Genomic DNA, 56,308 nt, shown 5'->3' with positions numbered 1-56,308 from the left:
GCTGTTTTTGGGGATATGTCAAAATTGATAAGGCAAAAGTATTCTTAAATTGGGTACAAAAAACTAAGCCCCTACAAAAGGAGCTATCATAATCCTTTGTTCCCACTATTTGATTATAGTTTTATTTAAGAATACCTTGCCGCATATTTTTTACTCCTTTTCTGGATTAAATCATTGTATCACATCAGTTTTAGGAAAGCAAGTACCTAAAAGAAATTTTTCTTCCCCTTATATGTAACAATCATACCGGCTTCCTAGCGTTCAGAATGTTTTCTGCTGTCTGCTGTGGTGTTTGGTTGGAATTGTCCAACCAAAAGCCGATCCGTGGTGTTGTCTGCATTTTACTAAATACAAATTCAATGTATACAGAAAGATATAAGGAGTGGGAGGGATTCCGCCGTAGTTGGCATTGTAGGAAAATCCAAAAGTTTAGATTTTCCCACAATGCTTATCTTTTGGTCTTTGGTTCGGAATAGTGTAGTGCTGGCGGTCTATCTCTTGTTTTCGGTTGCTTGCTTCCTTACCGTACATGAGCATTAGCCGCCGGGTTGTCCGCGCCGTAGCCTTCAAGCAGATTGATTACGCCCCACACCGCAAGTCCGGCCCCCAGCGCGATCACAAGGGTTTGCAGCGTTTCTACTGCACTTGAAAAAAATCCCATAGATGTGCCTCCTTTATCCGTAAATATAAAAACCGCCTGTCGGCGGTTCTCGCTTCATTACTTCGGGCCATCGGGGCCCCCGGCGAAACATAGTTTTGACGGGGTAAAAACCTGGCCCGAACCGTCACCCGAACGCTTCGGGATCGTCTATGTCGTCGTAATCCAGAATATCCCCGTCCGCTTCCTCCCCGGTAACGTCCACCTCGTAAACGTCATACTGTTCGTCCGGCTTTGGCCGCATCCTGCGGCCCACAAGCCCGGACAGGTCAAAGGCGTTGCGCTTTGCGTCCGCTTCGGCGGTCTGCCCGTAATTCGGATGCCGTTCCAAACGGTACTTTGGGGAATAAAAAGGGCGCAGCCCCCGAAGTTGCAAAATGCACTTATCTCCCGGCATGGTGGTGAGCTCGTCTATCGTCATAAGCTCTTTGCCACAATGTCAAGTGATGAATTCAAGAATTAGAAAAATTTTATCGTAACAGGGGTTGACATTTCTCATTTTGGTGCATATACTTGATACATCAAAATAATTTGATGTGAGGTGAGATCGTGGAAACAAAGTATCAAAAGCAGGCAAAAGTGTTTAAGGCTTTGTGCGATCCCAAACGGCTTGCAATTCTGGAGCAGCTAAGAGGCGGAGAAAAGTGCGCCTGTGTTTTACAAGAACCTCTGGATTTAACGCAATCTGGTCTTTCCTATCACATGAAAATTCTCTGTGATTCCGGCATTGTTACCAGCCGGCAAGAGGGAAAGTGGACGCATTACCAATTGAGCGATTCCGGCAGAGAATATGCGATAGAACTGCTAAAGGAACTGACAACGCCGGATACGGAACAAGCGATAGCTTGCCATCGGTGTGTATAGAATACGCCATCTAAATAGCGGATGGCTTTTCTTTTGGCAATACACATCAAAATATTTTGATATGTAATGTATAAAATGGAAAGTGAGGTTTTTGTATGGGTGTATGGGACTTTATTCAGGATCAGGTGCTTGGGATGCAATGGCTCAATGCACTGATCGGCATGGGGTTGTCGGCCCTTGGCCTGGATGTTACCGGACAGATCGGCGGCAGCATACAGTTTTTCATCTATGATGTCTTAAAGATCACTGTATTGCTTTGTGTGCTGATTTTTGCGATCTCTTATATCCAAAGCTACTTCCCGCCGGAGCGGAGTAAACGTATCTTGGGTAGATTTCACGGAGTTTGGGCGAACATTATCTCTGCTCTGCTGGGAACAGTGACACCATTCTGCTCCTGCTCATCTATCCCGTTGTTCATCGGCTTTACGAGTGCGGGCCTGCCGCTGGGTGTGACATTCTCCTTTTTGATCTCGTCTCCGATGGTTGATCTGGGAAGTCTTGTCCTGCTCATCAGCATTTTTGGCGCAAAAGTAGCCATCATCTATGTGTTGTTGGGGCTTGTCATTGCTGTCATCGGCGGTACAATCATTGAGAAACTGCACATGGAAAAGCACATTGAGAGCTTTGTTCTTTCTGCTGGCAGTGTGGACATTGAGTCTCCTGATCTGACGATACGGGAACGACTGATTTATGCGAAGGAACAGATGCTGGATACCTTCAAGAAGGTATTCCCTTACATTCTGGTGGGTGTCGGCATTGGTGCGTTGATCCACAACTGGATACCAGAGAGCTGGGTGGAAACCGTTCTTGGCAGCAATAATCCCTTTGGCGTTATTCTCGCCACGATTGTAGGCATCCCCATGTATGCAGACATTTTTGGCACAATTCCGGTTGCGGAGGCGCTGCTCTCCAAAGGAGCGCAGCTTGGCACAGTTCTGTCCTTCATGATGGCCGTCACAACCCTGTCCCTGCCGTCACTTATCATGCTCCGCAAGGCGGTAAAACCGAAACTGTTGGCATTGTTTATTGGTGTTTGTGCGATAGGAATTATTATTGTTGGTTATCTGTTCAATGTATTTCAATTTATTTTAATGTGATTTAGGAGGTAATTTACAATGGGACTGTTTGGTAAAAAGAAAGAAGAAAAAAGCTGCTGCTGCGGGAGCAGTTGTACACCGGAAGCTATGGCCCAGGCCGAAACCGCAAAAAAGTCAGCTGGTGTTAAAGTGTTGGGTTCTGGATGTGCAAAATGCCATGCGTTAGAGGATGCTACCAGAAAGGCACTTGAGGAACTGGGCATGGATTCAACCATCGACCACGTGACCGATTTTGCTCAACTCGCCGCCTATGGCGTGATGACCACCCCTGCCCTGGTGGTAGATGGTAAAGTGGTATCTTATGGTAGGGTTTTGAAAAAGGACGAGGCCAAAGCCCTCATTCAGAAGATCAGAGGGTAAGCGTATGAGCCAAAAGCCAAAAGTGGCCTTTATCTGTGTTCACAACTCCTGTCGGAGCCAGATTGCAGAGGCACTCGGAAAGTATTTGGCCTCTGATGTCTTTGAGAGTTACTCCGCAGGAACACAAACGGTACCACAAATCAACCAAGATGCCGTGCGGCTGATGAAACAGTTATACGGCATCGACATGGAGCAGACGCAATACAGCAAGCTCTTGACTGAACTTCCACCGATTGACATCGTTGTGACTATGGGTTGTAATGTAAATTGCCCCTATCTTCCCTGCAAATATAGGGAAAACTGGGGGCTTGACGATCCGTCTGGAAAGGATGAGGCGGAGTATCGGAAAACGATTGCGGCCATTGAGCAAAAAATGATGGCGCTAAAAGAATTCGTCAAAGAAAATTTCGAGCATTAAAAATAGCCCTCCCCAACATTGGGGAGGGCTTGCTGCAATCTCCGGGATTTCCCCGACAAAGTTATAAACGATTCTGACTTCCTGCACCTTTTGGCCGTCCACCTTTTTGACCTCGCCAATCAGAATCCGGCTGATGAGCCGGTTCAGCACCGCCTCGTCCAGTTCCTCAATGGTGGCATAGCGCCGGATTTCCTTGATAAAGGTACGGACTTCGCTTTCCTGGGCATCAGCCCGGCTCTGCATCATCGTCAGGTCATGCAGACGCTTCTGGTTGGATTCCTGCTCCTGTTCCAGCGCCGCCGTCAGCTTCACAAACCGCTGCTCGGTCAGGATGCCTTTGGCCTTATCGGTGTACAGGCTCAGGAACATCCCGTCAATCTCCTGATTTCGGGCCTCCAGCCGCTGGCGTTCTTTCTCTGTCTGGGATGCGTCCACCAGATACCGGCGCTCCATCCGGCTGCTGAGCCGCTGATAGAACGCATCGGCGTCCTTCATGGCCTGCGCCGCCAGTTCCTGTATATCCTTCAGCACCAGATTGTATAAATCTCTGGCCTCGATCTTGTGGCTGGAGCAGACCTTGCAACCCATCCGATTGTAGGTCTGGCAGATATAGTACGCCTTGTCAATCGGCTCCCGCATCTCACCAGTGAAGCGGTTCTTGCCGGTTCTGCCGACTTTTTCATATCGCACCTGCATGGACTTCCCGCAGGTGGCGCAGTAGACCAGCCCGTGGAACAGGTTGTAGAAGGGACAGACATTGCCTTTCATAATGGGTGGCTTGCGGTCAATGAGTTCCTGTACCTGTTCCCATTCCTCCGGCGTCACAATGGCCTCATGGCAGCCCTCGATGATTTCCCAATCCTCACGGGGGATAATGTCATAGGTGTTGGAGCGGATGCCTTTCTGATGCGTCCGAAAGACCAGATGTGCGCCCTTATAAAAGGGATTCCGCAGGATATGGCTGATTCTGGCCCCGCCCCAGGAATAGTAGTTGGCGTCAAACTCCGTGTTGGCCTTGACATGGGTAATGGGGATTTTTTCTTCCATCAGCCGTTTGGAAATCCTCATGCAGCCCATCCCGTCAAGGGCATAGTCATAGATTTTGCGGATGATGGGCGCTGTCTCCGGGTCAATGATGAGATGCCCTTTGTCCTCCGGGTCACGCATCAGACCGAAGGGCGGCGTCCCCCCGCAGAACTTCCCCTGCCGGGAACGGGTCGTGATGCCCGCCAGCACCTTTTTGGAAATATCCCGGCTGTACATATCGTTCAGGATATTCTTAAAAGGCGTGATGTCCATCTCCTGACGGGTCAGGCTGTCCACGCCGTCGGTGATGGCGATATAGCGTACATTGTGTTTGGGGAAAAAGATTTCGATATAGCTGCCAGCTTCGATATAATTTCTACCAAGTCTGGACAGGTCTTTGGTGATGACGCAGCCGATCTTCCCCGCCTCAATGTCAGCGATCATGCGCTGGAAGGCAGGGCGGTTGAATAATGAGGTGTGATAGCGATAGCGGCAAAAAGCTAATAAAATCAATGGTTTTGCGGACAGCGGATAGACAGGGAATGTGTTAAAAACTGAATACGCACACAAACGGCGTTACCTTAACCCCTTTGGGGGAGAAAGTAACGCCGTTTTTTTATGCCCGCAGGAAAGGAGGTGCAGCCGGAATGTATTTCACAAAGGGCAAGCAGCGGGCGTTTGAATTGCTCATGCAGCAGAAGCCGGGATTTGACCGCTATCAATCCGGTTGTGCCGGAGATGATGAAGATTGCGGCACTTGCCGTTTCTACCGCCCCGGGTGGAAATATGAGTTTTGCGTTTTCAAAGAGTGTCCCTATTGCCCCGGCAAAAGGACGCGGAAAACGCACGCCAGCATGGACAAATAGACGGGCAAAAGCCCTTGTGCCATGCGGCTTTGCAGACGCGAAAACGGCAAAGGGCATATTGCAATACCAAAACAGCCGAAAACGGCTTTCTAATTGTCCACGCATACCAAGAGAGGAAGTGAGGAAATATGGCAGTTTTCAGAGTGGAGCGAAATACGGGATATACCGTTATGAGCAACCACCACTTGCGAAACAAGGAATTGTCCTTAAAGGCAAAGGGCTTGTTGTCGCAAATGCTTTCGCTGCCCGAAGATTGGGATTATACCCTTGCGGGCTTATCCCATATCAACCGGGAGAAGATCGACGCAATCCGCGAAGCGGTAAAGGAACTCGAAAAAGCCGGATATATCGTGCGCAGCCGGGAGCGCGACGAAAAGGGACGCTTGCGGGGCGCAGATTACGTCATATACGAGCAGCCGCAGCCGCGAGAGCCGGAAGCAGCTACCAGCGGCGGACAGCCGCCTATATTGGATTTACCTACATTGGAAAATCCAACATTGGATAATCCAACGTTGGAAAAACCTACGCAGGAAAAACCTACGTTGGAAAATCCAACGCAATTAAATAAAGATATATTAAGTAAAGAACAATCAATTACTGATTTATCAAGTACCGATTCCATTCCTTTCCATTCCCTAAACCCCTTGCCCTTTGCGCATGGCGAAGCGGCTACGCCGCCGGAAAGGAAAAGAACGGAAGCGAAAAGCAATAGCGCAGTAGAGATTTACAGGGAGATTATCAAGGACAATATCGAATACGACCATCTCATTCAAAACTGCAAAATTGACAAAGACCGTTTGGACGAGATTGTTGACCTTATGCTGGAAACCGTCTGCACAGCCCGAAAGACAATCCGTATTGCCGGGGACGACTACCCCGCCGAATTGGTGAAATCCAAGTTTTTGAAGCTGAACAGCAGCCATATTGAGTTTGTTTTGGATTGCATGAGGGAGAACACAACCAAAGTGCGCAACATCAAGCAGTATCTAAAAGCGGTGCTGTTCAACGCGCCGAGTACCATTGACAGCTACTATACCGCCCTTGTCAATCACGACTTATACGGCGGCGAATGAGCATAGCCGCACTTTACCGGGAAAGGAGTTGATACCTTGCAGGAGGAAGTAACCCAAAAAACGATTGCCCTATACGTCAAAGTGGGAAAAGGCGCGGCGCGGCTTACCGAACAGGCGTTACAGAAAGCAATCCAAAAGTTTTTGGAGCAGAAAAGCAAACCCGCGCATGGGAAACAGACCATGCGGCAGCTTATGAAGCAGAACGCGGGTGTTTCCAACATCGAGATCACCGACAGCAATATTAAAGCCTTTGAGAGTACGGCGGAGAAATACAACATAGATTTTTCGCTAAAAAAGGTTAAGGGCGAGCAGACCCGTTACCTTGTGTTTTTCAAAGGCCGGGACGCGGACGTTATGACCGCAGCGTTTCAAGAGTTTTCCGCAAAGAAGCTGAACCGGGAGAAAAAGCCCTCTATCCGCAAAGCCCTTGCCGCTGCAAAGGACAAGGCGAAGCAGCTTAACGCCGCCCGCGACAAGGTAAAGAAAATGGACAGGGGGCGCGAGATATGAAGCAGATCAACTACAAAAAGCTGATACTTCCGAATATCCCCTATGTGTTCTTTGTCTATCTCTTTGATAAAGTCGGACAGGCGGTGCGGCTTGCCCCCGGCGCGGATATTTCTGCAAAGATACTGAATATCACACAAGGATTTTCCGCAGCCTTTGAAAACGCCTTGCCGAGCGTTTACCCGTTGGATTTGCTTGTCGGCATTGTCGGTGCGGTGATTATCCGCTTGATAGTCTATGTCAAAGGGAAAAACGCGAAGAAATACCGCAAGGGCGCGGAGTACGGCTCTGCCCGATGGGGAAACGCCGAAGATATAAAGCCCTACATAGACCCGGATTTCCAAAACAACATCATTTTGACGCAGACGGAACGGCTTACCATGAACAGCCGCCCGAAGCAGCCGAAGTACGCGAGAAATAAGAACGTCGTCGTGATCGGCGGCAGCGGCAGCGGAAAAACAAGATTTTTTGTCAAACCTAATCTAATGCAGCTTCATTCCTCTTACGTCTTAACCGACCCGAAAGGTACGGTTTTGATTGAGTGCGGGAAGCTGCTGCAACGGGCGGGCTACCGCATTAAGGTACTGAATACGATTAACTTCAAAAAATCTATGCACTACAACCCCTTTGTGTATATCCGCAGCGAGAAAGATATTTTGAAGCTGGTAAATACGTTGATAGCGAATACCAAAGGTGAGGGAGAAAAAAGCGCGGAGGATTTTTGGGTAAAGGCAGAACGGCTTTTGTATTGCGCGTTGGTGGGCTACATCTGGTACGAAGCCCCCGCCGAGGAAATGAACTTTATTACCCTGTTGGAACTTATCAACGCCAGCGAAGCCCGCGAGGACGACGAGGAATATCAAAGCCCCGTCGATTTGCTGTTTGCCGACTTGGAAGAACGCGACCCCGACCATTTCGCGGTGAAGCAGTACCGAAAATATAAATTGGCGGCGGGCAAAACCGCAAAATCAATCCTCATTTCTTGCGGTGCGAGGCTCGCTCCTTTTGATATAAAGGAATTGCGCGATCTTATGTCCTACGACGAATTAGAACTTGACACGTTAGGCGACAGAAAAACAGCTTTGTTTTTGATTATGAGCGATACGGACAGCACGTTTAATTTTGTTATCGCTATGCTGCAATCGCAGTTATTTAATCTCTTGTGCGACAAGGCCGACGACGAATACGGCGGCAAGCTGCCGGTTCATGTTCGCTGCCTGTTAGACGAGTTTGCAAACATTGGACAAATCCCGCAGTTTGAAAAATTGATTGCCACAATCCGCAGCCGGGAAATCTCGGCTTCTATCATTCTGCAATCGCAGAGCCAGCTAAAAGCCATTTACAAGGACGCGGCAGAAATCATACTTGACAATGCCGACAGCACCTTGTTTTTGGGAGGGCGCGGGAAAAATGCAAAGGATATTTCGGAGAACTTGGGACGTGAAACAATCGACAGTTTCAACACTTCCGAAAATCGCGGCACGCAGGTTTCTCATGGCCTCAATTATCAGAAATTGGGAAAGGAGTTGATGACACAGGACGAAATCGCAGTTATGGACGGAGGAAAATGTATTTTGCAGTTGCGCGGCGTGCGCCCCTTTTTCAGCGATAAGTACGATATAACGCAGCACCCGAACTACAAATACCTTTCCGACTTCGACAAGAAAAACGCTTTTGACGTTGAACGGTATATGTCCACCCGTCCGGCAATCGTAAAGCCCGACGAACCCTTTGACATATACGAAATAGATTTGTCCGACGAGGACGCAGCCGCCGAATAAAAACGGCGGCATTTTTATTTCCAACAACATTTTTTGAGCCGTTTTAGCGGCAGAAAGCGAGGTTTATATGGATTTTTTCAACAGCGCAGTTGACGTATTGCAGACTTTGGTAATCGCGCTTGGCGCAGGACTTGGCATTTGGGGCGGCATTAACCTCATGGAGGGGTACGGCAACGATAACCCCGGCGCGAAGTCGCAGGGCATGAAACAGTTGATGGCGGGCGGCGGCGTTGCCCTTATCGGCCTTACCCTTGTCCCGCTGCTCTCCGGCCTGTTTGGATAATGCCACAAACTAACACTACCCGCCGCGCTCTCCCGCTTCACGCGGGAGGGCGCGGGAAAGGAGGGATTAGCTTTTGATATGGCAGATGATTGAAGATTGGTTTCGCGGCATTTTGACAGACGGAATACTCTCTAATCTCTCCGGGCTGTTCGACAGCGTAAATACAGAGGTTGGAGAAATCGCAACGCAAGTCGGCACAACCCCCGCCGGGTGGAACGCGGGCATATTCAATATGATACGCAGCCTATCGGAAAACGTCATTGTGCCGATTGCGGGCGTTATCATTACCTTTGTCATGTGCTACGAACTAATCCAGCTTGTAATTGAGAAAAACAATCTGCACGATCTCGACACTTGGATTTTCTTCAAGTGGATTTTCAAAACCTTTGTTGCGGTGCTGCTGGTAACAAATACTTGGAACATCGTCATGGGCGTATTTGACATTACACAGAGCGTCGTCAACGACAGCGCGGGCGTTATCATATCCGACACAAGCATAGATATTGCAACCGTTATCACCGATATAGAAGCAAAGCTGGACGCTATGAGCGTCGGCGGGCTTTTGGGGCTATGGTTTCAATCACTCTTTGTGGGGCTTACCATGAAAGCGTTGTCTATCTGTATCATGCTGGTGGTGTACGGGCGCATGATTGAAATATACCTTGTAACGAGTATCGCCCCTATCCCCGTTGCGACAATGGTAAATCGTGAATGGGGCGGCATGGGACAGAACTACTTAAAATCCTTGCTTGCCCTCGGTTTTCAGGCTTTTCTAATTCTTGTGTGCGTCGGTATTTATGCGGTTTTGATACAGACAATCGCAGCAACCGATGACATATCCGGCGCGATCTGGTCTTGCATGGGCTATACCGTCCTCTTGTGTTTTACGCTTTTCAAAACGGGAAGCCTTGCAAAATCCGTATTCAGCGCGCATTAAGGGGGTGCAGATGAAGAAATACAAAATCATTTACGCCGATCCCCCTTGGAGATACGCGAGAAGCAAGGTACAGGGCGCAGCGGAAAAGCACTATCCCACTATGAGTATTGAGGAACTTTGCGCTTTACCCGTCAAAGAAATTGCGGATAAGGACTGTATTTTATTCCTATGGGCGACGTTCCCGCAGCTTAAAGAAGCGTTGCAGTTAATCAAGGCTTGGGGATTTACCTATAAATCCGTTGCCTTTGTATGGTTAAAGCAAAATCGGAAATCGCCCACTTGGTTTTATGGCTTGGGCTTTTGGACGCGAGGAAATGCGGAAATCTGCTTGCTTGCTACCAAAGGACACCCGAAGCGACAATCAAACAAGGTACATCAATTTATTATTTCCCCTGTTGAGCAGCACAGCAAAAAGCCGGATATAACGCGGGAAAAGATACTTGCCCTTATGGGCGACCTACCGCGTATTGAACTGTTTGCAAGGCAGCATACCCCTGGTTGGGACGTATGGGGAAATGAAATCAAAAGCGACATACGGTTTGCCGGAAAGGAGGTTTGAAATGGCGTATGTAACCGTCCCAAAGGATTTAACCAAAATCAAGAGCAAGGTAATGTTCAACCTTACCAAAAGACAATTACTCTGTTTCGGCGCGGCGGTGGCTATCGGGCTACCGCTATTCTTTTTGACAAAGGACAGCGCGGGAACGACAACGGCGGCTTTGTGCATGGTGCTTGCCATGCTGCCCATGTTCCTACTCGCTATGTACGAGAAGAACGGGCAACCGCTGGAAGTGATTATACGGCAATTTGTGGAAGTGAAGTTTCTTCGCCCCAAAGAGCGACCTTATCAGACCAACAATTTTTATACCGCCCTTGCGCGGCAGGAGCGATTAGATAAGGAGGTACGGGCGATTGTCAAAGGAAAAGGGAAAGACCCAAAACAAAAAGCGTAAACTTACGCGGCAGGAAAAGAAACAGATCGACGCGCTTATCCGGCAGTCAAAGGGCGACGGGAAGCCCCATACGGCGCAGGACAGCATACCGTTTGAACGAATGTATAAGGACGGGATTTGCCGCCTTGCAAACGGGCGGTATTCCAAGTGCATTGAGTTTGAAGATATTAACTATCAGCTTGCGCAGCCGGACGACAAGACCGCCATTTTTGAAGCCCTTTGCGATATGTATAACTCTTTTGACGCTTCTATCAGTGTGCAGCTTTCCTTAATCAGCCGCCATGCGAACAAGGAGGATTTCAAGAGCAGTATCACGATTGCCCCACAGAATGACGACTTTGACAGTATCAGAGCCGAATACACCGAAATGCTGCAAACACAGCTTGAACGCGGCAACAACGGGCTTATCAAGACAAAGTTTCTCACCTTTACCATTGAAGCAAAAGATATTAAATCGGCGCGGGCGCGGCTTGCCCGTATCGAAACGGACACCCTCAACCATTTTAAGGTGATCGGCGCGGCGGCGCGGGTATTGGACGGGAAGCAGCGGCTTGAAGTGCTGCATGGGCTTTTCCACCCGGACGGGGAACGCTTCAACTTTGCGTGGGAATGGCTACCCGTAAGCGGCCTTTCCGTCAAAGACTTTATTGCCCCGTCCTCTTTCCGTTTTGGCGACGGGCGAATGTTTCAAATGGGCGGGAAGTTTGGCGCGGTTTCCTTTTTGCAGATTGCCGCGCCGGAACTTTCAGACCGTATGCTTGCCGACTTCATGGAAGCGGAAAACGGGATTGTCGTCAATCTGCACATTCAGAGTATCGACCACAACGAAGCGATCAAGACGATCAAGCGGAAAATCACCGACCTTGACCGTATGAAAATCGAGGAACAGAAAAAGGCAATCCGCAGCGGCTACGATATGGATATAATTCCGTCCGACCTTGCCACCTACGGCGGCGAAGCGAAAAACCTTTTGCGGGATTTGCAGAGCCGGAACGAGCGAATGTTTTTGCTTACGCTGTTAGTTTTGAATGTGGCAGACACAAAGCAGAAATTGGACAACGACGTATTTCAGGCCGCAAGTATCGCACAGAAATACAACTGTATGCTCACCCGCCTTGACTACCGGCAGGAACAGGGGCTTATGTCCTCTATCCCATTGGGCGAAAACCTAATCCAAATCCAGCGGGGCTTGACGACTTCCAGCACCGCCATTTTCGTCCCCTTTACGGTACAAGAGCTGTTCCAAAGCGGCGAAGCGTTGTATTACGGCTTAAACGCATTATCGAATAACATGATTTTGTGCGACAGGAAAAGGCTGAAGAACCCTAACGGCTTGATACTCGGCACACCCGGCAGCGGCAAGAGTTTTTCGGCAAAGCGCGAGATCACCAACGCTTTTCTCATTACCGCAGACGATATTATCATTTGCGACCCGGAAGCGGAATATTACCCCCTTGTGGAACGGCTGAAAGGGCAGGTTATCAAGGTTTCGCAGAACAGCACGCAGTACATTAACCCGATGGATATAAACCTCAATTACAGCGAGGGCGACACGCCCATAGCCTTAAAGAGCGATTTTATCCTTTCCTTTTGCGAGTTGATTATGGGCGGCAAAAACGGGCTGGAAGCGGTTGAAAAGACTTTGATTGACCGCGCCGTTATCAGCGTGTACCGCAGCTACCTTGCAGACCCGAAGCCGGAGAATATGCCGATTTTGGGCGACCTCTACAATGAAATCAAGAAGCAGCCGGAAAAGGAAGCGCAGCGTATCGCGTCGGCATTGGAACTCTATGTAAATGGCAGTTTGAACGTGTTTAACCACCAAACAAACGTTGACATTCACAACCGCCTTGTCTGCTTTGATATTAAAGAACTCGGCACCCAGCTACGAAAACTCGGTATGCTCATTGTCCAAGATCAAGTTTGGAACAGAGTTACCATAAACCGCAGCGAAGGCAAGGCGACGCGGTACTATATCGACGAGTTTCATTTGCTGCTCAAAGAGGAACAGACCGCAGCGTACAGCGTTGAGATTTGGAAGCGTTTTAGAAAATGGGGCGGTATTCCGACAGGTATCACCCAAAACGTGAAAGATTTGTTATCGTCCCGCGAGGTGGAGAACATTTTTGAAAACAGCGATTTTGTGTATATGCTCAACCAAGCCCAGGGCGACAGGGAAATCCTTGCAAAGCAGCTTAACATTTCGCAGCAGCAAATGACCTATGTAACCCATTCCGACGCGGGCGAGGGGCTTATCTTCTATGGCAACGTGATTTTGCCCTTTATTGACCGTTTCCCGCAAGATACGGAACTCTATCGTGTAATGACGACCAAACCCGGCGAGGTGTCGGCATGAGGATAGAAATGGACAAAATCTATTGCGGCGACAGCTTGCAGGTGCTTCAAACCTTGCCGGAAAATGCAGTTGATTGTTGCGTAACGTCCCCACCCTACTATGCCTTGCGGGACTACGGCGCAGACGGGCAGATCGGACGGGAAGCAACGCCGGAGGAATATGTTTCCCGTATTACGGCGGTATTCCATGAGGTAAAGCGGGTGCTTACGCCGGAGGGTACTTGTTGGCTGAATATCGCGGACACTTATTGCGGCACAGGCAGCAAAGCCGACCACCAAGACCCCAAATACCCCAAAGGCAGGAACGGGCAGCAAGTGGCGTTTAACCACCGCGCCCCCGGCTGCAAGCCCAAAGATTTAATTGGTATTCCGTGGCTTGTAGCCCTCGCCTTGCGGGGCGACGGTTGGTATTTGCGCAGTTCTATCATTTGGCACAAAACAAACCCCATGCCGGAAAGCACGCGGGACAGGCCGACCCGCTGCTATGAATATGTGTTTCTGCTTACCAAGTCAAAGAAGTATTATTACGATTGGCAAGCAGTAGCCGAGCCGATAGCCCCCACAACGGCGGGGCGGCTGAAAAGCGGAGTTAGCAAAGGAAATAAGTATAACGTTACTGTTCCGGGGCAAAACCAACCGCAGAAAATCAACCGCCCCCGCGAAAAGGGCGCATACGCCGACGAGTTGATTTCTCCCGTCCGCAGCCGCCGCAACGTTTGGCAGATTAACAATGTCGGCTATCATGGCGGGCATTTCGCAGCGTTCCCGCCGAAACTTGCGGAAACGTGCATTTTGGCGGGCTGTCCCATCGGCGGGATTGTCCTTGACCCCTTTTTCGGCAGCGGCACGACGGGCATGGTAGCAAAACGGCTTAACCGCCGCTATATCGGCATTGAGTTAAACCCCGACTATTGCGAACTTGCAAAACAGCGGATTGGAGGTGATGAAGATTGAGCAAGGAACTGAAAGCCCCCGACAAGGTAACGCAAAAAATGACCCGCGACGGTGCGGTTGCGGAAAACCTCACGACGGGCGAAACGTCCAGTATCAGCGAAAGGCCGCAGGAAGAAAACTATTCAGCCCCCGCAGGGGTGGCAGCGGAAAAGGTTGTGCAGCATATCGGCGCAGAGATTGAGCGACACGCAGCAAAAGGCGCGGAGAAAAAAGCCCTTGACGCGACGCAGCCTAAAACCCATTCTTCCCGCTTGCAGTTTTCCGAAGCGGAACGGGCAACGCCGGAACTTCAAAAAGCGATCAAGAAATCGGATAAGGCGGCAGACTGTTTAGACGCAGCGCGGGCGGCTATCCCCAAGCAGACCAAAATCAAGAAAGAGCGCGTTTTTGACGAAGCGAAAGGCAAGGCAAAGACGCGCCTTTCCTTTGAAAAGACGGATAAGCCCCCAAACGGCAAGTTGCGGCATAACCCCTTATCCCGTCCGGCACAGGAGTTAAACAGTACCGTACATGGGAAAATCTACGAGGTAGAGAAAGAAAACGTCGGTGTGGAAAGCGGGCACCGGGTAGAACTTGCCGGAGAGAAAGCGGGCGGCATGGCGGCGCGGGCAGTTAAGGGCGGCATACGCCGCCATAAGCTGAAACCCTACCGGGCAGCGGCGGCAGCGGAAAAACAAGCGGTAAAGGCAAACGCAGATTTTCTCTATCAAAAGGCGTTGCACGATAACCCCGCGCTTGCGCACTCCAACCCCATTTCCCGTTTTTGGCAGAAGCAGCGCATTAAAAAGCAGTATGCAAAAACGCTGAAAGCGGGCGGCAAAGCGAAAAAAACCGCTGAAGCCACCGCAAAGGCGGCGAAGAAAACCGCGCAGGAAACCAAACGGGCGACGTTCTTTGTTGTCCGGCATTGGAAAGGCTGCTTGATTGTGGGCGGGATTGCCTTTATCGTGCTGCTGCTTTTCGGCGGGCTGTCCTCTTGCTCCCTCTTTGGCGGCAACAGCGGCAGCGGCTTGATTGCGTCGTCCTATCTCTCCGAGGACGCGGATATAACGGGCGCGGAAAGCGCGTATGCCGCTATGGAAGCCGAGTTACAAGATATGCTGGACAATATCGAAAGCGAATACCCCGGCTATGACGAATACCGGGTAAACGCGGACGAGATCGAGCATGACCCCTATGTGCTAATTTCTATCCTTTCCGCGTGGCATGAGGGCGTGTTTACACTCGATGAAGTGCAAAGCACCCTTGAAATGCTCTTTGAGAAACAGTATATCTTGACGGTCGAGGAAGAAGTACAGGTACGCTACCGCACCGAAACAAGGACGGACAGCGAGGGCAACCCCTATACGGTTGAAGTCCCCTATAACTATTACATTCTTCATGTGGATTTGGAAAACTTCAACCTCTCCCATGTCCCCGTTTACATCATGGGCGAAGAACAGCTATCCATGTACGCTATGTATATGTCGTCGCTGGGAAACAGACCCGACCTTTTCCCGCAATCCGGCTATGTGTCTAAATACTATGAAAACCCGCCCGCCGATTATGAAGTACCCGCCGCGCTGCTGGGTTCCGATGAAAAGTTTGCGCGGCTCATGGAGGAAGCAGATAAATACGTCGGTTTTCCCTATGTGTGGGGCGGCAGCACCCCGGAAACCTCTTTTGATTGCAGCGGCTTTGTGAGTTATGTGTTGACGAACAGCGGCCTATACAATACGGGCAGACTTGGGGCGCAAGGGCTTTACAACATCTCAACCCCTGTTTCTAACCCGCAGCCGGGGGATTTGGTGTTCTTTACGGGTACATACGACACCCCCGGCGTTTCCCATGTGGGGATTTATGTGGGCGAGGACGGGGACGGAAGCCCCGTCATGCTGCATTGTGGCGACCCTATCCAGTATTCAAAGCTGGACACCAGCTATTGGCAATCCCACTTTTACGCCTACGGGCGGTTAAATTACAATTAAAAGGAGTTGAAAAATGAATATTGTATCTTTTGGCGGCGGCACGAATAGTGCCGCCTTACTTATTGGCCTATACAAGCACAAAATCCCGATTGACCTTATCACCTTTGCCGATACGGGCGCGGAACACCCGCATACCTATCAATTTATCGAGATAATCAATCAATGGCTTGCGGAACACGGTATGCCGCAGATTACCGTTGTGCAGTATGTTGACCGCTACGGCAACCGCCTATCTCTTGAAACCGAGTGCTTGCGCTCTCATACGCTCCCGTCGATTGCCTACGGGCATAAGCGTTGTTCGCAGAAACACAAAATCGCACCGCAGGAAAAGTTTTGCAACCACTATGCGCCTTGCCGCGAAGTATGGCAGCGCGGCGAGAAAGTCAACCGCTATATCGGCTATGACGCGGGAGAAGTGAAACGGTATGAACATTCCCGCAAGTACAACGAAGCCGACAAAAAATATCATAACCGCTACCCCCTCATTGAAGAATGGGGCTGGAACAGGGACGATTGTATCCGGGAAATCAAAGCGGCAGGATTGCCGCAGCCGGGTAAATCGTCCTGTTTCTTTTGTCCGAGCATGAAGAAACAAGAGATTTTATATCTCAAAGAACACTATCCCGATCTATTTAACCGGGCGGCGACTTTGGAAGAAAACGCTATGCCCTATCTTAAAACCGTTAAGGGATTGGGGCGCAGCTATTCATGGAAAGAACAGTTTGGAAAGGAGTAAATGACTATGGCGAACACGAAACTTGACCGTATCGAAAGGGATATTGAGAAAACGAGGGCAAAAATCCTTGAACAGCAAAAGAAGCTGAAAGACCTTGAAGCGCAGAAAGTCGAGGAAGAAAACGCGCAGATCGTGCAAATGGTAAAGGCGGTACACCTTGACGGGACGCAGCTTGCCGCGTTCCTCTCCGCTTACGCCAGCGGCGAAATCACCTTGCCGCAGCCGGAAGCCACTTACCCCGCCGAACAGGAGGACAACGACAATGAAGAATAAAAAGATAATCCGAAAGTTTACCGTATTGCTTGCCGCACTGGTTATCATGTGCGGCTTTTCTGTTACCGCTTATGCGGGCGGTGGCGATGAAAGCGACGACACGCCTACCCCCGTAACCGAGGAAACCCCCGCGCCGGAAACCGAGCCGGAAGAAACGACGGGCGGCTATGAGCCGCAGCCCCTTACCCCGGACGGGAATATGTCCCTTGTGGACGATATAACGGGTGAAGCGTCCGGCGACAAGCAGTTTATCACCGTCGTTACCAAAAGTGGCAACTATTTTTACATCATCATTGACCGCGCCGAGGACGGGGAAAATACCGTCCATTTCCTTAACCAAGTGGACGAAGCGGATTTAACCGCCCTTATGGAGGACGGGCAGACCGAAGCCCCCGTTTGTAGCTGCACCGATAAATGCGTTGCCGGAAGCGTCAACACCGCTTGCCCGGTTTGCAGCGTCAACATGAGCGAGTGCGCGGGTGTGGAAGCCGAGCCGGAGCCGGAAGAAACCGAGCAGCCGCCGGAAGAAGAAAAAGGCGGCGGCATGGGTATTCTGCTTGTCGTGCTGCTTGTTGCCGCAGCGGGCGGCGGCGCGTTCTACTACTTTAAGATTTTGAAGCCCAAAAAGGACGCGGCGAAAGGCAGCAGCAGCCTTGACGACCTTGATTTTGACGAGGACGACGAGGAAACGGAAGTAGTCGAAACCGAACAGACCGAGCAGGAGGACGATAATCTATGAAACTTGTAATTGCAGAAAAACCGAGCGTCGGGGCGGCGATTGCCGCCGTTATGGGCGCGAATGAAAAGCGCAGCGGATATTTTGAGGGCGGCGGCTACCTTGTGTCGTGGTGTATCGGGCATTTGATTAGCCTTGCAGACGCGGCGACCTACAATGAACAATTCCGTAAATGGAAGTACGACGATCTTCCCATTGTCCCGCAGGAGTGGCAGTTTATTGTTGCCAGCGGCAAGGAGCAGCAGTTTTCCATTCTCAAAGACCTTATGCACCGCAGCGACGTTACCGAGATTATCAATGCTTGCGACAGCGGGCGCGAGGGGGAACTCATTTTCCGCTTTGTCTATGAACAGGCGAATTGCAAAAAGCCCTTTTCCCGCCTTTGGATTAGCAGCATGGAAGCAAGTGCAATCCGCGAGGGCTTTTCAAATCTCAAAGACGGGCGCGGCTATGACAACCTCTATCAATCCGCGCTTTGCAGAGCAAAGGCCGATTGGCTCATTGGCATTAACGCGACCCGCCTTTTCTCTATCCTCTACCATAAAACATTGAATGTCGGCAGAGTGCAAACGCCCACCCTTGCTATGCTGGTAAACCGCGACTATGCAATCAGCAGCTTTAAGAAAGAGAAATATCATGTCGTCCGGCTGGACGTTGGCGGCGTTGCCGCCCTTTCCGAAAGGCAGGACGACGAAGCGGCGGCGCGGCAGATGAAAGCGGCTTGCGAGAAATCGCAGGCCGTTTGTACTTCCCTTAAAAAAGAGAAAAAGACCGCAGCCCCGCCGAAACTGTTTGACCTCACCGCCTTGCAGCGGGAAGCAAACCGTTTGTATGGGTTTACGGCGAAACAGACCCTTGACTATGCGCAAGCCCTTTATGAAAAACGGCTTTTGACCTATCCCCGCACCGACAGCAAATATATCACTTCCGATATGGAGGGCAGCACAAAGGAACTTATCACCGGCCTTTGCGCTGCTCTCCCCTTTATGCAGGGCGTGAAGCTGCAAGCCGACCTTGCGAGGATTTGCGACAACAGCAAAGTAACCGACCATCACGCCATTTTGCCGACAGCGGAGTTTGTGAAAACGGGCTTTTCTTCCCTTGCCGAAAGTGAGAAAAAGCTAATGACCCTTGTGTGCGCAAAACTGCTTTGCGCCGTTGCCGCGCCCTATGAGTATGAAGCGGTTACGGCGGTTTTCACTTGCGGCGGCTATACCTTTACCGCAAAGGGCAGGACGACGCTTTGCGAGGGTTGGCGCGAGATTGAAAGACTATCCCGCGCCGCGTCCGGGGAACAGGACGAGGACGCAGAGCCGGAAGCGGTTTTACCCCCGCTTGCCGAGGGGCAGACCTTTGACAATCCGGCAGCGGAGATCTCCGAACGTTACACGCAGCCCCCAAAGGCATTTACCGAAGATACGTTACTTTCGGCTATGGAGAGTGCGGGAAAGGAGGACACGCCGGAGGACGCGGAGCGCAAAGGGTTAGGCACCACCGCGACGCGGGCGGGTATCATTGAAAAACTCATTAGCGCGGGCTTTGCCGAGCGCAAGGGCAAAAAGCTAATCCCCACAAAGGACGGGTATAACCATGTCGCTATTCTGCCCGACAGCCTTACGTCCCCGCAGCTTACGGCAGAATGGGAAACGCGCCTTACCGGGATTGCAAAGGGCAGCGACAGCCCCGCCGACTTCATGCGCGGGATTGAGGAAATGACAGCGGGGCTTGTCAAGACCTATTCCGCGATTTCCGAGGATAAAGCGAAGCTGTTTACCCCGCAGCGGGAAGCAATCGGCACTTGCCCCCGTTGCGGCGCGGCGGTTTACGAGGGCAAGAAAAACTTTTACTGCTCCGACAGGGCTTGCAGCTTTGTGATGTGGAAGAATGACCGCTTTTTTGAGCAGCGCAAAAAGGCTTTCACAAAGGCGATTGCCGCCGCCCTTTTGAAAGACGGAAAGGTAAAAATCAAAGGTATGTACTCGACCAAGACGGGAAAGACCTTTGACGGAGTTGTGCTGCTTGCCGACACAGGCGGCAAGTATGTAAACTTCCGCGTCGAGCAGAACCGAAAATGATAAGGCTTGATGAAAAGCAATACCGCGCCGTAAAGAAAATGACCCGCGCCGCTTGTGCAAACAACGATTGCGGGAATTGTCTGCTGCTGGACGACGGGGAAACTTGCGTTTGTGTGCAGAGTATCAGCTATTCGCTGCTATGCCGCTATTTCCGCGAAGCGGTATTACCCGCCGACAGGCAGCTTTGCGAACAGATCACCCGCAGCGGGGAAACCGATTTGAAGCGTTGCGCGGTATGCGGCAGCACGTTTGCGGCGGGCAGCAACCGGGCGAAATACTGCCCCGATTGCGCGGCAAAGATACGCCGCAGACAGAAAGCCCAAAGCGAGAGAAACAGGCGTTTACGGATAAAAACAACTACATAGCAAGCACAGCAAACGAGTACCCGTTTGCGAGAAATGCCCGCGCTTCCCATAGAGAGCGCGGGCATTTTGCTTGTTGGGATAGTCCCAAACCCTTATATGACCGAGAAAGGACGTGATGAAAGAATATGCCGTATTCCTCATACGACCATGACAAATTAGAAGCCGCCGAAACCATGCGGATAGAACGCCGGATATATTTTGAAGCAAAGGACAGGGAGATTGCCCCTTATGCTTCCTTGCCGATTGCGCAGCTACTTTCCATGCGCAGCGAAAGCGCGGCGGCAGAACAGGCGATTTTTGACGACCTTAAAGAACGCGCCGCCGCATGGGAAGAACAGGCGGGAAGAACGCTTTTGCTGGATAAAACACTTGAATATGTGAGAACGCCGCACGTCCAGCACACCGCTAACGAGTGGCAGACCACCGAGCATAACCGCCATATTCGCAGCAACCGGGTATATCAGATGAATTACTACATTTACGAGAATACCCGCTACGACAAAGAAGCGCAGAAATCTATCCCGTATTCATGGACGCTTACATGGAGCGTGCGCACCAACAGCCCAAGCAGAACCCAAGCGAAGATTGCCGGACAAGATAGAAAGGTTTTCACCGACAAGGCAGCTATGGAAAAGTATCTGAATGGGCGTATCAAAGCGTATGACCGCTTGTTTACGGAAATCTCCCCGCCTATCCCGCAGGAGTACGCCGACTATTTCAAAGTAAACGGTATGCTCATGCCGGACTACACCATAGAGGGCGAAGAACCCCCGCAGCAGCAACAGGCGGCAGCTATCCCCGAAAATACCGGGCAGGAAAAGGAGCGTGAACACATGAGCGAACAGTTTTCTATTATGATAGGCAACCGCAGCCGCTTTGACGCGGGCGACCCCGGCGGCTATTGGTTGGATATGCCCGCCACAAAGGAGCAGTTGCACGAAGCTATGCGGAACGTCGGCATTACCGCCGACAACCCGCAGGATTTTTCCATTCGCGGCTATTCCGACGACCCGGAGAAACATATTGCCTTGCCTTATGAAATGGTATGCGCCGCCGACGTGGACGAACTCAATTTTCTTGCGGCGCGGCTCGAACAGCTTGACCCCGCCGAGGTTGGCAAGCTGAACGCAGCTTTGCAGCAGAAAAACGGGCTTGCAAATATTGGACAGGTAATTGACTTCACCTACAACGTGGATTTTTACGTCCATATCCCCGAAGTACATAACTACCACGATTTGGGCGACTATTACTTAAATCAATCCGGCATGGTACAAATGCCCGAAGAATGGAAAGGCGGCATTGACCTTTCTACTTTTGGCAGGAACGCTGCCGCGCAGGAAAAAGGCGCGTTTACCGAGTACGGCTATATCGTGGAAAGCGGCGACGAGTGGGAACGGCAGTTTGAGGGGCGCGAAGTGCCGGAAGAATACCGCATTATGAGTTACCCGCAGCCGGAGCGCGGCGAACAGGACAAAGCCTATATGGACGCAGCCGAAACGCAGCAAGCAGACGCACAGGCCGCAGAGCCGCAGCAGCCCCGCCCCGTCGTCCCCATTATCCTTACTTCCGAAAAGCCCGCCGAAAAGGTAAAGGAGATCACCGCGCGTTTGGAACAGGGCGTACAGGCGATTTTTGACAGCGACCGCTACAAAGAGTTTCTAACCGCTATGTCAAAGTTCCATGATTATAGTTTGAATAACACTATCCTAATTGCTATGCAGGGCGGCAATTTGGTAATGGGCTTCCGTCAATGGGAAAAGGAGTTTGACCGCCATGTAAAGAAAGGCGAGAAAGGCATTAAAATCTTTGCCCCCGCGCCCTACAAGGTGAAAAAGCTGGTTGATAAAATCGACCCCGAAACGAGAAAGCCCATGCTTGACCGCGAGGGAAAAGTGGTAAAGGAAGAAAAGGAAATCACCGTCCCCGCCTTTAAGGTTATAACCGTCTTTGATATTTCGCAGACCGAGGGCAAGGAGTTTCCCGACCTTTCCGTTAAACCGCTGCTTGCCGATGTGGAGCAGTACGAGGATTTTTTCGCCGCCCTTGAAAAAGCGTCCCCCGTCCCGATTGCATTTGAGCAGATCACAAACGGCGCAAATGGGTATTTCAGTTTGACCGACAAGCGTATTGCAATCAAAGAGGGCGTGAGTGAATTACAGGCGGTAAAGACCGCCATTCACGAAATCGCCCATGCGAAGCTGCACGACGTAGACTTAAACGCCCCGCCGGAGCAGCAAAACCGCGTTGACCGCCATACCTGCGAGGTAGAAGCGGAAAGCGTCGCTTATACGGTTTGCCAGCATTTCGGCCTTGATACTTCCGATTACTCTTTCGGCTATGTGGCTGGTTGGAGCAGCGGCAAGGAAATGACCGAGTTAAAAGCGTCCCTTGAAACAATACAGACCACCGCAAAGGAACTCATTACCGAGATTGAGGGGCATTTTACCGAGTTGCAGCAGCAGCGGCAAGCCGAGCAGGAGCAGGGCGATACCTTTTCCATTTATCAGTTAAAGCGCGGGGACGAAACAAGGGACTTGCGCTTTGAGCCTTATGACCGTCTGCAAGCGGCTGGACTTACCATTGACCGGGTAAATTATGAACTCGTCTATACTGCACCGCTTACAAAGGATATGACGCTGGGCGACATTTGGGAAAGGTTTAATATCGACCACCCCGCCGACTTTAAGGGGCATAGCCTTTCCGTTTCCGACATTGTTGTGCTTCATCAGAACGACGAGGACACCGCCCACTATGTAGACAGTATCGGTTTTCAGCAAGTGCCGGAGTTTTTGCAGGAGCAGCAGACCCCCGTATTTGACAAGCTGCCGCCCGAACAGCAGCAAGCCTTGTCCGACACCGTACAAGACACTTTGCAAATGCTGGTTGACGCAGACAAGCGGATTTATGGCGACGTTACGGGCAAGACCCTTGAAGCAATCGCGGCGCAAGGATATTCCTACAAGGACGGGCAGCTTGAAAAGCAGCAGCCGGAAGCGACCCCCGACAGCCTTTTGACGGGTGAAACCGTTAGAACGCCGAGGGGCAATTTTCATATTACCGATATGAGCCGTGAACAGATCGAAGCGGCGGGATTTGGTTTTCACCATGCGTCGGAGGACGGGAAGTATCTCATTATGGGGAATGGCACACAGGCTTATGCCATAGCCGCCGAGCAGCCGCAGCGGGATAATCCCTTAAAGCACGTCGAGGACACCATAGAGCAGAACGACAACAATTTTGACGGGCTTATCAACAATACGCCGCAAACGCCCACCGTTGCAGATTTTGAGCAGCGGGCAAAGGCGGGGGAAGCGATTTCCGTTACCGACCTTGCAAAAGCGGTAAAAGCCGAGAAACGGGAACAGCCGCAGAAAAAACCGTCCATTTTGAAGAAGCTGGACGAATACAAGAAACAGGCGGCGCAGCAGCCGAAAGATAAACAGAAAGAGCATAAAAAGGATTTGGAGGTTTGATAGCATGAATACCCGCTTTACCATTGAGGAAGAAAACATTGTTGCGATCTACGCCGAGGACAGCCGGGAAACAACGCTTGAAAATATCCTTGCCGCCATGCCCTACATGGACGAGGATATGCGCCAGCTTGCCGCCGCAGCGGTGAACAAGCTGCAAGCCATGACGGACAGCGAGTTTTCCGAAAGGGAGTTTATCTTGACCGACGAGGAATAGCCCATAGAGAACAGGGGCGCGGTTGCCGATTTCCGGCACCGCGCCCCTGTTCTTTTTTTGTCCTTGCGTGGACAATTAGAAAGCCGTTTTTGCGGGTTTGAATATACTTTATCGTCTATGTCGTTTTCATGCGCTGGAAGCCGCAGAAACACAGGCGTTTTCAGCCCTTAACATTCCACTTGCCACCCCATGTTTTGCGCCTTATCGCTCCTGCTCCCGCGCCCTGCTTTGGGACGGGTAAAGAATACTATCGACGTTCTTTTTGACAACGCCGTATTCCTGCATTTGCTTCTTGGCTTGCCGATAATCTTCATACAATTTGGTTTTCCTGTCGTTTAAGCTTCTATACTCCTTGCGCAGCGCGGCGAGATCGGGCAGCTTCTTTATCTGCATTTCCTTTAATGCCCTTGCCGCAGCTTCAAACAGGATAATTTCGCTTTCATGCCCCCGCAGATACTTTTCCTTGTCCGGCGATTTTCGGTATTCATCGTAAATCGGTTTTAACTGTCGGTATGTGGTGGTGTGCTTGATAAGCAGCGACAAATCAGACATACGCTGTTCCACTTCCTTAACCGCCTTTGCCGCCGCGTCATGAGCGGTCATAATATCGGCTATCTTGCTTTCAAGTTCGCTATAATACTCAATCTTGTTTTCGGTTAGGAAGTTCATGCTTTTAGCAGCCTGTTTCAGATTATGGATTTTTGCCCACCGTTCATAGCCCGCCGACTGTTGGGCTTTGATACTGTTTTCAAGATCGACGACAAGCCGGATTTTCTTATCTTCCCGCAGCGTTTTTGTTTTGGCAACATACACGCCCTTGATACGCTCCTTTATCGCTTCTTCCGTATAGGCCGCGCCGAGCGTCTTTGTGCGGGTAAACCGTTCCTGTCCGGCAGCGCGAAAGGAAATGTATTTGCCCTGTTTGATTTCATACCCCATTTCCTGCAAGCGGCGCAGCAGTTCGTCAAAATCTTTCACTTGGGGAATGAGAGTATCTATCGCCGTTTTCAGCTTTGCTTTGTAGCTTGTCCCTTGCTTTTCGGCGGTGTATTCTGCATAGCTTTTTCCCTTGTCCTGTCCCGGTACGACGACGGATAGCCCATGCTCTTTACATATCCTGTCGCTGGTGCGCCGGATAAAGTGATAGCTTTGCTTGTTGGAATGGTACTTTTTGTAGTCAACGAAGCTAACCGCGTTGAAAATCAAGTGATTATGCAGATGGTCTTTATCGACGTGAGTTGTCAAAACAAACTCATACTTGCCGCCTAATACCGCCCCGGCAAGTTCCATGCCGATTTTGTGCGCTTCTTCCGGTGTGGTTTCTCCCACCGCAAAGGATTGTATCAAGTGCCGCCCTAAATGTGTGCCGCGATCTCCGGCAGCTTCCCGCGTCCATGCAAACTCAATATCGGCGGTTTCCAGCCCGCAGCCGAAAGAGGACGCAAGCAGCTTCCCGTCTGTCTTTTCGGGATTTAAGATATAGTCTATCGCAGCCTTTAAGGTTGATTTAATAGGGTGCGTCTTTGTAACCGCCATATCTCGTCCACCGCCTTTTTAATGTCCTCTATATCCTGCCTGTAAACCGTCCCCGTCGCATTGGCGCGTTTTGCAATTTGGTTGATGTTCCGGCTCACCGCTTGCAGTTCCCGGATATATGCTTTTGTGTCGCTTCGGTCAACGACAAGAATATACCCGTCTATCGCCATTTTACGGAAGTATGCCCCATACTGCTTTATGGGAAGCTGCTTCATCTTCTCGTCGATCAGCCGCTTTTCTTCTTCCGTAACGTAAAACTTCATCTGTATATTTCTCTTTCGGTTTTCCATTTCCGCACCGCCTTTCGGTATAAGGGTTTGGGATTATCCCAACAAGCATTTTCCGCAAACGGGTACTCGTTTGCTGTGCTTGCTATCTACTCCATACCCCCACCGAAAGGCGGTATTTGTTGCGCGTTCCTTTGATTTTGGACGCAAAAAAAGATTGCAGCCGCCATGCGCTGCAATCTCCCGATTTCTCATATTGTGAGGTTAATCCTCTGCTTTTTCGACTTCCGTTATCTCCCTTGCTGTTGCGGTTACAATCCGTATGCCTTTATCGCTCATACCGTCCAGCAGCGCGTCAAGCTGCCGCCGCCCGGTGGATTTCTCCGCATTGCTGTTCGGGAAGAAAAATTGATCTACCGAAATATGATACCGGGTTACAAGGTCATAGAATACCTGTAAACTCGGCTGTTGTCCCTTGTTCTCGATATTCGCAAGGTAGCGCGGGGAAATATATAACTCGTCGCTTACCTTTTTGCGGCTCTCGCCGTATTCATTTCTCGCGGCTTTTATAGCTGCCCCGAAAGCCTTAAAGTCGTACAATGGTACGGGTCTTTTTGCCATTTTCATTCACCCTGTTACATTTTACAGTTCACCTTTCTTTTTGGATATGTCCACACAATTCATATCATTAGGTTAAATACTTCCTGTTGTGTATTGACAGTAGACTGATTTTCTGATAAAATAAAATTTATGTAAAAGGAGGCGGCGTTTATGTTGCATAGCATGCGTATTAGATAAGCATTGAAAAAAAGGATTTTCCCATTTTCAACATGGGCTTTTTTGTCATGCTTATTTTGCGGATGCTATACAAAAAACTAACGACGTATAGATATAGTATAGACATAGTGCAAGCTATGCCTTAGTTTTGTTGTACTGCTCTGTGCATTATAAATGCAGGTCAATGCTCATGTTGAGGATTGACCTGCATTTTTTTGTGTAAAAAGGACGAGTGAAATATAATGCTTAAAAAATATTGGATAAAATGTCCGATTTGTAACGGAAAGACGAGAGTTCAAGTATTTCATAATACTGTATTAAAAGATTTTCCTCTTTTCTGCCCTAAATGCAAATTGACGCATATCATTGATGTAGAAAAATTAGAGATTGTAATCAAAAATACAGAAAAACAAACTTTTATTATTTAGAAGAAAGGATATAAAAATGAAACGTTTACCTAAATATACGCCTGCGGAAGTACGGAATGATCCATACGGATTTACTTACAAAGAAATGTCGGAAGTTATTGGCGAGAATGAAGCAAAAGCCTTATATGAAGAATTATATAAGCAATTACCACGCAAAAAAAATCTATCAATGTTGGTAAAAAATATTTGCAAAAGCAGTGATACTGAAAAGTATGTTTACGAACTGAAAGACAACAAATACATTGAAACGGTTTTTATCAAGCGGCGAGATGGTGGAACTGTTTGCGTGAGCACACAAGTCGGTTGTCCTGTTGGTTGTATTTTTTGTGAGTCCGGGCGAAATGGCTTTGTTCGTAATCTAACATCGTCAGAAATCGTACAACAGATTATATTGTTGCGTCGAAAAGTAAACCGTATCGTTTTTATGGGTATGGGAGAGCCTTTATTCAATTATGACAACTTGATAAAAGCAATCCATATTCTCCGAGATAGATATGGGCTCAACTTTCCAACCGACGGCATTACCATATCAACAGTTGGTCCGGTCGATCAATTAAAAAAATTGCGCGAGGAACATCTTAAAATTCAGTTGACAATATCTTTACACGCAGCAACACAATCTGCAAGAAATCGTATTATTCCTCACATGCGCATATATGCTATTGAAGATGTTGTTAAGCAAGCCTTATCCTATTCTGAAAGGCATAATCGCAAAATTGTCTTTGCGTATTTGCTTTTACCGGGTATAAATGACCGGCCCTCAGATGTAAGACAACTTGCAAAATGGTTTCGGGGCAAAAAAGTTATGATTAACGTGTTACAATACAACCCAACAAGCAATTCAAGAATTAAAGCACCACAGAAACGGGAAATAGTTGCATTCAAACATCAATTAGAGCAAGCAGGACTTGAAGTTACTATGAGAGTTTCTCATGGCAGAGAGATTAACGCGGCTTGTGGACAGTTAGCTAACACATATAATAAATTCAAAAAAAAATGATTAAAAGTGCCAGACGCATAGACGCAGAGCCGATAACGCATTAGGTCAAAAAACCTATGTGTTATCGGCTTTTTTATTTAATATTGCGCAAAAGCCGCTGTTCCCTATTATAGAATGGATTGCGGGTAGTGTATTAAAGTCGCCCTTTTTTAAGGATACGGCGGTATCGGGGAGGTATCGCCGTGTCCATTTTTATTTACTGTAACCCGCCTAATGCTTTGCGGTCAAAAAAAGCTATGCTCCGCAAGCGGGATATTCCGGCTATGAATGTGAACTGTCAATACATTTAGCTACTGCTTACATTTCCTTTGCGCCCGTCCGCGTCTTGCGGACGGGCGCATTTTGCTTTTTTCAACTTTTTTCTGAAAAGCGCACTCAAGAGCCATCTCCCGAACGGGTACGGAGCGAAAGGGGCAGAGAGGACAAGCCCTTAACTCCCGTCCTCTACTCCACGCGGGAAGGAGGTGAACTCTATGGAGCTATCTTCTTCCGACAAGGAAAGAATACAACATCAGTACGACGCATTAGCAAAGAAAACTTTGGTCGGCGAAGCGAAAAGCCACCGCCGCACTCTTGCGAAACGCGCAGCACGCGAAGTTACTTTTTCGGATTTGAGCGAAAGCGAACTCGCGCAGCTTTTCACAACGGACGAATACGAAAGCGATTATTTCCGTTTTCAAGTGTCCGGCTTTGATGTACTCGTCAAAAATGAACTGCTTGCCGAAGCCCTTAACGCTTTGCCCGAAAGGAAACGCGACATTATCCTTTTGTCCTACTTCTTGGATATGAGCGACGCGGAAATTGGCGAACTGCTGAATGTTGTACGCACGACGGTTTTCCGGCACAGGAAATCCGCGCTTGCGAAAATCAAACAGTATTTGGAGGGAAAAGCAGATGATGAATACCGTTAGGAAGTCTGAAAATCTGTTGCCGTTCCCTGTCATTTCCGCAGCGGCAAACGGCGACACAACCGCCATGTGCGCGATCTTGAAGCACTACGAGGGTTACATAGCGAAACTTTGTACCCGCACGCTGAAAGACGACGCGGGCAATACCTATTCCTATGTGGACGAGGAAATGCGTAACAGGCTGCAAGTGCGCCTTATTACCCGCACCCTTGCTTTTCATGTAGGATAATCTTTTAGCCCATGCGGGGAGCGTGTCCCCTTTCCACGCTTCCCGTTATGGGCTATTTGTCGTTCCGCAAAAGCATATCCGCTGTTGATGTGCTTTTGCAGGCCGACAAAGCCTATTGTTCTTTGACAAAGAAAGCGGCCTTTGGTGCGCAGCATAACAGGCAAACGGGTACATTCCGTCTGTACCGAGCCAGTCGGCGGGTACGCCATGACAGCTTTTCCCCATAGGGGAAAAGCCGAGCGAGAACTACCGCGCCGTAAAACAGGTTTAGCAGCTTGTGGGCGACGACATACAAGGCGGCACAATGATACTCCCGCGTTGAACACCCTCAAAGTATTGCGCGGCGCACCCATAAGCATGGGCCGGGGTGAAACTCCCGTGAGGTTGCAGCTAACAACCGCCCGTTTTTGCCTTTTGACGAATATAGTTTATCCATACAGGAAAAGGAGGTTTTTCTAATGGATAAAAAACAGACAATTACAACCGAACGCAAAATAGGGAAAATCACCTATCTTGTTCAAGCGTTGCCGAGTGAAAAGGCAACCGATACAATCCATAAAAAGATTGAGAAACTCATTGTAAAGGATTTGCAGAAAAAGCCCGGAAATCCGGGATTTTTAGCGTCCGAGTAGTGCATTAGGCGGCGGGATATGGTATAATGATAGCAACACATTATACCTGTTTATTCGGCTGTCGGAAAGGAGGACTAATGTTACAGTCGAATAAAATCACCGCCCTTTACTGCCGTTTAAGTCAAGAGGATATGCAAGCCGGAGAAAGCGGAAGCATACAGCACCAAAAAATGATACTTCAACGCTATGCGGACGAACACCATTTTTTGAACACAAAGTTTTTTGTGGACGACGGATTTTCCGGCGTGAGTTTTGAGCGCGAGGGGCTGCAAGCGATGTTGCAGGAAGTGGAAGCCGGACGAGTGGCGACGGTCATTACCAAAGACCTTTCCCGTCTTGGCAGAAACTATCTGAAAACGGGCGAACTCATAGAGATTGTATTTCCCGAAAACGGAGTACGCTATATCGCGATCAACGACGGAGTTGACACAGCGCGGGAGGATAACGAGTTTACCCCCTTGCGGAACTGGTTTAACGAGTTTTACGCCCGCGACACAAGCAAGAAAATCCGCGCAGTTAAACAGGCACAGGCGCAAAAAGGCGAGCGCGTCAACGGGGAATATCCATACGGCTATATCCCAGACCCGAACAACCGCCACCACCTTATACCCGACCCGGAAACCGCGCCGATTGTCAAACAGGTTTTCGCTATGTTTGTTAGCGGCGTGCGTATGTGCGAAATCCAAAAATGGCTTGCGGAAAACAAAGTCTTGACGATTGGAGCGTTGCGCTATCAGCGTACAGGACAGGCGCGGTATCAGCGGGCAATGATCGCCCCCTATACTTGGCCGGACAAAACGCTCTATGACATATTAGCAAGGCAGGAATATTTAGGGCATACCATAACCGCGAAAACTCACAAGGTATCCTACAAGTCGAAAAAGACCCGGAAGAACGAAGAAGAACAACGCTATTTCTTCCCAAACACCCATGAGCCGCTTGTTGACGAGGAAACCTTTGAACTTGCGCAAAAGCGGATTGCTACCCGCCACCGCCCGACAAAAGCAGCGGAGATTGATATTTTTTCCGGCTTGCTGTTTTGCGCTGGTTGCAGACATAAGATGTATTACCAACAGGGCGTAAATATCGAGCCGCGCAAGTTTTCCTATTCTTGCGGCGCATGGCGCAACAGGGCAAGGACAGGCAGCGAGTGTACCTCTCATTATATCCGCAAAAACGTACTTCTTGATTTAGTGCTGGAAGATATGCGGCGGGTTTTGCGGTATGTTAAGGAACACGAACAGGACTTTATCTGTAAAGCTACCGAGTACGGCGACATGGAAGCGAGAAAGGCATTAGCGCAGCAGCAAAAGGAACTTTTCAAAGCACAGGCGCGTATGACCGAACTTGACACGCTTTTCCGCAAGCTGTATGAGGACAACGCATTAGGCAGACTGACAGATGAACGGTTTGTGTTTCTAACTTCCGGCTATGAGGACGAAAAGAAATCCCTTGCCGCAAGGATAGACGAGTTACAACAGCAGATCGCAACCGTTACCGAGCGAAAAAGGGATATATCAAGGTTTATTCAGATTGTCGGGAAATACAGCGACATACAGGAATTGACCTATGAAAACGTCCATGAGTTTATCGACCGTATTTTGATACATGAATTAGACCGGGAAACCAACACCCGGAAAATCGAAATCCATTATAGCTTTGTCGGACAGGTTGATACCGAGCAGGAGCCGACGCAAGTTGTCAACCATGACCGCCGCAACATGGTAGATGTAAAAAGTATCGCTATCTAACCCCAGCAAAGTTGCGGCCCGTATAGCCGTCATCCACATAATACTCATACTGGAACATCCCATGCTTTTCCGCAAAGTCCCGAAGCATGATTTTCTGGTTGCTGATGCTCATGCTCTCATTGTCGCCGCCGTCATCGAGAGAGATGCGGCAGTAGAGAGCGGTAATTTTCTCATAGACTTGTTTTTTCCTGCTCATAGCGTTCTCCTTCTATGAACAGGGACACGATACCATTATAGTACCATGTCCCTGCCCCTGAATCAACCGTTTTTACGCAGCGTTTTCTGCCATTTCACGCTGTTCCAGCCATTCCTCGAGGTGTTCGCAGGTCTGGCGCTCGATCAGCTGCTCAAAGGTTTCCCGCATGGACTTCTCCCCGGAGAACTCCCGCACCACCACAAAACGGACTTTATTTTTCTGCTGCTTGCTTTTTTCCATAGGCTACCTCCATAGAGTGGCAGGCCAGACGGCAGCACCGGCAACGAAGTCCGGCAACGAACCTCTGAAAACCTGTAAACTACCGTCTGGCCTGCAAATCTTACTTTCTAAATTTTCTTGAAAAATCTCGTTGCTTTCGTTGCCGGAGATAATGATAAATATTAAAATATCCCTTATTTACGGGCTTTTCCCGTATCCAGACAGGGAAATCCCCGGCAACGAACCCGGCAACCAACTGGCAACTAACCCGGCAACAGACCGCCGTTTTCAGGCGATCCACTCCTTTGGAAGCTCCAACTGGCGGCATTCTTCCTCACTCAGTTCCACAAATCCATCTTCGTTGCCGGGCAGTTCGTTGCCGGAAACGTCCCGTTCCCAGCCCCTCTGTCTGCCATATCCGGCAAACATCCTCGGATTGGAGAAAGGTTTCCAGCCCGTCACCACCGTGTTCATAATCTCGTTGATATTGTGCAGCTGCCACCGCTTCGGCTCGTCATAGGTGTAGCCCAGCGCCTCCTTAAAGATCTGTTTGGAGCAGACCATGCTGCCGGTGTAGTGTTCCAGAAATCCCTGTATCTGCCCGGCCTCGGTGTCCTCTGGCATGAAATCCTTCTGCACCTCCACCAGCTGGCGCTGGATAGACTTGCTGAACTTCATGGAGTAGTGGCCGCTGCGGTAGATAATCATGGCCTCCGCCCAGACCTGCAACAGGTAGGCTCTGGAAGCGTCCTCGTCCTCCAAAATGTGAACCTCCGCATTCTCCGGGTAAATCATGATTGGAAGGAAACGCCGGTTCCCGGCCCGGTCAAGGGGCAGGAAGTCCAGCGTGTTGGATGAACCGCCAAACACGCACTGCCGCAGCCGGTCTTTGGGCTGGGCCTCATAGGGTGTGCGGTAGGTTTCCTTCTGGCGGCTGATAAAAGAGCGGATTTCCTCAATGCTTTTGGCGCTGCTGGTGGCCAGCATCTCTGACATCTCGATGATCCAATGGCCTTGCAGCTTCAAATATACCCGGTCATCGTCCAGCTTTTTCAGATCGTCACTGAACCACTCGTCCCGGATCGCCAGCAGACGGAAGAAGCTGGACTTACCAGCCCCCTGTCCGCCCACCAGACAGAGCATTTCCTCATATTTGGAGCCGGGGGAAAACACCCGCCGGATTGCGCCCAGCAGGAAGTGTTTCAGCATTTCCTCCACATAGTCGCTCTCGTCCGCACCTAAGAAGTGATGGAGACAGGAGCGGATGCGGGATGTCCCGTCCCAGACAAGGCCGTTCAGCACGTCCTGTATAGGATGGTAGCAGTTCTCATTCGCCACGATGGAGAGCGCCGCCGTCATCTTTTTCTCGCTGGTCAGGCCATAGTTCTGTTCAAAATAGAGAAGCAGATACTTCACGTCTGTATCCGTCAGGGCGCTGGTATTCCTGCGCCAGCCCAAATCCCGCACAATATCCACCCGGTCAGTCAGGAGGTTCAGGCGGATCGCCCCACGCAGGAGAGGGTCATGGCAGAACACCGTCCGGCAGTTGCCGATGGTGTTGGCGGGCTGGCCCTTTTCCGTGACGGACAGGCTTTCCCGCACCTCGTCAACGCTCCGCTCCGGCGCTAAGGCTTCGGCTGCGCTCATGGCGGCCTGCCGGGTGGCTGGCGGTAAACTCTGATATTCGCTGCTCAATCTTCCTCACCTCTTTTCCGTATTCAGCGACCACGCAGGCCCGTTCCTCCATACTGCCGGACAAGAGAATATCCAGCAGATACTCCGTATACGGTTTCTTTTGCAGGGCCTCCACAAACAGCGGATTCCATGTTTCCTCCGGCGTCTGCGGGGCGTATTCCTTCTCCCAGCGTTCCAGCAGATGCAGGTAATCGCACAGCACCCGGAAACATTTCTGCTCCGCCTGCCGGTAGCGCAGTTCCTCGCTGATTTTCCGTTTGACCGGCCTTTTGCGGGGCGGGTCATGGCCTTTGGCGTCATAGCGGACAGAAAAATCTTCCGCCAGCTTCAACGCCGCCTCCTTGTTGCTCAGGCCAAACAGACGGGCGGTAAAATCAATCACATCCCCGTCCGCCTGACAGCCGAAACAGTGGAACCGGCGGTCAACCTTCATGCTGGGATGTTTGTCATCGTGGAAGGGACAGCAGGCCATCCCGTTTCTGCCTACCGGAACCCCATAAAATTCCGCAGCCTGACTTGTGGTGACAGACTGCTTCACTGCTTCAAATACATTCGATTTTCTCACCTCCAGACAGAGAAAAAGGCACCCGTTTCCGCAGAAAATCAGGTGCCTCATAACTCCATATCATGTTTCTTGTTCGGAACGATCCGCCCCTCACGTTCCCAGCGTTCCCGGTTATCCCGGTCAGCGTCCACCTTGCCTTTCGACAGCTTCTCCAAGATGGATTCTCTGGCCTTCTCCTTAATCTTCTCCTTACCGGCCTTCTTGACCTCCGGCTGCATAAGCGTTTTCTGGATTTTTGCCAAAGCGTTCTGCATGACCCGCTTGATTTTGGTAATCACTCCATCCAGGCGGGCGGCGGCGTAGTCACGCTCCTTCTTCGGGGCCTTCCGTTCCGGCGAAAGCACCCACTTTTTTGTTTCCTCAATCAGACGAATATCTTCTTTGTGTGTCTCCTGCCGGACAGTATCGGTCACCACCTCCACCGCCTTGTCGTAGGCCACATCGGAAACATCGTCCAGCAGCGTCTCCACGTCCTCGATTTTGAGTGTCAGTTCTTCCAGCTTCTGCTCCTGCGCCGCCAGCTGCTCCTTCTGCTTCATCAGGATATAGTCCTGCTTTTCCAGATACTCCCGCCCGCCGTAGGACGGCTCCTGATCCAGATGCAGCCCATGCCGCTTTGTGATGTCAAACAGGATCGTCCGGCAGACCGCATCGAAGGTCTGTTTCCGGTTGTTGTGCCTGCCTTTTGGCTTGTCCTGGTTCGGGAGAGGGATACCCAGTTCCTCCAGCGCCTTCTCCTGCTGGGGACACAATTCCCCGTAGCGGTTCTGGCAGTCAAACACATGGCGCTCGTGGATGTGGGGCGTCCCCTCGTCCAGATGAAGCGCCCAGTCTAAGATGTGGATATGGGAACCAAAACGGCGCTCGAATTCCTCATAGAACTCGTTGACGATACGAAAGAGCGTTTCCGGCGGGACGGATTCTTCCAGCGTGCCGATCTGATAGATGCTTTCCTCCGGGCAGGTCTTGTTGTTTTTCAGCAAGTCCTCCACGGTGCGGTTGCGCTCTGTGTGCCGGGTTTTCTCATTCCGGGCGTTCTGCGCCTCCACATGGTCAGAATAATGCTCGTAGTAGTACATCCGCTCGATTTCTTCAAAGCTGAAATCCGGCTGCTCCGGGTTCTCCCGGAACTCGTGTGTCGTGAAGCCCCGGTAGCAATCCCAGTAGATGTTTTGTCTGGCCCGCTCGGCGTCAATGTGTTCGCTGTTCTCCACATCGAACCGGCGGTCATTGTGGCGGGGATTGTAGGTGCCATGCTTGCCGGAGCGCCCGTTGTGTCGTGTCAGTTTCAAACAATTTTCCTCCTTCCTGCGAAGATGTTCCGGGGACGGGGGAAGGGCGGCGAAGCCGCAAATCCTGCGAAAGTCTGCGTCAGGTAATACCCAGTATAAGTTGACGCAGGCATCAACTTTCCCTGGGCAAGGCGCTTCGCCCTTGACCCGATGGGGCGGCTGCCCTCAACCTGCCAATGGGCGTTGCCCCTTGACCCCAGCAGTGCGCTGCCGCCCCTGCACCCCGCCACAAAGGGCTTGCCGCCCTCTGTACTCCCGCTCCGGCGAAGCTGGCTTCCACCGCAGAAGCGGTTTCCGCCAGTTTCACCGGCTCCGCATCCACACAGTTACGCCTATCGGCGGGAAGTGGATACGGAATACGCCTGCGGGGATTGCCGGTCAAAACGCCGGGTGCAGACTCGGCATTTTTGCCGTAATCGCCCCGATTTCAGGCGATTTTTTCTTCTGCCGTTACCACCTGAAAGCCATGCTCTCTGGCGTAAGCACTGGCGGCGGCTTTCCGTTCCTCGCTGTAAGGCGGGATGAGCCGGATTGACAGCCGGGACTTGTCCAATATATAGGTTACGCTGCCCTCTGGCGTGCTGCGCTCCAACCGGCACAGCAGCGGATATTTCCGGCTGAACTCCGCCAGCCTGCGCTTCAAACTGGCGTTGAAGGTGTAAATGCTGGCAAGGTTCTCCGCCTCGTTCCAGTTGATGATGGTTTCTTTCTCATATTTAGACAGCTTCGTCATACAAATCCTCCTCATAATCGGTGTAAGATTTCAGCACACGCAGGCTGCGCTTGAGACGGCGGTACTCGTCCATCTCCATGCGCAGATGGTGGTAAAAAGCCTCGTACCAGCTTTCGTCCACCTCCGTCTCCATTTTCCGGGCCAGACCCAGCATCCGGCGTTTGGCCTCCGGGTCAACCGTCAGGGCTGTCAGCCATTTCAACCGTGTCACCGTGTTGTGATGGCTGGGACAGGCGAAAGCGTAGAGAATCTTCTTTTCTTTCATACTCAGTGTCATAATGATTTTCCTCCATTTCTTTGCTGCGGAGCCATGCACCCCGCATGATAAACTTGTTTCTTTCCGCCGGTCTGCCTGCAAGCAGCTCCTGCCCGGAATTTCTCCCGGCGTATCGGCCTCTTTGGTGCGCTCGATTTCTGTCATGGCGCCACTTCCCCGGAGGTCATACCCCTTGCAGCCGGTCATTCGATTTTCAAGGTTCAGTGCCTGTCTGCAAGAATGATTTTATCGAAAAAAGAGGGCCGCTCCCGTATATCCAAGACGTTGGAAAAACGCACGAAATCCTCATATTTCCACGCTTATGGAATCGTGCTATAATGGGTGTATTCACTGAAAAACGATAACGAGAGAGGGGGCATTGGATGTACACAAAGCTGTCAATCCCGGAGCGGCTCAAAGACTTGCGGGTGGTAGACAAGCACCTGACGCTGGAACAGCTGGCGGAGCAGACCGGCCTGTCCAGATCGGCGCTGGGAAAATATGAAAGCGATGATTATAAGGACATCAGCCCGTTTGCGATTGCAACGCTGGCGGAATTTTATGGTGTGTCCACCGACTATCTGATGGGGCTGTCCGAAAATAAAAATCACCCAAACACAGAGCTTCAATCTCTGCATCTGAGTGACGATATGGTGGAACTTTTGAGCAGCGGCAGGATCAACAACCGGCTTCTCTGCGAACTGGCTACGCATCCAAACTTCCAGCGGCTGATGACCGATATGGAAATCTTCATTGACCGGATTGCCGATATGCGGGTGGAGCAGATGAACCTGATCCTCGAAGCCACCCGACAGACCGTCATCAACAGCCATGCGCCGGGAGAGAACGACCTTTATATGCGGACGCTGGAATTAGGGCAGATACAGGAGAGTGACTTTTTCAGCCATGTCCTGCATGACGATCTGGACAACATTGTCCGGGACATACGGGAGGCACATCTAAAGGACAAGACCACCGCCGACCCGCAGCCCACGTTGGAGGACGTCAAGGAACAATTTGAACAGGCTGTCCAGCAAGGCAGCGATGTGGAAATGCTGATACATGAATTCTGCGATAAGTTGCAGATACCCTTTGAGAAGATTTCCTCGGAGGATTTCTCAGCGTTCCTTCGGATACTGAGCCTGTCCAAGATGCTCAAAAATCCCAACAACATGAGGGGGAAGGCCAAGCCGCAGCCGTACTATGCGCCCAAGCGGAAGAAACGCAGGTAGAGAAAAAGCCGCCCAACCTGTACCGTTGGACGGCTTTCGACCCGTTTGCGGGTGGAATAAAATATGCGGTTATACATCCGTTAGCTGACTGTTTTCATCAGCTTTTTCATAAACTTCCAGAGACGGATGCCATCTTTGAGGCCCAGCCGGTAAAAGAAGCATTCGCTTTCTGCGCCGGAATCGAAGATGGAATCGCAGTAGTGCCTTACAGCGTCCTTCTGTTCCTCAGACAATACGCTGATCGCTTTTTCATACTCGGTTTCCAAACGAAGGTAGTCCGCTTTTTTCTCCTTGCCGGTTTCTGCCTCCCGCCATTTAGCGAACTGGCTCTGCATCCGCTCCTGAATCATCAAATCAACCAGTTTTTCTATATCTGTACCCATAAGCGCCCTCCTTATGCTGGACGGATATAATTCCGGTATGTTTCCAGGACGGAATCCGACACACCGCTTTTATACACTTTGCGAATGTCGGAGATTTCCTCTTGCTTCAGCAGTTTCAGCCATTTCAGCAGTTCAGCCCTGCCGTTGGCAAAGTTACAGCAGCGCCCATCGGCGTATTCGATACGGTATCTCATAGACAGGCGCCTCCTTAAACATAAATCATCTCAGACCGGATGATTTCCTCTGCCCGGCTGCGGATGCTGTTCATGGCTCCGACCCAGGCAAGCTGGTCACGGGCTTTCAGTTCCTCGGTGATACCCTCCACAGCCTGCATCTGCGAGATGATACACGCCAGCCGGTCATCGGCCTGCTCGTTCAGATCGGCAAGATACGTCCAGAGTTTTCCCGACAGAAGCAGTTCACTGTACTGGCCGGGACGGTGTTCTTGCAGAAACGCCTTGTGCATCCGCCCCCACCGCCCGATGGGGCGGTTTTCCTCCGGCAGCTTCAGATCGGGGATGTAGTAGTCTCCCACCAGCGTATAGCTGATGCCGTTGTGATGGATTTTCTTTGGTAAATGCTCCATGTTCGACCTCCTGTATTCAGTTTTTTCAGAATCCAGTTGATCGTGTCCCTGTTCATGATAAATTCAAGGCAACTGAACTCTTCACGAACAAGTATGGCACATCTTTTCCCAGCCGTTGCAGATTTTGGCCGTAGCTTTCGGACTGTCCGCGCGTCCTGCTGTCCGTGCGCATCGAGATCGTTTCCTTGCCAAGCGCCTCCGAAAGTTCCTTGACCGTGGTATGCTCGCGCCCGCCCAAAAAGATGACCGAATCCATGTTGCCCATAATGGTCTCCGCGTGATCCTTATATATGGCCTTGCACTGGCTCTGCGCCTGATAAAACAGGCACAGGGATATTTCCCGCGAACGGATCACCGCGACGAGTTTTTCCAGTCCCGGAACCTGCCCGGTGTTGGCGGCCTCGTCCCACAAAAACCGTACATGGCATGGCAGCCTCCCGCCATACTTGTTATCCGCGCGCTCGCACAGCAGGTTGAACATCTGCGAAAACGCAAGGGCAACGATGAAATTGTAGGTGCTGTCCGTGTCCGAAATGATGAAGAACGCCGCCGTTTTCCGGTCTCCCGTCTGGTCGAGTTCCAGTTCGTCGTAACTCATAATTTCCTGCAACTGCGGGATGGAGAACGGGGCAAGCCGCGCGCCGCAGGATATGAGGATGGACTTTGCCGTCTTACCGCTTGCCAACTTATATTTCTTGTACTGCCTGACCGCAAAGCAATTCGGCTTCCGTTTTTCAAGGCCGAGGAACATATAGTCCACGGCATTGCGGAAGTCCTCGTCGTTTTCCCGAACCTCCATGCTGTCGATGAGCTCCACAAGGGTATTGAGGTTTCTGTCCTCCTCCGGGGCCTCGAATACGATATATGCGATCAGGGCGCAGTACAGCAGCGTTTCCGCTTTCGTCCAGAACTCGTCGCCGTCCTTGCCGTCGCCTTTGGTATTGAGGATCAGGGCGTTGACAAATTTCAAAATATCTGTTTCCGTACGGATATATGCGAGGGGGTTATAGTGCATGGACTTTGAAAAGTCGATGCTGTTGAACACCCTGATCCTGTAATGCTGCCTCTGCAAAAACTTCCCGACCTGTCCGAGCAAACTTCCTTTGGGATCGACGACCACATACGAGCTGTGCGCCTGCAAAAGCTGTGGCGTAAGCCAAAACCGGGTTTTCCCGCTCCCGGACGAACCAATGATGCAGCAGTTTTTATTGCGCGCGTTTGCCGGGTTTTTGGGGCGGCTGTTCATTGTAAGGAACTCCGTTCCCGTCAAAATGACGTTGTTTTGGAAAACCGGATCGGCAAACGGTTTGATGTCTTTTGGCGTGCCCCAGCGCGCCGTGCCGTATTCCCGGTCTGTGCGGAATTTCTTTGCGTTCTGTTTTTTATACTGCACGGCAAGCCACACGATCCCGGCCCCGATGAGCCCAACCAGCCAGTCAAAGCCGTCCGTTCCCGGCGCTATCGTTCCAAACGCCGCGTTTATGCTGTGCGGCAGCCCGGCTAATTTTTCCCAAAACATATCCCCGTCCGCGATCCGGTAGGCTGTGCCGAGCTTCAGGAACACCCAAAACAAAAACAGATAAGGGACAAGCGGGAGCGCATATTTTTTGAGCTTACCTGCCATCGCGCGCCGCCTCCCGTTCCCGTGTGCGTTCTTTCGGCTGTTTGCTGCGCACAATGTTCGCCGCCTGCCGTATTTGCTCCCGCATAGGCGGCTTTTTCCCTTTGCGCAGCGCGCGTTTCGTGTATTCCGCAAAACAGGCCGTGATCGCGTCCGCCTGCTTCGCTTTGAAAAACAGCAAGTATTTTTTCGGCCCGGTCTTGTAAAAGGCATAGTCCACGTTATATTTCCGCGCTACCCGGTCAAACAGCCGCGTATTTCCGTCAAGCGGGATGCTGTTTGTCGTTTCGTCATGGTTCATCAGCTTTTTCACGCTCTGCCTGCCGTGCGGGGTATGCGTCTTTTGGCGCGCCTGCCGTATCTGCCGGAGCGCCGACGACAACGCCCTCGCCAATACCCGGCTCGTCATCCTGCCTGCCGACACGGACAGGGCTAAAAAGCGCCGTTCAATATCTTCCTGCAAAATTGCGCCTCCTTTCCGCTCCGGGCCATGTTGGCCCGAAGATGCCATCCCTAACGCTCAGGGACTATATTTTTGTCCTTGCGTCCTCGTTTGCTTCGGTTTTCCCGCTCCGCTTGTTTTCCGCACTCCCGCAGTATTTTTTTGATACGCGGTGGCTTCGCAGCTTTTTCCTCCAACTGTTTCAAACGTTGGAGCGCTGCTTCCGTATGTTTTCCGATCCCTTTGAAACAGGAACGCGCGGCGCGAAACGGGGCGGCCATGCCTCGTACTGCTTTTCCGTTTGGTTTTGTTTCCGTTATGCCGCTCTTGCCCGAAAGCGCACGTCCCGCGTTGCGCAGGTTACGACCGGCCTCATGGTATCTTGCGCCCGCAGCCTCGACGGCGCGGATCGCTTGTTCCGCCGTTTTCGCTGCTTTTTCCGCATCGCTGCGGATCGTTTCCAATATGGGCTGCACTTTGAAAAAGCGGGAGAGATGGGCCAGCGCGGCATTTCCTTTTTCCCGGAACGCCGCGAAAGCATTTTTACATCCTGCGGCCACTGCTTCTTTCAGCCGTTGAAGTTTTTCCCGCAGGCCCGAAACATACTGCCGCATAGCTTCTTCTGCTTTTTGCAAAGCCATTTTGGCAGGATGGTCTCGCTGTTGTGCGTCCGCAAGGCCGCGCCGCACTTCCGCAAGCTCATGTACCGCCGTATCCAGTTGTTTTTGTATGCCCGCGATCTGGCCGAGAAGAATATTCAATCCGTACCATTCAGGGCTGTCCCGGTTCAGCACGGCGAGCAGTTCCGCCACATGAGTATTTTTTGTAATGAGTATTTCCGGCATATTTCCTCCATTCTGTTATCCTCCCAACGCCTCAGCGATTCCGCGCATAATGTATTCGGCGCAGGGAAGCGCGATTGCGTTCCCAAGCGCGCGGTACCGCGCGCTGTCCGATATTTCCCTGCCGTCTGCGCCGTATCTTGTCCAGTTTTCCGGCAAGCCCATAAGCCTTTCGCACTCAACCGGCATAAGGTCGCGGATCACGCCGTTCTTGTATTCCTCCCCGTACCACAGCGCAAAAGTATTGGTATCGCTGGCTAATATGGTGGGAAAGGGATCTCCGCGTTTTCCAAAGCTCCCCAAAAAACTATTTGTGTCTTTGCGTCCCGCCGTTCCCCGCATCCGTATTTTTTGGAACGGGCAGACCGTGATCCCGGATATTTCCCGCCCTGTTTTTTCAGCAGGTACTCTATTTCTTTTGGGGGCGGACATCCCGCTTGGTCCGCAAGCCGCAGAATCCGGCTGCACACCGCCGGGCCGGAACAATATTTCTCCGGCACGTTCGCCTCCAAAATCTGCCACGAGGAAGATGCGCCGCCTGCGCTGCGGCAACCGGGGCTTTCCCCAATACTGGGCGTCCAGCAATCTCCAGGCGACGTCAGGACGTCTCCCTCGCACCATTCCGGCGTATGCCCATCTTCCACTAACAGGCATTGGAACCCCGGTATCTGCGAAAGACTGGAGCACGGCTCTAAAATCCATCCGGTCATTTGATGAAAACGCTCCCATGACGTTCTCCCAAACAGCGATAACTGGAAATCTGCCATTTGTCGCCTCCCTCATTTCCTTTATAATGCGTATCGCGTGGTGGTACAGGCTGGATTTTTCCCCGGAAAGCCCCGTTCGGTTCCCGGCAGCCGATAAGTTTTGGCAGGGGGAACCGAATGTGATAACGTCCACCGCCGGAATCTCCGCCCCATGCAGGGCGGTAATATCTCCCAAATGCTCCATGCCGGGGAAATGCCTTTTTGTGATAGAAACGGGGATTTTTTCGATCTCACTCGCCCACAGGGGCGTAATGCCGGAATGAATACCCGCAAGCGGAAATACCCCGATCCCGTCGAACAGGCTGCCTAACGTCATCAACGGTTGTCCTGCCTTTTTACGCCCTGTCCCTTGACCGCCATGATCCCGTCCAGCGTCGTCGCCGTGATATGCAGCCGTCCCGCGATGGCAATGTCATTTTTCACATTTTCGTCGATTGTGTTTCCGCATACCACGAGCACATGGGCCCGCCGCAGCAGGTCGCGCCCAATGTCGATCCCGCTTTTATGCTCCTCCGGCACAGCGTCGTTGAGGAACAACGGCAGGTACAGGATCGGGCAGATCGGGGAGAAGCCCGCTTCATATACCGCCCGGCAGTACCGCGCCGCCTGTTCGCTGTCCGTTTTCTGTTTGCCGCTCCATGCGGCTGATATGTATGCCAATGGCCGTTTCATTGATAACCTCCGTTTCTTTCAACCCACCCCACGCCCGCCCATTCTTGGGCGGGGGCGGCTCTGGGGAATCTCTTTATCCCCGCCGCTTGGGTACAAAAAAAGCACAGGCCGGAACAGGCCGTCAAGGGTTAAAACCGCCTATGGCGGCGCGTTGCGCCCTTGACTGCCGTTTCCGTCTGTGCTATCTAATTACTGGCGACGGGGAATAACAGATATTCTTTTTTATGCGCTCCGGGCCAACTTGGCCCGGAGTCCCGCTATTTCTCCAACTCGTTTTTCTTATCTGGCTTCACAATATCTTTTTGCTTGTCTTTCCATTCGTCGAGCAGGTGAAGTATGGTATCTTTCATCTCACGCGGCGTTTTGTCCTTTCCAAAATACTGCGAAAGCTCCTGACTGGATATAATCACTTTGTCTACCTCCTTTTTTTCTTCCAGCATGATTCCGTCGATCATGTCCGGGTTTAAGATGTTCTTTTGTGCGAGCTCCCTCATGCGCTGCGCCTGCGATAGGGAAGGCGTCGATTGCTGCCCCTCGATAGCGACCGCGATATATTCCTGCAATTTTGCGTCTTTGATATATGACAACTCAACTGCGGGAGTGAACGCGATTTTCAGCGTCTTATCATTACCGAGCCGCTTGCCGTCCACCATTTCCTGCAAGGCTGGGGAAAGGTTCGTAAGGGCGATATGCCTCTGTACCTGCTTGACGCTCATGCCGTTTCGTTCCGCGACGATCTGGTTGGAGCGTTTTCCAACGTCGTCCGCGCTCACCGCATTGTCTCCTTGCAGGGCTTCCTGCGCTCCCTGATGCTTTAAGGATTCAAGCTGTTTCTTCAATGCCCGTGCAAGCTCCATTGTCCCGATCTCGCGGTTGTTGACGTTATCCTCGACCATCTGCTGTATCGCATGGTCGTCGTTCAGCGCGCGTATGATACACGGGGTATATGGTATGCCCGCGTCTTTGCCGCCTTCGTCGCGCCGGTGTCCCGAAACGATCTCATAGCCGCCAGCGGGGCGGGGGCGGACAATGGCTGGCTGCGTTACGCCGTGTGCGCGGATGCTTGCTACAAACGCCATATATTTTGTATTTTTCTCCACGTTGAACGGGTGATCCTTGAACGAATGGAGCTCATTATGCGGGATGCGCACCACCTGTTCTACCTCCGGCGCTTTCCACGGCTCCGCCGCTTTTTCCGATTTCGGGATATGGAACTTCTCACGGAGTTCCTTTTCCAGCTTTGCCTTGCGCTCCTTTAAATTAGGCTCGTCCGTTTTTTTATCCGGCATCCGCTCCGCGTTTTTTTCCTTGCCCGGTGCTGCCATTTCCTTTTTTGCCGGAAACGGGATCACGGGCTTTTCGTCTTTCAATTTCGATTCGTTTTTTGCCTTGTTATCTGGCATGGGCGCAAGTTTAGGCTTTTCTTCCGGCTTCTTGTCCGTCTTTCCATTTGCCTGCGTCCCTTTGCTTGGGACGGGGATCGCCGCCTTTTTTGCTTCCAACTGTTTGGGGACGGAAGCAGGGGGTGGCCCTTCCTTTGCGGAAACCGTTGATGTTTTAATAGGATTCGCCATTTCCGTTTTTTCCAGCTTTCCCTTGTCCGGTGGGGCAACCGGTTTTGTTTCCGGTTTTTGGGAAACGCTTGCTTTGTTTCGGATAGGTTTTTGTTCCGCCTGTTTCACGATTGGTGCATCTTTACCCTCCGGCTTGTTTGGCTTGTCATTTGCCATCTGTTTTCTTCCTCCTTTTTCACGGCATAAAAAAAAGCCTGATATTTTCAGGCTTGTAATGGGATATTTGTTCACCTCCTTCGTACTTCGGGCCATGTTGGCCCGGTGATATTTATATTTATGTATGCTATCGTTATCCTTATAAAGAGGGCATTTGATATGTTTTATTCTTATTTATTGGAGTAAATACTGCTTTTCGTTGCTTAAAAACCCTTTTGTTATGCGATTTCTTCTAAATATGCTGTATCGCTATTCAGACCAAAAAGATGGCATATTATATTAAAAATATGCCATCTTTTTTCTTTATGAGAGAAGCAAGCGTAAAAATATCGACTTAATGTATATCTCGTTCTATCTTCCGTTCATTTTTCGTCTTGCCGTACGATCGTCTCGGTCACAAATTCCACAAAACGATCCCTGTCTATCCATTTTCCAAACCATGTGTTTCCACCCTTTTGCCCTGCGACGCTCCTGCCTGCTTCGCAGCCTGCGGTCTCTACATAGATCTCCATATTTTCGTATGCGACGATCGACGGCTCCGCCAATACTCCTATACACAGCGCATCGTGCCCCGGGTCACAGTCTATTATGACTTTTCTTTTCATAGTATTCTCCTTTTTTCAATTCGAAACAAAATCCGGTAACAGTCAGCTGCTTCTGTTTATATATTATCATAATAGATAAGGAGTGATACTATGACAAATAGAAATATCATAAAAACAGTAACCGGTATTCGCACGCAGGACGGTGCGGGAGTAAATCTTGTACGTGTGATCTCCGGCAGGAATACAGAGGACTTCGATCCGTTTCTTATGCTGGATGCATTCGATTCTTCCGACCCTTCAGATTATGTCAAAGGTTTTCCGTGGCACCCTCACCGCGGAATAGAGACCGTGACCTATCTGATCAGCGGAGATATCGAGCATAGCGACAGCATTGGCAACAGCGGCAGGATCACAGACGGAGGATGCCAATGGATGACCGCAGGCAGCGGCATCCTGCATCAGGAAATGCCGCTCCCTGCGGAACGCATGCTTGGCTACCAGCTCTGGCTCAATCTGCCTCGCAGTCATAAAATGGCCGAGCCAAAATACTTTGATATCACGGAGGATATGATCCCTAAGATAGAAAGCGAAGACGCTCTCGTTCGAATCATCGGCGGAACATTCGACCATTTTGAGGGTAAGGTACAAGGCAGCTACATAAAAGCAGACTTGCTCGATATATCGGTCGCGCCCAACGGAACGCTTTCTTTTGAGACTGACTTTGAAAAAAACGTATTCGTTTATTTGTTTGAGGGCAGTGCGCGCTTCGGCGATACGGAAAAGCCCGTTTTGGAAAAAACGGCGGCGCTCATGAGCCACGGGGATCAACTGACGGTACACGCGGGCGAAAGCGGCGTACGCTTTGCTTACTTTGCAGGAACTCCTTTAAAAGAACCAGTCGCATGGGGCGGCCCCATCGTCATGAATACGCGTGAAGAGCTCGATACGGCTTTTTCCGAATTACAGGACGGTACGTTCATCAAGCACCGCTGACACGCCTTATGAGCAAAAAGACGGTCCCTTTTAAGGAGCCGTCTTTTCCTTTTGTCCCGATCCGGGCCGGGCGTTGGAATCCCGGTATTTTCCGGGCGATACGCCCTCCAGCTTTTTAAATACCTTGGTAAAATAGCTTTGCTCTTCAAAACCGACGACATACGCCAGCTCGACGAGCGATATATCAGTTGTGCGCAGGAGCTTTTTAGCATTTTCAATGCGGACGTGGTTGATGTATGCGCTGATGCTCTTTTGGGTTTCCTCTTTAAATATCTTGCTCAAATAGGATACGGAAAAGCCGGCAAGGTTCGCAAGCTCATTGAGGGATATTTTCTTCATATAATTTTCTCCAATATATCCCTTTACCTTTTCTACGATCGCCGCCAGCCGCACATGACTGTTCGGAAATACAGAAAACATGATGCTGTTGAGGACCTTTGTCAGCCATTCGTTCAGGTCCCGTATGTTCTCAAACTTTTGTATCTCGCTGATATAGTCGCCGGACAGCGCAAAGATATTCTCGATCCCAACGCCTGCCGATACCGCCGCACGCAGCAAGCCTACGACAAGCTCCGTCACTCTCGCCTTGATGATCTTCAGGTCCCCGAAAGAATGGAAATAGATACCGCCCAATATTTCATTGAGTATCTCCTGCGCTTCCTCCCGGTTTTTCAGCTTGATATGATTCAAAAGCTTCCTTTCCAGCTCCATCTGGCTCTCCAGTGTTTCTTTCAGGTCTTTATGCTCATAAATCAGCTCATGTACACGCTGCGTCGGTTCTTCCGCTTCATTCTTGATCTGATTCGTCGAACGGATGGAAGAAGCCGTATGCTTGGTCACGATGTTGATGACATCCGCAAGATAGGATACACGGTTGCAGGGAATATAGGGCACCTCTGCTGCAAGCTTCATTAAGGTTCGCGTATCTTTATTATGAAACATATTCTGGAGGTCCTCCGCCCGGAACTCCTCTAAATCCATCATAAAAAACGGTCCTGCTATGATTGCATACCGAAGCTCCAGCTCCAGCGGCACGCCGCTTGCAATAAAGCACAGGCCGAGCGGGCAAAGATATTCATATTTGCCGCCCCATTTTTCCGACTGAAATGCGCTGTTGGTATGAAGAGCCGCACAGTTCTTATCGAGCCCATATTTTTTTTGCAGGCGAAGACATTCCCGGCAAAAGGGATTATCCGGAACGCAGCTGTCCCAGACATCCTCGACCGAGCAATTGATGCCGAGCGCATTTTGAATCAGCTGGCAGCTTTTTTCAAGAGAGATATCCTTCTTTTTCAATCAAAACACCTATATTCAAGCAAAATTACTCACAGATATTTATATTATATCATATTCCCCGAATGGAAAAGATAGGACTATTTTCTTTTCTTTGTTAAAATTTCCTTATAACAAAAAACTTTCCCATATAGGAAAGTTTTTTGTATGTCATTCCATATCAAGAATTTCAGCGCCTCTTTTTGTATGAGCAGCACATTCATTCGCTGCACAAAGGGCCTGATGAAGCGTTTATTATTCAACTCCGATCCCCGCGCGCACCTCGTCGAACTCCTGTTCGATCTCTTTGGACGGCGGCGCTGTCAGCAGCGATACGACCACAATGCAGATGCAGGAGAAGATAAACGCAGGCAGCAGCTCATAGATATCAAACAGGCCTCCCAATGGGCGTACAGCCAGATTCCAAACAAATACCATCACGCCTCCGCCTATCATGCCTGCAATCGCTCCGGCGCGGTTGATACGCTTCCAGAACAGCGAGAAAAGCATCAACGGTCCGAATGTCGCACCGAAGCCAGCCCATGCAAAAGACACGATCGTAAAGATCACGCTGTTTTCGTCCAGTGCAATGAATATCGCAACAGCTGTAATGACCAGAAGCGCGATTCTCGATAAGATCATGACCTGCTTATCTGTTGCGTCCTTTTTGAACACGCCTTGGAAAATGTTCTTTGAAAAAGCCGATGCCGCAATCAGCAGGTAAGAGTCAGATGAACTGATAGTTGCCGCCAGTATCCCCGCCATAACAAAGCCTGCAAGCAGGGCCGGAAGCAGATTGGTGGAAAGCAGAATGAAAATGTTTTCTGCTGCCGCTTCCGTGGCATAAGCCGCAGGAAACAGCATCCTCCCCACGATTCCGATGAAAATTGCCGCTCCAAGGGAAATAACGACCCAAATTGTCGCGATCCTCCGGGAACGCGGCAGTTCTCTTTCATTGCGGATCGCCATAAAGCGCAGCAATACCTGCGGCATTCCGAAGTAGCCGAGCCCCCACGCAAGTGCTGATACGACCGGTAGGAAGCCATAAGAGGTGGCTTCGCCGAACACCGGCATTCCGTTTGACATAACCTGTGCCCCGTCTTCTATCACCGGAGTCGCCACTCCGAAAAATTCCAAAAATCCCGGGAAGCTCTGCGCATTGCTGACAACCGCGTTAAGGCCTCCCGCCGCCGTCGTACCAATCACTAAAATAGTTACTAAAGCTATGATCATAACGATCGCCTGCATAAAATCAGATGCGCTTTCTGCAAGGAATCCGCCTAAAATCGTATAAATCAGTACAAAGGCAGCGCCTAAAATCATCATGGCGATATACGGTGCCCCAAACAGCGTAGAGAACAGCTTGCCGCATGTCACAAGGCAGCTCGCCGCATATACCGTAAAGAAAATCAGGATAAACAGCGCCGCCATCGTCATCAAAACCTTTTTGTTTTCTTTGAAGCGGTTCGAGAAAAATTCCGGCAAGGTAATGGAATTATTGGCCTTTACGCTATATCGGCGCAGACGCTTGGAAACGATCAGCCAGTTGATATACGTTCCCGCCAACAGTCCGACCGCTGTCCACAAAGCGCTTGCAAGACCGCACCAATACGCAACGCCGGGCAGCCCCATAAGCAGCCAGCCGCTCATATCCGAGGCCTCGGCGCTCATCGCGGTGACCCATGGTCCTAAGCTCCGGCCTCCTAAAAAATAATTCTCGGAGTTCTTGTTCGCCCGCTTGGCAAACACGACGCCGATCGCAATGACGATCCCCATATAAATGATCATTGCGATCAAAATTTGCAGTGTATCAGTCCCCATAGTGTTCTTCTTTCCTTCCGAATCAATTAAATGAAATGATAACTATATTCCCTATTATATTCCAAATCCACCCTCAGAATCAAGCGCAAAGGTAAAACCACCTCACAGACTCTGCGGCTTCACTTCGGTACAGGGCATACAGCATATATAAAAAAATGAGCTGTCCCGGGCATTTCGGCCCCGAACAGCTCATACCGTTATCCATAAAGCGCTTCTGGCAAGGTGTATATCACATGCACATTTCGGCGAGCCGGTCCATTATTTTTCCAGTTCCTCCTCCGTCTTAAGATATGCCGCCGCTTCTTCTACATAATGCGCTACAAGGCCATGCTGATAATCGATATCCTTCTGCGTCAGCTCGCGCACCGCCTTGGCAGGAGAGCCCATAATCATGCTCCCATCCGGAAATTCCTTATTTGGCGTTACGAGCGAGCCCGCAGCAACAAGGCAATTTTTCCCGATCTTAACGCCGTCCAGTACGATTGCGCCGATCCCGATCAGCGACCCGTCTCCGATTACGCAGGAATGCAGATTTGCATTATGCCCGATCACAACATTATCGCCAATGATAAGCGGCTCCTCATCATTCGTATGAAGCACGCTATTGTCCTGCACATTGGAATTCTTTCCTATGATGACCGGTTGTCCGATGTCGCCGCGCAGCACGGCACACGGCCATATGCTGGAATTCTCTTTCAAAATCACTTCCCCCGCTACGACCGCGCTCTTATGTACAAATGCCGTTTGTGCGACCTGCGGCTCTTTTCCTTTCACTTTGCTTATCATAACAGATCCTCCTCAAAAACTTTGATTGCGATGGCCGTCTCGATGCGCTTCTTTTCCGTTTCGCAGCCGATCTCGTACGGCTTTCTGATATCCCCGGTCGAATGATACGCATTTGCTGCGCAGCCGCCTGAACAATAATATTTCGCCCAGCATTCGCTGCAGCCCTGTTTTGTGAATACGTGCGTATCCATAAACATTTTTTTGATCGTTTGATCTACGTTCCCGTCATGGACGGTCCCCATATAAAAATCATCCATTCCCGCGAACTGATGACACGGATACAGCTTCCCGTCCGCAGAAACGGCAAGATATTCGCTCCCCGCACCGCACCCTCTCAAACGTTTATTGAGGCACGGGCCTGAGTTGAGATCGATCATAAAATGGAAAAAATTGAATCCGCAGCCCGCTTTTTTCCGCTTCAGATATTCCCGCGCCAGTATTTCATATTCATGCTTAAGCTGCGGGATATGCTCCGGGCAGATCGCAAAGCTCTCGCCTGTTACGACCGGTTCAACGGAGATCTGGTCAAACCCCGCGTCCGCGATCGCGCAGACGTCGTTCGAAAAATCCAGATTCTGTGCCGTATAGGTGCCCCGCACATAATACTCCTTGCCGCCGCGTCCATCTATGATCTTATGGGCATTTTTGAGCACACGGTCATAGCTGCCTTCTCCCGCAGCGTTTTTGCGCATTCTGTCGTGTACTTCTTTCCGGCCGTCTATGCTGATCACGACGTTCTTCATTTCTCTGTTGATGAAATCTGCCATTTCATCTGTTACATGATAGGCGTTCGTCGTCAGAGTAAAACGGATGTTCTTTCCATGTATCTTTTCCTGCTCCCGCCCGTATGCTACGGTCTGCTTCACCACATCAAAATTCATCAGCGGCTCGCCGCCGAAAAAGTCTACCTCAAGATTTCGCCGTCCTCCCGAATGTGCGATCAGAAAATCGATCGCCGCGCAGGCTGTTTCTATATCCATAAGCGCGCGCTTTCCGTGATATTCGCCCGTATCCGCAAAACAATAGGAGCACCGGAGGTTGCAGTCCTGCGCCACGAGCAGACACAGCGCCTTGATAACAGGTGTGTTGAACTGCGCATTCTCTCCGTCTATTTCGCATTCTGAATATAAGAGCCCCTGCCGGATAAGCTCGTCTATCTCCTCCAAAACCTCTCTCGCTTCTTCCCCGAGGTCATTTATGATCTGCTCATTTGTCTTTCCCGCATTTTTGAACGTGAGCACGCTCATAGCGGTCTTATCGATCGCATGGACGGAACCGGACTCCACGTCCAGCGCCGCATATTTCCCGCAAAATTCTATCAGATGGACCATAGCTTTTAATAACTCTCCCACATGAAAAATGGCGGCATAACACCATGCCGCCACCTTATTCTCCTAAAAAATCAGTTCTTCTTTTCGCACTTCTGGTTTGCAAGCGTGCACGACGTCTTGCATGCCGATTGGCATGACGTCTGGCATTCGCCGCAGCCGCCTGTGCGAAGTGTATCTTTCAGATTGCTTTTCGTCACTGTTTTAATATGCTTCATCACAAATCCTCCCTTGAAACTTTCATGATGGATATTATACTACGCCGCTCTAAAAATCTCAAGTTATTTTCCCTTTTTAGAGCTCTTTGCGGAAGCATCTTCTTTTTTATCGTCTTTTTCTTCTTTCTTATCACTTGCTTTTTCGGGAATCTCTTTTCCCTCCTCAAAGCTTTCCACAGAAGCGATCGCACCTTTCGCAAGAACCAGCTTGGTCTTGTCCGGGCCGCATTCGATCGTCACGAGATCCTCTTTCAGAGCAACGACCTTCCCGTAGAAGCCGCCGATCGTTTTGATCATGTCTCCTACCCGCAGGTTGCTGAGCATATTCTTGAATTGTTTTTCTTTTCTTTTGTTCGGAACAATGATCAGAACGACGAACACCACGATCAGCAGGATCGGAAAGAGCATCATCATCATATTGCTGGAACCGGCAGCCGCAGATGCGCCGCCATCACTTACTGGCATACTGTTTACCCCTTTCAAAATCAAAAATCACTATTACCTATAATATCGGTAAAGCACGCGCAAGTCAACCATTATTTCGCTTTATATACGGAAATTTCCCATAAACTCCCGCCTGAATTCTTGGAAAGTTCCCGCCTCGATATGCCCGCGTATTTCTTCCATCAGGCGTATGGTGAAACGCGTATTATGGATAGACAAAAGGGTAGCTCCCAATATTTCATTCGTCTTGATAAGATGCCGGATATAGGCCCGCGTATGATTTCTGCATGCATAACAGTCACAGGCTTCATCAATGGGCCGGAAATCCTTTGCATACTCCGCGTTGCGGATCACCAGCTTGCCGCTGCGCACCAAGGCCGTTCCATTACGTGCGATGCGTGTTTGCAGCACGCAGTCAAACATGTCGACTCCCCGTGCCACTCCCTCAACGAGGCAGTCCGCCGTACCTACCCCCATTAAATAACGCGGTTTTTCTTCCGGCAGAACATCTGTGACCACGTCGAGCATCTCATACATCATCGGCTTCGGCTCTCCTACGGAAAGCCCGCCGATTGCGTTTCCGATAAAATCGAGTTTCGCGATCTCCTCTGCACTTTTTTTGCGCAGCTCCGGATACATCCCCCCCTGCACGATCCCAAACAGGGCCTGATCGTCCCTCGTCTGCGCGTCTTTGCATCGTTTTGCCCAACGGTGCGTCCTCTCCATCGAATGCTCCGTATATTCGTGATCTGCCGGATAGGGCGTACATTCGTCAAGCACCATCATGATGTCCGAACCAAGCGCTTCCTCTATCTCCACCACTTTTTCAGGCGTGAACAAATGCCGCGAACCGTCGATATGCGACTGGAACGCCGCACCTTCCTCTGTAAGCTTGCGCAGTTCTCCGAGACTGAACACCTGAAATCCGCCGCTGTCCGTGAGGATCGGCTTGTCCCAGTTCATAAAGCGGTGCAGTCCGCCCGCCTCGCGAATGAGCTCGTGACCCGGACGCATATAAAGATGATAGGTATTGCCAAGGATGATCTGAGCGCCCGCATCGAGTATCTGTTCATTGGTCATTGCTTTTACGGTTGCCTGTGTGCCCACCGGCATGAATACCGGAGTCCTGATCTCGCCATGCGGTGTTTTCAGCACACCTGTGCGCGCCTTGCTGCTTTTGTCTCTTGTTTCGACCTGAAAACTGAAATTCATTCGTTACCTCGCCGTTATAGGATCTGCCTTATTGTATCAAACAATCCGCAAAAAGTAAATTCAGACGGAACGCCCTTGTTCAAACCACGCCCGATATCTCTATCTTTTTTGTAGCGGTCTCATCTACAAATACATGGTCATGCTCTACAAACAGCATCGCAGGCCTATATTCGCAAATCACACGCTGGATCTGCATACGCGATAATATATCGATATAATTGAGCGGTTCATCCCATACATATAGGTGTGCCTGCTCCGCAAGGCTTTTGGCCAGCGCAGTTTTTTTCTTCTGCCCATCGCTGAATTCAGATATATCCTTTTCGAATTGTTCCCGTTTAATCCCTAACTTGCGCAGCAATGTCAGAAATAATGTTTTATCTACTCCGTTTTCTTCCGCATAAGCTCCGAGCTTCCCGTTCAAAAAAGACAGGTCCTGCGGCACATAGGAAATGGCAAGTCCTGAGGAAAGGGAAAAAGCGCCGCTATACTCGATATCTTCTCCGCATATCAGCCTTAGGATGCTTGATTTTCCGCTTCCGTTTTTCCCAATAAGTGCTATTCGCTCCCCCGGTTCCATAGCAAAATCGACCGGCCTGCATATTTCACGGCCGTTATACCGGATACACACATCTTTCATTTCAAGTATCCGTTGTCCATGGAATGAAAGCGGCTTTATCCTGATTTCATCCGCCTGTTCTATATTTTTCAATAGTCCGGCTTTTTCTTCCGCCGCCTTAGCTGCGCGTTTCTCAGCAGTCTTGGCCCGCTTCATCATTTTAGCTGCCTTATGGCCAATATAACCTCTGTCCGCATGCGTTCCTCTTTTGGAGCGCTCCACCGTTTCCGCCCAGCCCGCTTTCTGCCGCGCCGTGTCGGAAAGTCTGCCAATCTCTTTTTTCAATCGCCTGTTTTGCTCCTGTTCGTAAGCATCCTGCCTTTCTTTATTTACAAGCCATGAAGAAAAATTTCCACTCAATATTTCAATATTTGTCCGGTTGACCGATAACACATGGTCGGTGCACACATCAAGAAGCCTTCTATCGTGCGATACGAGGATAAAGCCTCTTTTCCGGCGCAGATATTCAGCCACTGCATCCCGGGTATATAGATCAAGATGGTTCGTCGGTTCATCCAACAGCAAAAATTCATTTTCCTTTAAAAACAATGCCGCCAGCAATACTTTCGTTCTCTCTCCATTGCTCAAGACCGCAAAAGCGCGCCGCAGGATATCCGGTGGCATTTCAAGAATATTTAATTCTCTGATCACCTGCCATTCTTCCGCTGCCGGGCATATCTCTTTTACGATATCTGCCACAGGTCTCTGCAATCCGGCAGGCCGGAACGGAAAATAATCAAAATGAACAGAATGATCGATCGTTCCGCTGTAGGAATATTCTCCTGCCAGTAATTTCAGAAAAGTAGTCTTTCCACATCCGTTTCTTCCTATAAATCCTAATTTCCAATCCGTGTCCAACCGAAAAGATACGTGCTCAAAAATCATGTCATAACTACCGTCGTAGCTAAATGATAGGTCTTTTACATTGATTTGCGACATTCCCTGTCCTCCTTGCGCGCCCGTTTTCCCCGCAGCGAAGCCCGGACAAATACAAAAAACCTGCAAGAAAATACGTTATTTTCCTGCAGGTTATAAGCCGCAGATCATCCTTACTTTACCGGCAAATTCGAAACGTAATCTCTTGCATGGAAAACCTTTGGCGCAAAACGCCGTTTTCCCAACATCAACTGTCTTTTAGCAAGAAATATTACGCATCGATCTTCCTCCTGTTTTCTTACTGTCACTATATCATCTGCCGGACAGCCCGTCAAGGCCTTTGTCTGCTTTCAATTCCCGAAACAACTTCTTGTATTGCTCCGAAAACGCGCTTCCTCTCCTCCAAATAAACGTGAGGTCGTGAGCGACCGAAAAATCCTCGATCGGGATCTTCTGCAGCGTTCCCTCACGAAGTTCTTTTTTGACCGCCGCTTCGTATAAGAATGTGACCCCGTATGCTTCCCGCACCAATTCCTTGATTGCTGCTATGCTGCCGATCTCTATCCTATTGCTGAAATCAGAGAGGGAAAGATTTCTTTCCTCCAAGCACCGCTCTAAAATTTCCCGTGTCCCAGAACCCGGTTCCCGTAAAATCAGGCGCTCTTCCATCAGGTCCTCCAAGCGTTTGGGCTCTTTGCGGAACGCATATCTTTTCCCGCATACGGCGATATACGGCTCCGTCGCGTATACGAGATGTTCATATTCATTTTTTGCGAAATAGCCCTCCACTAAAGCAAAATCTATCTCTCCGCCATCCAGTTTTTTTAGAAGCGCCTGCGTATTTGCGACCTCCATTTTCAAGGAGATATCCGGATGCAGCATAAGATAACGTCCAAGCGGACCCGGGATCACAAACTCGCCCACAGTAAGCGTTACGCCAAAACGGAGGCTTTTCTTTTCCTGAAGCTCCCTTATTTCCTTCCGGAGCGACAGCACATCATGCTTCATAGTAAGCCCCACGCTTTGCAAAAGCTTTCCCGCCCTCGTGAGTTCCGCTTTTTTCCCGCGCATCTGAAAGAGCCGCGTATCATAATACTCCTCGAGGAACCGGATATGCTGAGATACAGCCGGTTGGGTAATATTCAGTTTTTCCGCCGCACGGGTAAAATTCATTGCTTCGCATACCGCAAGAAAGGTGTCCATTCTGAAATCCAACATTTTCTTCTCCTCCCACCATAATATAATAATATAAAATTATTGATATATAAATATATATAATTTCAAATTATTATTATCTTTTATTATAATACTATTGAACTTATATTTCGAAAGCAGGTATTACGCATGAAATTTTTACAAACAAACTGGATGGGGATTTTGCTTTGCCTGATCATCGCCGTACCGGCGTTCTTTCTCGGAAAGCTTCTGCCTGTTGTAGGCGGTCCGGTATTTGCGATTTTGATCGGCATGGTGCTTACGCTTCTCCTGAAAAACAAAACAAGGCTTC

General features: G+C 50.4%; 58 protein-coding genes and 5 pseudogenes (1 of these 63 cut by a window edge). 31 read left to right on the top strand and 32 right to left on the bottom strand.

Annotated elements, in window-relative coordinates:
* Nucleotides 1-532: 532 nt before the first annotated feature.
* Together PUP29_RS12695 and PUP29_RS12690 are read right to left on the bottom strand one after the other, a co-directional pair.
* Nucleotides 533-661, bottom strand: a pseudogene (locus PUP29_RS12695) (Maff2 family mobile element protein); the annotation flags it as partial.
* Between the two features lie 124 nt (nucleotides 662-785).
* Nucleotides 786-1,091 (bottom strand): annotated as a pseudogene (locus PUP29_RS12690) (VirD4-like conjugal transfer protein, CD1115 family); the annotation flags it as partial.
* Between the two features lie 116 nt (nucleotides 1,092-1,207).
* Here PUP29_RS12690 and PUP29_RS12685 point away from each other — a divergent pair.
* The 4 genes from PUP29_RS12685 to PUP29_RS12670 all read left to right on the top strand — a co-directional run bounded on the left by PUP29_RS12685 (nucleotide 1,208) and on the right by PUP29_RS12670 (nucleotide 3,397).
* Nucleotides 1,208-1,522: an ArsR/SmtB family transcription factor gene (locus tag PUP29_RS12685; RefSeq protein WP_353423511.1), complete on the top strand. Its 315-nt coding sequence runs from the start codon at nucleotides 1,208-1,210 to the stop codon at nucleotides 1,520-1,522.
* A gap of 95 nt (nucleotides 1,523-1,617) precedes the next feature.
* Nucleotides 1,618-2,619, top strand: coding sequence for a permease (locus tag PUP29_RS12680; protein ID WP_021659597.1), 1,002 nt, complete (start codon nucleotides 1,618-1,620; stop codon nucleotides 2,617-2,619).
* A gap of 18 nt (nucleotides 2,620-2,637) precedes the next feature.
* The gene (locus PUP29_RS12675; RefSeq protein ID WP_353423510.1) at nucleotides 2,638-2,979 is read left to right on the top strand and encodes a thioredoxin family protein; all 342 of its coding nucleotides are present in this window, start codon (nucleotides 2,638-2,640) and stop codon (nucleotides 2,977-2,979) included.
* A 4-nt stretch (nucleotides 2,980-2,983) separates the two neighbouring features.
* A complete protein-coding gene (locus tag PUP29_RS12670) occupies nucleotides 2,984-3,397 on the top strand; it encodes an arsenate reductase ArsC (RefSeq protein WP_021659595.1) in 414 nt (137 codons plus the stop codon).
* Between the two features lie 30 nt (nucleotides 3,398-3,427).
* On the opposite strand, the pseudogene PUP29_RS12665 reads toward PUP29_RS12670, so the two are convergent.
* Nucleotides 3,428-4,951, bottom strand: a pseudogene (locus PUP29_RS12665) (recombinase family protein); the annotation flags it as partial.
* Between the two features lie 119 nt (nucleotides 4,952-5,070).
* Between PUP29_RS12665 and PUP29_RS12660 the strand changes: the two are divergent.
* The 18 genes from PUP29_RS12660 (at nucleotide 5,071) to PUP29_RS12575 (ending at nucleotide 23,971) form a co-directional block, all read left to right on the top strand.
* Nucleotides 5,071-5,289: a hypothetical protein gene (locus PUP29_RS12660; RefSeq protein WP_002604486.1), complete on the top strand. Its 219-nt coding sequence runs from the start codon at nucleotides 5,071-5,073 to the stop codon at nucleotides 5,287-5,289.
* Nucleotides 5,290-5,417: 128 nt separating this feature from the next.
* Nucleotides 5,418-6,362, top strand: coding sequence for a DUF6017 domain-containing protein (locus tag PUP29_RS12655; RefSeq protein ID WP_002604485.1), 945 nt, complete (start codon nucleotides 5,418-5,420; stop codon nucleotides 6,360-6,362).
* Between the two features lie 36 nt (nucleotides 6,363-6,398).
* Nucleotides 6,399-6,872, top strand: coding sequence for a PcfB family protein (locus tag PUP29_RS12650; protein ID WP_148511275.1), 474 nt, complete (start codon nucleotides 6,399-6,401; stop codon nucleotides 6,870-6,872).
* Nucleotides 6,869-8,650, top strand: a complete 1,782-nt coding sequence (locus tag PUP29_RS12645; RefSeq protein WP_002604483.1) for a VirD4-like conjugal transfer protein, CD1115 family — start codon at nucleotides 6,869-6,871, stop codon at nucleotides 8,648-8,650. Before PUP29_RS12650 ends, PUP29_RS12645 begins: the two co-directional genes overlap by 4 nt.
* Nucleotides 8,651-8,717: 67 nt before the next feature.
* Complete coding sequence (locus PUP29_RS12640) at nucleotides 8,718-8,933, top strand: Maff2 family mobile element protein (protein WP_002604482.1); 216 nt, start codon at nucleotides 8,718-8,720, stop codon at nucleotides 8,931-8,933.
* A 73-nt stretch (nucleotides 8,934-9,006) separates the two neighbouring features.
* Entirely contained in the window at nucleotides 9,007-9,870 is an 864-nt protein-coding gene (locus tag PUP29_RS12635) for a VirB6/TrbL-like conjugal transfer protein, CD1112 family (RefSeq protein ID WP_002604481.1), read from the top strand.
* Between the two features lie 10 nt (nucleotides 9,871-9,880).
* Complete coding sequence (locus tag PUP29_RS12630) at nucleotides 9,881-10,429, top strand: MT-A70 family methyltransferase (protein ID WP_002604480.1); 549 nt, start codon at nucleotides 9,881-9,883, stop codon at nucleotides 10,427-10,429.
* A 1-nt stretch (nucleotide 10,430) separates the two neighbouring features.
* Nucleotides 10,431-10,823 (top strand): PrgI family protein, encoded by a 393-nt coding sequence (locus PUP29_RS12625; RefSeq protein WP_002604479.1) that lies wholly within the window; start codon nucleotides 10,431-10,433, stop codon nucleotides 10,821-10,823.
* On the top strand, nucleotides 10,783-13,179 hold the full coding sequence (locus tag PUP29_RS12620) for a VirB4-like conjugal transfer ATPase, CD1110 family (protein WP_002604478.1): 2,397 nt from the start codon (nucleotides 10,783-10,785) through the stop codon (nucleotides 13,177-13,179). Before PUP29_RS12625 ends, PUP29_RS12620 begins: the two co-directional genes overlap by 41 nt.
* The gene (locus tag PUP29_RS12615) at nucleotides 13,176-14,132 is read left to right on the top strand and encodes a DNA-methyltransferase (protein ID WP_002604477.1); all 957 of its coding nucleotides are present in this window, start codon (nucleotides 13,176-13,178) and stop codon (nucleotides 14,130-14,132) included. Before PUP29_RS12620 ends, PUP29_RS12615 begins: the two co-directional genes overlap by 4 nt.
* On the top strand, nucleotides 14,129-16,099 hold the full coding sequence (locus tag PUP29_RS12610) for a C40 family peptidase (protein WP_002604476.1): 1,971 nt from the start codon (nucleotides 14,129-14,131) through the stop codon (nucleotides 16,097-16,099). The genes PUP29_RS12615 and PUP29_RS12610 overlap by 4 nt, the downstream gene beginning before the upstream one ends.
* Before the next feature lie 13 nt (nucleotides 16,100-16,112).
* Nucleotides 16,113-16,835, top strand: coding sequence for a phosphoadenosine phosphosulfate reductase family protein (locus PUP29_RS12605; RefSeq protein ID WP_002604475.1), 723 nt, complete (start codon nucleotides 16,113-16,115; stop codon nucleotides 16,833-16,835).
* A gap of 6 nt (nucleotides 16,836-16,841) precedes the next feature.
* Nucleotides 16,842-17,108, top strand: coding sequence for a DUF4315 family protein (locus PUP29_RS12600; protein WP_002584965.1), 267 nt, complete (start codon nucleotides 16,842-16,844; stop codon nucleotides 17,106-17,108).
* Nucleotides 17,098-17,847: a DUF4366 domain-containing protein gene (locus tag PUP29_RS12595; RefSeq protein WP_002584964.1), complete on the top strand. Its 750-nt coding sequence runs from the start codon at nucleotides 17,098-17,100 to the stop codon at nucleotides 17,845-17,847. Before PUP29_RS12600 ends, PUP29_RS12595 begins: the two co-directional genes overlap by 11 nt.
* Entirely contained in the window at nucleotides 17,844-19,919 is a 2,076-nt protein-coding gene (locus PUP29_RS12590; protein WP_148510899.1) for a type IA DNA topoisomerase, read from the top strand. Before PUP29_RS12595 ends, PUP29_RS12590 begins: the two co-directional genes overlap by 4 nt.
* Nucleotides 19,916-20,284: a cysteine-rich VLP domain-containing protein gene (locus tag PUP29_RS12585; protein ID WP_002584962.1), complete on the top strand. Its 369-nt coding sequence runs from the start codon at nucleotides 19,916-19,918 to the stop codon at nucleotides 20,282-20,284. Before PUP29_RS12590 ends, PUP29_RS12585 begins: the two co-directional genes overlap by 4 nt.
* 125 nt (nucleotides 20,285-20,409) lie before the next feature.
* A complete protein-coding gene (locus PUP29_RS12580; RefSeq protein WP_002584961.1) occupies nucleotides 20,410-23,757 on the top strand; it encodes a YodL domain-containing protein in 3,348 nt (1,115 codons plus the stop codon).
* Between the two features lie 4 nt (nucleotides 23,758-23,761).
* Complete coding sequence (locus PUP29_RS12575) at nucleotides 23,762-23,971, top strand: transposon-transfer assisting family protein (RefSeq protein WP_002584960.1); 210 nt, start codon at nucleotides 23,762-23,764, stop codon at nucleotides 23,969-23,971.
* 201 nt (nucleotides 23,972-24,172) lie between these two features.
* On the opposite strand, the gene PUP29_RS12570 is transcribed toward PUP29_RS12575, so the two are convergent.
* The 3 genes from PUP29_RS12570 to PUP29_RS12560 form a co-directional block, all read right to left on the bottom strand.
* Nucleotides 24,173-25,507, bottom strand: a complete 1,335-nt coding sequence (locus PUP29_RS12570) for a relaxase/mobilization nuclease domain-containing protein (RefSeq protein WP_002584959.1) — start codon at nucleotides 25,505-25,507, stop codon at nucleotides 24,173-24,175.
* Complete coding sequence (locus PUP29_RS12565; RefSeq protein ID WP_002584958.1) at nucleotides 25,468-25,797, bottom strand: plasmid mobilization protein; 330 nt, start codon at nucleotides 25,795-25,797, stop codon at nucleotides 25,468-25,470. The genes PUP29_RS12570 and PUP29_RS12565 overlap by 40 nt, the downstream gene beginning before the upstream one ends.
* Nucleotides 25,798-25,998: 201 nt before the next feature.
* Complete coding sequence (locus tag PUP29_RS12560) at nucleotides 25,999-26,355, bottom strand: helix-turn-helix transcriptional regulator (protein ID WP_002584957.1); 357 nt, start codon at nucleotides 26,353-26,355, stop codon at nucleotides 25,999-26,001.
* A gap of 398 nt (nucleotides 26,356-26,753) precedes the next feature.
* Between PUP29_RS12560 and PUP29_RS12555 the strand changes: the two genes are divergently transcribed.
* The 6 genes from PUP29_RS12555 (at nucleotide 26,754) to PUP29_RS12530 (ending at nucleotide 31,459) form a co-directional block, all read left to right on the top strand.
* The gene (locus PUP29_RS12555) at nucleotides 26,754-26,939 is read left to right on the top strand and encodes a cysteine-rich KTR domain-containing protein (RefSeq protein WP_003431289.1); all 186 of its coding nucleotides are present in this window, start codon (nucleotides 26,754-26,756) and stop codon (nucleotides 26,937-26,939) included.
* A gap of 16 nt (nucleotides 26,940-26,955) precedes the next feature.
* On the top strand, nucleotides 26,956-27,939 hold the full coding sequence (gene rlmN, locus PUP29_RS12550) for a 23S rRNA (adenine(2503)-C(2))-methyltransferase RlmN (RefSeq protein WP_002584956.1): 984 nt from the start codon (nucleotides 26,956-26,958) through the stop codon (nucleotides 27,937-27,939).
* 473 nt (nucleotides 27,940-28,412) lie between these two features.
* On the top strand, nucleotides 28,413-28,850 hold the full coding sequence (locus tag PUP29_RS12545; RefSeq protein WP_002604474.1) for a sigma-70 family RNA polymerase sigma factor: 438 nt from the start codon (nucleotides 28,413-28,415) through the stop codon (nucleotides 28,848-28,850).
* Nucleotides 28,834-29,076 (top strand): helix-turn-helix domain-containing protein, encoded by a 243-nt coding sequence (locus PUP29_RS12540; RefSeq protein ID WP_002604473.1) that lies wholly within the window; start codon nucleotides 28,834-28,836, stop codon nucleotides 29,074-29,076. The genes PUP29_RS12545 and PUP29_RS12540 overlap by 17 nt, the downstream gene beginning before the upstream one ends.
* A 458-nt stretch (nucleotides 29,077-29,534) precedes the next feature.
* Entirely contained in the window at nucleotides 29,535-29,708 is a 174-nt protein-coding gene (locus PUP29_RS12535; protein ID WP_002604472.1) for a transposon-encoded TnpW family protein, read from the top strand.
* A 77-nt stretch (nucleotides 29,709-29,785) separates the two neighbouring features.
* Nucleotides 29,786-31,459, top strand: coding sequence for a recombinase family protein (locus PUP29_RS12530; protein WP_002604471.1), 1,674 nt, complete (start codon nucleotides 29,786-29,788; stop codon nucleotides 31,457-31,459).
* A 7-nt stretch (nucleotides 31,460-31,466) separates the two neighbouring features.
* On the opposite strand, the pseudogene PUP29_RS12525 reads toward PUP29_RS12530, so the two are convergent.
* From PUP29_RS12525 to PUP29_RS12495, 7 genes and pseudogenes are all read right to left on the bottom strand, one after another.
* A pseudogene (locus PUP29_RS12525) lies at nucleotides 31,467-31,655 on the bottom strand (recombinase family protein); the annotation flags it as partial.
* A 72-nt stretch (nucleotides 31,656-31,727) separates the two neighbouring features.
* Complete coding sequence (locus PUP29_RS12520) at nucleotides 31,728-31,895, bottom strand: hypothetical protein (protein WP_204244634.1); 168 nt, start codon at nucleotides 31,893-31,895, stop codon at nucleotides 31,728-31,730.
* Nucleotides 31,896-32,162: 267 nt separating this feature from the next.
* A complete protein-coding gene (locus PUP29_RS12515) occupies nucleotides 32,163-33,521 on the bottom strand; it encodes a virulence-associated E family protein (RefSeq protein WP_087416022.1) in 1,359 nt (452 codons plus the stop codon).
* Nucleotides 33,481-34,185, bottom strand: a complete 705-nt coding sequence (locus tag PUP29_RS12510) for a CHC2 zinc finger domain-containing protein (RefSeq protein WP_087416021.1) — start codon at nucleotides 34,183-34,185, stop codon at nucleotides 33,481-33,483. The genes PUP29_RS12515 and PUP29_RS12510 overlap by 41 nt, the downstream gene beginning before the upstream one ends.
* Nucleotides 34,182-35,426, bottom strand: a complete 1,245-nt coding sequence (locus PUP29_RS12505; protein ID WP_087416020.1) for a serine/arginine repetitive matrix protein 2 — start codon at nucleotides 35,424-35,426, stop codon at nucleotides 34,182-34,184. Before PUP29_RS12505 ends, PUP29_RS12510 begins: the two co-directional genes overlap by 4 nt.
* Before the next feature lie 427 nt (nucleotides 35,427-35,853).
* Nucleotides 35,854-36,159 (bottom strand): hypothetical protein, encoded by a 306-nt coding sequence (locus tag PUP29_RS12500; RefSeq protein ID WP_021659587.1) that lies wholly within the window; start codon nucleotides 36,157-36,159, stop codon nucleotides 35,854-35,856.
* Nucleotides 36,143-36,580 (bottom strand): hypothetical protein, encoded by a 438-nt coding sequence (locus PUP29_RS12495; protein WP_242949187.1) that lies wholly within the window; start codon nucleotides 36,578-36,580, stop codon nucleotides 36,143-36,145. Before PUP29_RS12495 ends, PUP29_RS12500 begins: the two co-directional genes overlap by 17 nt.
* 218 nt (nucleotides 36,581-36,798) lie before the next feature.
* Between PUP29_RS12495 and PUP29_RS12490 the strand changes: the two genes are divergently transcribed.
* A complete protein-coding gene (locus PUP29_RS12490) occupies nucleotides 36,799-37,647 on the top strand; it encodes a helix-turn-helix domain-containing protein (protein WP_021659585.1) in 849 nt (282 codons plus the stop codon).
* Nucleotides 37,648-37,727: 80 nt separating this feature from the next.
* Here the strand turns inward: PUP29_RS12490 and PUP29_RS12485 are convergent, their stop codons facing one another.
* From PUP29_RS12485 to PUP29_RS12440, 10 genes and pseudogenes are all read right to left on the bottom strand, one after another.
* Nucleotides 37,728-38,030: a hypothetical protein gene (locus PUP29_RS12485; RefSeq protein ID WP_021659584.1), complete on the bottom strand. Its 303-nt coding sequence runs from the start codon at nucleotides 38,028-38,030 to the stop codon at nucleotides 37,728-37,730.
* Nucleotides 38,031-38,041: 11 nt separating this feature from the next.
* On the bottom strand, nucleotides 38,042-38,224 hold the full coding sequence (locus PUP29_RS12480) for a hypothetical protein (RefSeq protein WP_021659583.1): 183 nt from the start codon (nucleotides 38,222-38,224) through the stop codon (nucleotides 38,042-38,044).
* Nucleotides 38,225-38,238: 14 nt separating this feature from the next.
* On the bottom strand, nucleotides 38,239-38,616 hold the full coding sequence (locus tag PUP29_RS12475; protein WP_021659582.1) for a TnpV protein: 378 nt from the start codon (nucleotides 38,614-38,616) through the stop codon (nucleotides 38,239-38,241).
* Between the two features lie 97 nt (nucleotides 38,617-38,713).
* Nucleotides 38,714-40,240, bottom strand: a pseudogene (locus tag PUP29_RS12470) (VirD4-like conjugal transfer protein, CD1115 family); the annotation flags it as partial.
* Complete coding sequence (locus PUP29_RS12465) at nucleotides 40,230-40,700, bottom strand: PcfB family protein (protein ID WP_079545358.1); 471 nt, start codon at nucleotides 40,698-40,700, stop codon at nucleotides 40,230-40,232. The pseudogene PUP29_RS12470 and the gene PUP29_RS12465, both read right to left, overlap by 11 nt.
* A gap of 50 nt (nucleotides 40,701-40,750) precedes the next feature.
* A complete protein-coding gene (locus PUP29_RS12460) occupies nucleotides 40,751-41,524 on the bottom strand; it encodes a DUF6674 family protein (protein WP_353423496.1) in 774 nt (257 codons plus the stop codon).
* Between the two features lie 15 nt (nucleotides 41,525-41,539).
* Nucleotides 41,540-42,604, bottom strand: a complete 1,065-nt coding sequence (locus PUP29_RS12455; RefSeq protein WP_079545362.1) for a DNA cytosine methyltransferase — start codon at nucleotides 42,602-42,604, stop codon at nucleotides 41,540-41,542.
* Complete coding sequence (locus PUP29_RS12450) at nucleotides 42,604-42,960, bottom strand: DUF7768 domain-containing protein (protein WP_353423495.1); 357 nt, start codon at nucleotides 42,958-42,960, stop codon at nucleotides 42,604-42,606. Before PUP29_RS12450 ends, PUP29_RS12455 begins: the two co-directional genes overlap by 1 nt.
* Nucleotides 42,961-43,217: 257 nt before the next feature.
* Nucleotides 43,218-44,690 (bottom strand): ParB/RepB/Spo0J family partition protein, encoded by a 1,473-nt coding sequence (locus tag PUP29_RS12445; RefSeq protein ID WP_079545366.1) that lies wholly within the window; start codon nucleotides 44,688-44,690, stop codon nucleotides 43,218-43,220.
* Between the two features lie 362 nt (nucleotides 44,691-45,052).
* Complete coding sequence (locus PUP29_RS12440; RefSeq protein ID WP_079545367.1) at nucleotides 45,053-45,295, bottom strand: hypothetical protein; 243 nt, start codon at nucleotides 45,293-45,295, stop codon at nucleotides 45,053-45,055.
* 90 nt (nucleotides 45,296-45,385) lie between these two features.
* Between PUP29_RS12440 and PUP29_RS12435 the strand changes: the two genes are divergently transcribed.
* Nucleotides 45,386-46,228, top strand: a complete 843-nt coding sequence (locus PUP29_RS12435; protein WP_079545369.1) for a pirin family protein — start codon at nucleotides 45,386-45,388, stop codon at nucleotides 46,226-46,228.
* 30 nt (nucleotides 46,229-46,258) lie between these two features.
* On the opposite strand, the gene PUP29_RS12430 is transcribed toward PUP29_RS12435, so the two are convergent.
* From PUP29_RS12430 to PUP29_RS12390, 9 genes are all read right to left on the bottom strand, one after another.
* Entirely contained in the window at nucleotides 46,259-47,524 is a 1,266-nt protein-coding gene (locus PUP29_RS12430) for a helix-turn-helix domain-containing protein (RefSeq protein ID WP_079545370.1), read from the bottom strand.
* A gap of 231 nt (nucleotides 47,525-47,755) precedes the next feature.
* The gene (gene putP, locus PUP29_RS12425; RefSeq protein WP_079545372.1) at nucleotides 47,756-49,321 is read right to left on the bottom strand and encodes a sodium/proline symporter PutP; all 1,566 of its coding nucleotides are present in this window, start codon (nucleotides 49,319-49,321) and stop codon (nucleotides 47,756-47,758) included.
* A gap of 258 nt (nucleotides 49,322-49,579) precedes the next feature.
* Nucleotides 49,580-50,107: a gamma carbonic anhydrase family protein gene (locus PUP29_RS12420; RefSeq protein ID WP_079545374.1), complete on the bottom strand. Its 528-nt coding sequence runs from the start codon at nucleotides 50,105-50,107 to the stop codon at nucleotides 49,580-49,582.
* Nucleotides 50,104-51,492: a thioether cross-link-forming SCIFF peptide maturase gene (scfB, locus tag PUP29_RS12415; RefSeq protein ID WP_353423492.1), complete on the bottom strand. Its 1,389-nt coding sequence runs from the start codon at nucleotides 51,490-51,492 to the stop codon at nucleotides 50,104-50,106. Before scfB ends, PUP29_RS12420 begins: the two co-directional genes overlap by 4 nt.
* Nucleotides 51,493-51,509: 17 nt before the next feature.
* On the bottom strand, nucleotides 51,510-51,653 hold the full coding sequence (gene scfA / locus PUP29_RS12410; protein WP_066520402.1) for a six-cysteine ranthipeptide SCIFF: 144 nt from the start codon (nucleotides 51,651-51,653) through the stop codon (nucleotides 51,510-51,512).
* A 63-nt stretch (nucleotides 51,654-51,716) separates the two neighbouring features.
* Nucleotides 51,717-52,118, bottom strand: a complete 402-nt coding sequence (gene yajC, locus PUP29_RS12405) for a preprotein translocase subunit YajC (RefSeq protein ID WP_353423490.1) — start codon at nucleotides 52,116-52,118, stop codon at nucleotides 51,717-51,719.
* An 81-nt stretch (nucleotides 52,119-52,199) separates the two neighbouring features.
* Entirely contained in the window at nucleotides 52,200-53,309 is a 1,110-nt protein-coding gene (gene tgt, locus PUP29_RS12400) for a tRNA guanosine(34) transglycosylase Tgt (protein WP_079545375.1), read from the bottom strand.
* Nucleotides 53,310-53,388: 79 nt separating this feature from the next.
* Nucleotides 53,389-54,864, bottom strand: coding sequence for a ribosomal protection-like ABC-F family protein (gene abc-f / locus PUP29_RS12395; RefSeq protein WP_079545377.1), 1,476 nt, complete (start codon nucleotides 54,862-54,864; stop codon nucleotides 53,389-53,391).
* 249 nt (nucleotides 54,865-55,113) lie between these two features.
* Nucleotides 55,114-56,019, bottom strand: a complete 906-nt coding sequence (locus tag PUP29_RS12390) for a LysR family transcriptional regulator (protein ID WP_079545379.1) — start codon at nucleotides 56,017-56,019, stop codon at nucleotides 55,114-55,116.
* 126 nt (nucleotides 56,020-56,145) lie between these two features.
* Here PUP29_RS12390 and PUP29_RS12385 point away from each other — a divergent pair, with 126 nt between their 5' ends.
* On the top strand, nucleotides 56,146-56,308 hold the beginning of the coding sequence (locus PUP29_RS12385; protein ID WP_079545380.1) for a YeiH family protein. The gene runs 854 nt beyond the window's last position; only the first 163 of its 1,017 coding nucleotides appear in the window; it begins with the start codon at nucleotides 56,146-56,148; the stop codon falls past the right edge of the window.

This window comes from Christensenella massiliensis, from assembly GCF_040409835.1.
GTDB classification, from domain to species: Bacteria; Bacillota; Clostridia; order Christensenellales; family Christensenellaceae; genus Christensenella; species Christensenella massiliensis.
This window is presented reverse-complemented; position numbering and strand designations above follow the sequence as displayed.

Excerpts from the sequence above, each read along its gene's own strand:
- PUP29_RS12680 (WP_021659597.1), top strand. The coding sequence starts at position 1,618 with ATGGGTGTATGGGACTTTATTCAGGATCAGGTGCTTGGGATGCAATGG.
- PUP29_RS12675 (WP_353423510.1), top strand. The coding sequence starts at position 2,638 with ATGGGACTGTTTGGTAAAAAGAAAGAAGAAAAAAGCTGCTGCTGCGGG.
- PUP29_RS12670 (WP_021659595.1), top strand. The coding sequence starts at position 2,984 with ATGAGCCAAAAGCCAAAAGTGGCCTTTATCTGTGTTCACAACTCCTGT.
- PUP29_RS12660 (WP_002604486.1), top strand. The coding sequence starts at position 5,071 with ATGTATTTCACAAAGGGCAAGCAGCGGGCGTTTGAATTGCTCATGCAG.
- PUP29_RS12655 (WP_002604485.1), top strand. The coding sequence starts at position 5,418 with ATGGCAGTTTTCAGAGTGGAGCGAAATACGGGATATACCGTTATGAGC.
- PUP29_RS12645 (WP_002604483.1), top strand. The coding sequence starts at position 6,869 with ATGAAGCAGATCAACTACAAAAAGCTGATACTTCCGAATATCCCCTAT.
- PUP29_RS12640 (WP_002604482.1), top strand. The coding sequence starts at position 8,718 with ATGGATTTTTTCAACAGCGCAGTTGACGTATTGCAGACTTTGGTAATC.
- PUP29_RS12630 (WP_002604480.1), top strand. The coding sequence starts at position 9,881 with ATGAAGAAATACAAAATCATTTACGCCGATCCCCCTTGGAGATACGCG.
- PUP29_RS12625 (WP_002604479.1), top strand. The coding sequence starts at position 10,431 with ATGGCGTATGTAACCGTCCCAAAGGATTTAACCAAAATCAAGAGCAAG.
- PUP29_RS12615 (WP_002604477.1), top strand. The coding sequence starts at position 13,176 with ATGAGGATAGAAATGGACAAAATCTATTGCGGCGACAGCTTGCAGGTG.
- PUP29_RS12605 (WP_002604475.1), top strand. The coding sequence starts at position 16,113 with ATGAATATTGTATCTTTTGGCGGCGGCACGAATAGTGCCGCCTTACTT.
- PUP29_RS12600 (WP_002584965.1), top strand. The coding sequence starts at position 16,842 with ATGGCGAACACGAAACTTGACCGTATCGAAAGGGATATTGAGAAAACG.
- PUP29_RS12595 (WP_002584964.1), top strand. The coding sequence starts at position 17,098 with ATGAAGAATAAAAAGATAATCCGAAAGTTTACCGTATTGCTTGCCGCA.
- PUP29_RS12590 (WP_148510899.1), top strand. The coding sequence starts at position 17,844 with ATGAAACTTGTAATTGCAGAAAAACCGAGCGTCGGGGCGGCGATTGCC.
- PUP29_RS12585 (WP_002584962.1), top strand. The coding sequence starts at position 19,916 with ATGATAAGGCTTGATGAAAAGCAATACCGCGCCGTAAAGAAAATGACC.
- PUP29_RS12580 (WP_002584961.1), top strand. The coding sequence starts at position 20,410 with ATGCCGTATTCCTCATACGACCATGACAAATTAGAAGCCGCCGAAACC.
- PUP29_RS12575 (WP_002584960.1), top strand. The coding sequence starts at position 23,762 with ATGAATACCCGCTTTACCATTGAGGAAGAAAACATTGTTGCGATCTAC.
- PUP29_RS12570 (WP_002584959.1), bottom strand. The coding sequence starts at position 25,507 with ATGGCGGTTACAAAGACGCACCCTATTAAATCAACCTTAAAGGCTGCG.
- PUP29_RS12565 (WP_002584958.1), bottom strand. The coding sequence starts at position 25,797 with ATGGAAAACCGAAAGAGAAATATACAGATGAAGTTTTACGTTACGGAA.
- PUP29_RS12560 (WP_002584957.1), bottom strand. The coding sequence starts at position 26,355 with ATGGCAAAAAGACCCGTACCATTGTACGACTTTAAGGCTTTCGGGGCA.
- PUP29_RS12555 (WP_003431289.1), top strand. The coding sequence starts at position 26,754 with ATGCTTAAAAAATATTGGATAAAATGTCCGATTTGTAACGGAAAGACG.
- rlmN (WP_002584956.1), top strand. The coding sequence starts at position 26,956 with ATGAAACGTTTACCTAAATATACGCCTGCGGAAGTACGGAATGATCCA.
- PUP29_RS12545 (WP_002604474.1), top strand. The coding sequence starts at position 28,413 with ATGGAGCTATCTTCTTCCGACAAGGAAAGAATACAACATCAGTACGAC.
- PUP29_RS12540 (WP_002604473.1), top strand. The coding sequence starts at position 28,834 with ATGATGAATACCGTTAGGAAGTCTGAAAATCTGTTGCCGTTCCCTGTC.
- PUP29_RS12535 (WP_002604472.1), top strand. The coding sequence starts at position 29,535 with ATGGATAAAAAACAGACAATTACAACCGAACGCAAAATAGGGAAAATC.
- PUP29_RS12530 (WP_002604471.1), top strand. The coding sequence starts at position 29,786 with ATGTTACAGTCGAATAAAATCACCGCCCTTTACTGCCGTTTAAGTCAA.
- PUP29_RS12520 (WP_204244634.1), bottom strand. The coding sequence starts at position 31,895 with ATGGAAAAAAGCAAGCAGCAGAAAAATAAAGTCCGTTTTGTGGTGGTG.
- PUP29_RS12515 (WP_087416022.1), bottom strand. The coding sequence starts at position 33,521 with ATGAGCGCAGCCGAAGCCTTAGCGCCGGAGCGGAGCGTTGACGAGGTG.
- PUP29_RS12510 (WP_087416021.1), bottom strand. The coding sequence starts at position 34,185 with ATGAGGCACCTGATTTTCTGCGGAAACGGGTGCCTTTTTCTCTGTCTG.
- PUP29_RS12500 (WP_021659587.1), bottom strand. The coding sequence starts at position 36,159 with ATGACGAAGCTGTCTAAATATGAGAAAGAAACCATCATCAACTGGAAC.
- PUP29_RS12495 (WP_242949187.1), bottom strand. The coding sequence starts at position 36,580 with ATGACAGAAATCGAGCGCACCAAAGAGGCCGATACGCCGGGAGAAATT.
- PUP29_RS12490 (WP_021659585.1), top strand. The coding sequence starts at position 36,799 with ATGTACACAAAGCTGTCAATCCCGGAGCGGCTCAAAGACTTGCGGGTG.
- PUP29_RS12485 (WP_021659584.1), bottom strand. The coding sequence starts at position 38,030 with ATGGGTACAGATATAGAAAAACTGGTTGATTTGATGATTCAGGAGCGG.
- PUP29_RS12480 (WP_021659583.1), bottom strand. The coding sequence starts at position 38,224 with ATGAGATACCGTATCGAATACGCCGATGGGCGCTGCTGTAACTTTGCC.
- PUP29_RS12475 (WP_021659582.1), bottom strand. The coding sequence starts at position 38,616 with ATGGAGCATTTACCAAAGAAAATCCATCACAACGGCATCAGCTATACG.
- PUP29_RS12460 (WP_353423496.1), bottom strand. The coding sequence starts at position 41,524 with ATGCCGGAAATACTCATTACAAAAAATACTCATGTGGCGGAACTGCTC.
- PUP29_RS12455 (WP_079545362.1), bottom strand. The coding sequence starts at position 42,604 with ATGACGTTAGGCAGCCTGTTCGACGGGATCGGGGTATTTCCGCTTGCG.
- PUP29_RS12450 (WP_353423495.1), bottom strand. The coding sequence starts at position 42,960 with ATGAAACGGCCATTGGCATACATATCAGCCGCATGGAGCGGCAAACAG.
- PUP29_RS12445 (WP_079545366.1), bottom strand. The coding sequence starts at position 44,690 with ATGGCAAATGACAAGCCAAACAAGCCGGAGGGTAAAGATGCACCAATC.
- PUP29_RS12440 (WP_079545367.1), bottom strand. The coding sequence starts at position 45,295 with ATGAAAAGAAAAGTCATAATAGACTGTGACCCGGGGCACGATGCGCTG.
- PUP29_RS12435 (WP_079545369.1), top strand. The coding sequence starts at position 45,386 with ATGACAAATAGAAATATCATAAAAACAGTAACCGGTATTCGCACGCAG.
- putP (WP_079545372.1), bottom strand. The coding sequence starts at position 49,321 with ATGGGGACTGATACACTGCAAATTTTGATCGCAATGATCATTTATATG.
- PUP29_RS12420 (WP_079545374.1), bottom strand. The coding sequence starts at position 50,107 with ATGATAAGCAAAGTGAAAGGAAAAGAGCCGCAGGTCGCACAAACGGCA.
- scfA (WP_066520402.1), bottom strand. The coding sequence starts at position 51,653 with ATGAAGCATATTAAAACAGTGACGAAAAGCAATCTGAAAGATACACTT.
- yajC (WP_353423490.1), bottom strand. The coding sequence starts at position 52,118 with ATGCCAGTAAGTGATGGCGGCGCATCTGCGGCTGCCGGTTCCAGCAAT.
- tgt (WP_079545375.1), bottom strand. The coding sequence starts at position 53,309 with ATGAATTTCAGTTTTCAGGTCGAAACAAGAGACAAAAGCAGCAAGGCG.
- abc-f (WP_079545377.1), bottom strand. The coding sequence starts at position 54,864 with ATGTCGCAAATCAATGTAAAAGACCTATCATTTAGCTACGACGGTAGT.
- PUP29_RS12390 (WP_079545379.1), bottom strand. The coding sequence starts at position 56,019 with ATGTTGGATTTCAGAATGGACACCTTTCTTGCGGTATGCGAAGCAATG.